Raw genomic sequence first — 56,712 nt, forward strand, 5'->3', positions numbered from 1 at the left:
TTTTCAGCCCGTCAATGATAGTGTTGTCGTTCTTTCGATCGCCGTCAGCCAGCGCCATTTCAACATCCATCCATTTTAAGTTTTTATTAAGGACGAGGTGCTGCACTTGTCTAAGTTCGTTTTGGATATCTGATGCTTGATTATAAAGGGCTGTAATGGTTTTGTGTGTATCTTTATTTAATGGTTCGTCTGATAAAGTTTTGACTGATGATTTGTAGCTAAAGTCTCCGACATTCGCCAGAAATTCTTCCGTTTTATTAAAAGGCATCAATGTGAGCGGGAGCTGGCTGACATTGTTATGCGCTTCTGATGACATTCTCCATACATCTGCAAGTGCTGGTGAGATGGATGTTTGGCTGTTCATCGCAAGTGTTGCGCCCAGTTTGTCATGCAGCTGATCCACCTGATACGTTAAATCGTGGAAGGCTCTTTGGTAGTTGTTCTCAGCATGAAGCAGCACGGCGTCTTTTTCTTGATGTTCTTTATAGCCCCAGTAACCTGTTGAGATGACAGCAATTCCTAAAATAGCAATCAATATTCCTCTGATCATTTATTTACACCTCTTTTTATTCGCAGAATATATGTTTCCCGATTCGTTTAATTTGTGGTCTTCCCCAAATCCATGGACTTGTTGCTGTATCAGGATTAAAGTAATAAATGGCGCTCTCAGATGGGTCCCAGCCATTGATTGCATCAAACACAGCCTTTTTTGCCGTTTCATCTGGCGTCATATAAAATTGCCCATCTGCTACAGCGGTAAACGCAAGCGGTTCAAAAATAACTCCTGCGATCGTATTTGGAAAGGTCGGATTGTTCAAACGGTTTAAGATGACGGCCGCGATGGCCACCTGTCCTTCATATGGCTCACCTCTTGCTTCACTGTAAACAGCTTGCGACAAGAGCTGAATGTCATTACTAGAAAAACCACCAGGCATGTTGGCTGCTGTTTGTTTCGGTGTTTGATTTCCCTGCTGGCTGCCTGACTGATTGCCAGACTTCGCAGATGATCCACTTTGACTTTTTTGATTTTCTTTTGTACCTTGAGCTGTCTTTTTTTGCGAGCTTCTTTTCGGAGCCTTTGTTTGCTGATCAAGAGGCTTTCCGCCATAATGGGTAAACTGGTTCCCTTGCTGCAGCTGCTTTTGAACAAATTCTTTGTAGTATTTCGTCTTTTGAACTAATAAGCTTTTTGTTTTCTCGCCTACAAGTCCATCGACCTTCTTGATGCCAAATTGGCTTTGAAAGTTACGAACGGCCCAGTACGTCCCCCAGCCATAGACGCCATCAATTTTGCCATTGTAAAAACCATTGTATTGGAGACGCGCTTGCAGTTCGACTACATCTTCTCCTGTTGCGCCCCGCTGGATGACTTGGCTGGTGAAGGCTTCACTTTTACTCTCTGTCAAAAGAGAAGACGCAAGAAGAACGATTGAGAAGATAAGAACGATTTGTTTTATGAAACGAGCTTTATCCATATTTGATCCTCCTGTACTTTTGATGTTTGAATATATGTTTCTTCCGATCCCTATTTTTATACATTCAACACAGGAGAGAATTGGATGGAAAAGACAAAAAACGCCCTATCAACAAATAGGACGTTTTCAAAAATTAAATTTGCACCATTTTTACCGCACGGGCTTTTTTTGCTTTCCTTAAACCAAACCACCATAAAAAAATCATGAACGGCACCATGATATATCCCCAGTTTTTCATCCCTAATAGAATGAAATCATACAGGCCGTGAAACAGCACAGGGAGCGTTAAAGAAAGGATCAGCCATTTGCGCTGTTCTTTTTTATCAGAGAAGCGGGCTTTTCCGATATAAAATCCCATCACAACACCAAATAATGCGTGACTTGATACAGGTAATAAAGCACGGGTAAACGCATATTCGACCCCATGACCGACTAAGTAAAGAATATTTTCAAGTGTTGCAAAACCAAGTGAGACACTCGTTCCATACACAATCCCGTCATAATGTTCGTCAAACTGAGCATGCGCATAAACGCTGACCATTAAAATAAACCATTTTAATGATTCCTCTAAAAAGCCCGACGTCACAAATGAAATCAAGATAGGGTTTGTTGCGATATTTTCCTCTTGAAGGACATATTGAATAAACATGGTTGGAAACACAAGTATGACACCTAGCATAAAAGATCTGATGACCATATGAACCGGCTCATTGTCGTACTGATCTTTCAAATAAAAATAACTTAAAAGTGCGATGCCGGGAGCTAAACCTGCTGAGATGATTGCGATCATAACCAGACCTCTTTCCCTACATTATCCTTCATTATCGTACCATGATTTACCCTTTTTTTATATGACTCGGGCCCATTTTTCTAAAAATAACTTTCTATATAATCCCAATTTATATAAAAAAGAACCGAACCCCTTTTGAAGGATCCAGTTCTTTTTTTATCCGTTGATTCTTTTGTTGATTTCTTCTGCAATGAGTCCGCCATGAAATCTTCCATTTTCGATGAAAATTTCATTTGCATTATTTCCAGCAGCAATGACTCCTGCAATGAAAATACCTTCAACATTCGTTTCCATCGTTTGTTCATCAAATGCTGGACGGCCTGATTCTTGATCTATCGTGACACCCATTTTTTCTAAGAAAGAATGATCTGGATGATAACCAGTCATGGCAAATACATAGTCACTTTTCACTCGATCCGTTTGATTTTGCTGGTTTGTAAAGATCACATCTTCTTCTGTGATTTCTTTCACCTGGGCGCCAAACTCCATGCGAATCGTTCCATTACGGACAAGCGCTTCAAACTCTGGTAAAATCCAAGGTTTGATGCTGGATGAATATTCTGTTCCTCTATAAAGCACAGTGACTCTGCTTCCGCATTTCACAAGTTCTAGTGCAGCATCCACACTAGAGTTCTTCCCGCCGATCACCGTCACATCTTTATCAAAATATGGATGTCCTTCTTTAAAGTAGTGATACACGTGGGGAAGGTCTTCTCCTTTGACGTTCATATAGTTTGGATGATCATAGTAGCCAGTCGCAATGACGACGTAATCACATGAATAGTCGTCTTTTGATGTACTCACTGTAAAACGGCCATCTTGTTTCGTCACGGCGTTCACTTTTTCAAAAGCATGCACACGCAGGTTTTTTCGTCTGACGACCTCTCGGTAATAGGAAAGTGCCTGAATACGAACGGGCTTACGATTTTCAGTAATAAAAGCGACATCACCGATTTCAAGCTTTTCACTTGTACTAAAAAAGGTTTGATGTGTTGGGTAATGATAAATACTGTTCACGACATTCCCCTTTTCAATCACAAGTGCATCAATCCCAATTTGCTTGAATGCGATGGCAGCTGATAGCCCGCATGGGCCGCCTCCTATTATGATCGCTTTTTCTTGTTTCATTTGTTCCACTCCTGTCATTTCACTGCAATAACAATTGCTGGGCTGTTTGATTCTTTGTTCCATTCCATAAAAAAATCTCCTATTTAAGGATAGGAGATTTTAAGGCGCGATGCAAATCAGCCGCTTAAATCCAGCCTCTGAATCGAGAAGCTTCAGCCATTTTACGTACACCGACCATATATGCAGCAAGACGCATATCAATTCGGCGGTTTTGCGCCATTTCATAAATATTATTAAATGATTTCACCATCATATCTTCTAAACGAGTTTCAACTTCTTCTTCAGTCCAGTAGAACCCTTGGTTATTCTGAACCCATTCAAAGTAAGAAACAGTTACACCACCCGCACTCGCAAGTACGTCTGGGACAAGTAGTACACCACGATCTGAAAGAATTTTGGTTCCTTCCAGTGTCGTTGGACCATTTGCTGCTTCTACGACAATTTTAGCTTTAATGTTTGCCGCATTATCTTCTGTGATTTGGTTTTCAATGGCTGCAGGTACTAGGATATCACAATCCAGCTCAAGCAGCTCTTGGTTTGTAATTGTATCGTTAAATAATTTAGTGACGGTTCCAAAGCTGTCACGTCGGTCAAGCAAGTAGTCAATATCTAGACCATCTTCATCGTATAATCCGCCGTACGCATCTGAAATCCCTACGATTTTCGCTCCAGCATCATACATGAATTTAGCTAAGTAGCTTCCTGCATTTCCGAATCCCTGTACGACAACACGAGCCCCGTTAATGTCAATTCCTTTTTTCTTCGCCGCTTCTTTGATGCAGATCGTCACACCTTTTGCTGTTGCAGTATCACGTCCGTGTGATCCCCCAAGAACAATTGGTTTTCCTGTAATAAATCCTGGCGAGTTAAACTCATCAATTCTAGAATATTCATCCATCATCCATGCCATAATTTGAGAGTTCGTAAACACGTCTGGTGCTGGAACATCTTTTGTTGGTCCAACAATTTGACTGATGGCGCGAACATAGCCGCGGCTAAGTTTTTCAAGCTCTCTGAATGACATTTCTCTTGGATCACAGATAATACCGCCTTTTCCTCCGCCATAAGGAAGATCCACAATTCCACATTTTAAACTCATCCAAATTGAAAGCGCTTTTACTTCTTTTTCCGTAACGTTCGGGTGGAAACGAATTCCGCCTTTTGTTGGACCGACAGCATCATTGTGCTGTGCGCGGTAACCAGTGAAGATTTTCACAGATCCATCATCCATACGTACTGGAATTTTGACCGTTAATAGACGAATTGGCTCCTTCAGCAATTCATACACTTCCTGCGGATACCCTAATTTGTCTAGCGCTTTATGTATGACGGTTTGAGTTGACTTTAAAACATCTAGCTTATCTTCTGCGTTATGAGCGGCGTTTTGATCGGCTGCCATTAAAATAAACCCCCTAGAAATCTTTCATGATCTACTGCTCCCTTTCAAGCAATAGTATACACCTTCGTACTGGTAAAGCAAAGGTAAAAAGCGTTTTTTATCAAAATAAAATATCAGCGTTTATAAATATAAAAAAGGATATAAAAAAATACTGTTGTTTCATCACAACAGTATTAAATATAATAGAAAAAAGTGATTAAAAATACATTTGGATCGTTTTCACAGCATCTTCTTGCATGATCACTTTTCCATACTCTTTTAGCCGGTGAATGGTGAGTGTCGTAGGTGAACCAAACTCTGCTAAAATTGAAATGACTGTATCAGCAGATAGTTCTCCAACATCATCTAGGCTGAGATAATATTGACCTTCATAATGGTAAACTGTACCCCCTAAAAGTCCAATACGACTTAAACTATGGGACAGTTGAATCACATCTTCAAACGAGGCAAATTGATAGAGCACATGCTTGCTCTCGTCGAGCTTGACTTGCATCTCAATGTAATCTTCATCAAACTCATCATCAGCATCTTCCTGCTGACTCTTTGTGACAATGACGACCATCCCCTGCGCCTGAAGAGAAAATACTTCAACAGCAATCGGTCCATTCGCTTCAAAACCGAGCTCCTGATTCGCCTCGTTCATCATGTCTTTAAACAGCTGATGGACTTTGAACGAATCTTTCCAAAGGTCTTCTTTCGTAAGACCTCGGTCTGTCAGGTCATCTAGTGTGAGAAAAATTTTGATTTTATTATAATTCAGACGCTCCAGTCGCATAACGTTCCCTCCTGCCTCTTCTAAACACACATCATACTGTAGTATATGAGATGATGAGTCATAGGTTCTTAATTTTGTATTCAGTTTACACTGTGTCAAGACGGAAGACAAGCATGAAGCTATGCTTACGGTGACTTTTATGGAAAATATTGAGGGTGCCGCAAGTTAATGCGTTTTTAGAGGCATTAAATAGATCAGATGGGTTTCTGGTTCTGCTCCGAGACGCAAGGGAATTTTTGTTGTACCGTAGCCATTACTAATGAGAAAGAACGCACCTTTGACCTGGCCTGTTCTTCCTTTTTCATACGGTCCAAATTTCCCAATTCGGATCTGTCCCCCATGCGTATGACCGCTCAGGACAAGATCGATTCCCTCTTCTTCACTCATCAAATGATGTACATCTGGATTGTGCGATAAGAGAATATTGACATCTTCTTTCACAAACTCTGGCCGTATCGCTTCATAATCTGCTTTTTCAAGCCGAATATCATCAATTCCTCCGATTTTAATTCGCTGGCCTTCGAAATTCCATACAGCCGTTTCATTTTGCAAAGTCGTGACATCGTATGCATGAAGAATCTCTTTCAACCTTTGCTGGTGCAGCTCATGATCATTATTTCCCCAAACAAAATAAACCGGCGCAATTCTTGATAAACGTTTCACATTTTCTTCAATCCTTGCGTAGGGCACACCTTTTTCTGCTAAATCTCCGCCAATCATAATCACATCTGGCTCTTCCTGTCTGATTTCTGCTAATAAAGTGTCACTGATGAGACGTCTGTGTGTATCAGAAATAAAGAAAATGACAGCAGGCCGGTCTGATTGAAGTGCTTCTATTGTAAAGTAATGCTTTTTGATGTTGTTTTGTTTTGCCGTTTTCACCATTTTTGCCGTTACACACACACCTGTTGTAACAGCCGCAATGGCGGCAGTAAATCCGATGGCATATTTCATCACAAATGGCTCCCTTACATATCTTTCTTTCATAAGACGCTTGAATGAAAAAAGACGTTTCAACTGTTAAACGTCTTTTTTTCTCATTTATTTACTTTCATAATAGAGATTAATGTCATATTGCTTCTGCATATAGTGAAAAACCGCCTCGCGCTCTTTCCACTGATTTGATTGCGGCCATAAGTCTGTGCTCTTTTGTATAATTTCACATCGAAGCCGATGATATTCATCTTCAGCCTTTTCTTCTTTTTTCTTATAGTAATAAGAGGCATAAAAAGCAAAGACCTCAGCCATGATCCAAAACAGAAATACTTCATGACCAAGCAGTGTGGCAATCATGGCTTCCGGCTGAAGCGAGCCGCCTCCCGCATCTGCCGTGATCACAAAATAAAACAAAAGAATGGCCAGCGATAGAAGGGCTGTCCATTGCCACCTTTTGCACTGCTTGGCAAAACCCTCATATTTATGCTTTCTTTTGATCAATGTTTCCATCATCTTCTGTGTTGGCTGATCCATATATCGGCTGATTGCGTGCAATGTCATCACATACACCCTGTCCCTTTTTTCTACATATGTATGTGCGTGCTTCTTCATTCATGTCAGGTGATTAGTTTTCTAGTGGAATATTCAGCACTTGACCACTGTACACGCTGTTACCTTTCAAATGATTATAGGCTCTAATCTTCTCTTCACCCGAACGGTTTTTGTAATACTTCATTGAAATTCGATACAGGTTTTCCTCTGGACCAACAGTGTGCTGCACGACACGAACTGGCTTTTCTTCCTGCTTCTTTTTCTCTTCAGCTTCTTTTCGTTTTTTCTCTTCCTGTTGCTTTTGCAGGGCTAGCTGCTGCTGTTCACGCTTTTTGGCAGCTTCAGCTCGCTCCCGCTCTTTTTCTTTCGCTGCTTGTTCACGCTCTTCTTTCTCTTTAGCAGCTTTTTCTTTTTTCTTCTGTTCAGCTTTTTCTTTCGATCGCTGTTTTTCTTCATCTTTCTTTTGCTTCTCATCATCAGACGCATCTGCTTTATCAGCGCTTGAGTCATTTTTCGTTTCGGCAAGTGCTGACGGGACTGGGTCTGTGTCAGCACTTGATGTAGAATCAATATTATATACATCTTGATTATTATTATGGTTAATTTCCTTTGACGTGTAGTAGATCAAAAGGAAGAACACCGTGACGACGATAATAGGAAAGATAATAGCCAGTGTTGTAAACAATGGATTGCGAACCTTTTTCGTGCGCTGCTTTTTATATTCATGAAAATCTTCTCGTGTAGGAAAGTGAGAGTCATCTGAAGGCTGTACTTCTTCTTCAAAAATCTTCTCAACATCATCGTCATGGATGTTTGTCAGCTGCTCCTTCTTTCTCTTCATTCTCGACATTTCTTCCATGTTCATCCCTCCCCCTATATTTCAAACGAATTTGACAAGCAAAGACTAAGTCAATGACAAAATGGGTCATGACAGGAACAAATAAATTCCCCGTCCACTCGTATAAAAGTCCTAAAAAAATACTAATGGAAACCACAAGGATAAACAAGAGTATTTTTGATAAGTAGCGAAAGTGAAGGAGCGCAAACACGATACTAGCAATCTCCAATCCAAATTGCTGCTGGACGATCCCTCGGAATAGAATTTCCTCTGAAAAGGCGATGAGCAGTGTTAACCAAACAATATGCGGGATGCTGCGGTTTTTGAACATTTTTTCATTTAATCCGCCATCATCATACATATGAGCAGGAAACACCTTCATGACAATTGCATCAACAATGATTACAAGCACAGCGCCGCCAATTCCATAAGTCAGTATCCGCACATCATGGATCTCCCACAGGGATGTGAAATCTGTCCAATGATCGAACATAAATATCCCTAGTAAAAAAGAAATAACCAGCATCAGCAGCTGCGTAAAATACAGCTGTTCTACGACTTGTCGATCGGTTAATTTTTCAATGATTCGGCGATGTTGTTCGATCAATGCTGCGCCTCTTTTGTCAGATGAAACATACGATCCAGCACGGTCTTCCAGTGTTTCATTTCATTCAGCTCCAATGGTTGTTCTTTTTTTTCATAATGAGACAGGTCAAGTCCGCAAGAAGAGCAGCAATTGCCAGAGGATGCGGCCTCCGTTTGATCAAGCTGTTCGTAAAAGTATGATAACAGAGATTGTCTAAAGCAGCTATGATCTGTGATCCGCTCCTTAAATTGCCACACTTTTCTCAGTTTTTCTGTTTGTCTGTCCTGCAATTTCTCTTTCAGTTTCATCAGGAGCACACGCGGCTGTTCAGACTGATACATCCTGTAATAGTGGATCAGCATTCTTGCCCGTGTCTCCTGAAGCCCTGATTCCATCAATTGTTCACGTAATTTTTTTTCATCATTTGTCTGCGTTTGTGTCAGTCTAGCTAAGAAAAAATCAATTTCTGGATCATCAAAGCCCTCGGCTTGTATTAAATGCTGTTGAATGTCCGCATCCTCTTCTGTATATAAAAGAATGCTCACACTGTTTTTCCCGTCCCGTCCTGCTCTTCCAATTTCCTGCATAAATGCTTCAATTGACTGCGGCGGGCTCATATGAATAACAAATCGTATATCTGCTTTGTCAATTCCCATTCCAAAAGCACTTGTACAACAAATGAGATCAAGCTGTCCGCTGATAAATTGCTGCTGAATCAGCATGCGGTCTCCTGCATCCATTCCGCCATGGTAATACTCTACACGCTGATGGGTTTTTTGTTTCATAAAAAGCGCCATATCTTCTGTCATTTGCCGGGTCGGGCAATAAATCAGACCGGGGCCTTGCAGGAATTCCACAAGCTCAATAGCCCGTTTTTCTTTTGCTTCTTTCGTTTCGTGCGCTTCTTTAACTAAAGCGATGTTTGGCCGGTTGACAGAATGAATATGAAAGTCCGGATGCTGCAATCTTAACGTTTGCACGGTATCTTTAAGTGTTTGTTTTGTTGCAGTTGCCGTCAGTGCTAAGGCGACAGGATGACCTAACGCTTCTCTCCATTCTCCCAGCTTTGAATATTCCGGACGGAAATCATGCCCCCATTCGGATATACAATGGGCTTCATCGACGACGAACAAACCAATATGCATCGATTTGAGCTGTTCTAGCAGTACCTCTGACATTAATGCCTCAGGGGCGACGAATAAAAATTTATATGATGGCAAATGCCGAATGATATGCCGTCTCTCCTGAAAAGACAATGTGCTGTTCAGCGCCGCCACTCGTTTTTCTCCGCGCATTTTCATTCGTTCGACTTGGTCCTCCATAAGCGATAACAGCGGCGAAATAATGAGAACTAATCCATCTGTCATATAGCCGGGAATTTGATAGCAGATGGATTTCCCGCCGCCAGTAGGCAGCATGGCAACGGTATCCTTTTGATTTAGTACACTTTGAATAATGTCCTCTTGACCTGTTTTAAATGAGTCGTAACCAAAATATCGCATGAGCGTCTGATGAAGCTTATCCATTTGCTTTCACCATCCTTGTCAGAGCCAATCGTATTTGAAAATAAGTAAATGAATGTTCGAGTTTTTCTTTAATCAGCTTCATTTTATTTGTTTGAAGCTCTCTGGCTACTGTATGAATGGCCTGCTGCGCTTCTTCGCTCACATACGGCTCTATTGAGAAGTTCGGTTCATGTATGGAAAGCTCGACAATATGGTCTTCGATCGTTGCCTTTTTTAATGAACGAATATGAGCAATCTGATCAATATCAAAGCCTTTTTGCACAAGTTCGAGCGTTTTGTGAGTAGAGGTTGTTAGCACGCGTTTGAATTCAAGGTCTCCTACGAGCTTTTGCATGAGCTGCGTCTCACCTTTTTGGGCAGCATGAATAAAATAATGGAGGACATTCCAAAAAAGCAGGTACACATACCACACATCTTCTTTTAGCCACTCTGCCATTTGCTGATACGTACGCCCGATTCTTTCATTTGACGTCAATGAATAAACAAAAATCAGCGCCTCTTGATCACTTATACGGCTAAGAAGCGTTTCTAGTTCATGATGCAGCTCTTCTGAAAGTTTATTCTTCTCGTGATGCTGTTTTAAGAAAGATTTCGTCCAGCTTTGTACGGATACATCTCTTTGTATTGGGACATATTGATACGATCCAGCCATATGGTGAGAAAGCACTTGTACAAGTAGCGAGAGCCTCATCCATAGCACCTTTGCTTTATCATGATATTTGGCACCATGAAAATAAACGGGCATCGGTTTTTCTAAAAAATACTGGTTTAGCATACGCTGTCCTGCATCTGTAACAGTAAATGTCTCCCCCGTTTTTTTGATGTAGTGCTCTTCGTCAAGTTTTATAGTAGAGCGATTCAGCTGATCCCTCGTAAACCCCGGGTAACAGCCGAAGTACTTTGAAAGCTGAAATAAACTTGCATCCTGTATGGTTTGTGATGATTTTTTTCCTTTAAAAAGATGGTAGACAGCACTTATGGAGCGTTCGCCGTTCAATTTATATACGCTGTCCATTAACATGACATCCAAATAATGAAGAGTCATTCGCCAAAGCACCTGTCTTCCTGACAAAATTCGAATATTTTCTCCCTTTATTTTAACAGATTTCATAGAAGAAGAAATGTTTAAACTCAATTTGTGGGGGAAAGTTATGAACAAACCCTTATGTGATAAGCATTCTCAATCACTTTACAGTTGAAATGTGAAATTAAAATCATTACAATAAGGTTTGAGGAAATTGTTTTTTATCGGTGAAACTAAAAAGGTTAGACCATTTGTTCCATCGAACAATCTGGGAGGTATTTTTTTAACATGGCAAAATATACAATTGTAGACAAAGACACATGTATTGCTTGCGGCGCATGCGGTGCAGCTGCTCCAGACATTTATGATTATGATGATGAAGGCATTGCATTTGTTACGCTTGATGACAACCAAGGAACTGTAGAGGTTCCAGAAGTACTTGAAGAAGATATGCTTGATGCATTTGAAGGATGTCCAACGGATTCAATCAAAGTTGCGGACGAATCTTTCGAGGGTGACCCACTTAAGCATGAATAGTATAAAAGCCCCTTATGCAGGGGCTTTCAGCATGTAGACAAACCCTCGCATTCGTTGTCAGGTCTGCGCGCCGGTACTCACGAATGTCAAATTCGCTCCGTTCCGGTGCTCGTCCTTCCTAGACTGCAAAGGTTTTCTATCACGCTGAATAGAAGACAAAGGGCTAAAATAAAAACCATTTTAGCCCTTTGTCAATAATCTAAAGCCCCTTATGCAGGGGCTTTTTTTATATTAACTATTTTGAAGTCGGCGTTTATTTTCAAACCATGGACGCATTTTCACAAAAATGAGGCTAAACACGATGGTAATGATGATGCCTTTAATAAGATTAAAAGGCAATATCCCTGCTGTTATCGTCGCCTTGAGCATATTATCCGAAAGTTGAGGTGCATTTAAAAACCATGTGTAAGCCGGCAGAAACAGGAAGTAATTTAAAATACTCATCATCACAGTCATAAGCACTGTGCCCAAGAACATAGACCATACAATTCCCTTTGCCGATTTAATTTTTTTGAAAATGAAGGCCACTGGTAAAATGAACAATACGCCTGCTGTAAAGTTCGCTACTTGATCAACAGGAACACCAGACATACTGCCATGAATGAGATAATGCAGTACATTTTTTAACGCCTCAACAGCAATACCTGCACCCGGCCCATAAATTAAAATCGCAATAATCGCTGGAATATCGCTGAAATCAATTTTCAAATATCCTGGAAGCCCAGGGAACGGGAAGTTTAATAACATTAAAACAAATGAAATACTGCTAAGCATACTGATTACGACTAAACGCTTTACTTTACTTTGATTCAATATTCTCTCTCCTTTTCGATCAAATCTTTCGAAAAGAGGATTGTTCCATTTTAGCCACAAAAAAACCGCCCTTGAAAACAGGAGCGGGGAAATTGGGCTAGACAAATAAACGTGTAAACATCAATGTTTTCAACGTTTATGAACCTCCATCTTCTCCCATCCAGACTATACTGTCGGCTTCGGAATCACACCGAATCCTGCCAAAAAGGCTCGCGGGCTTAGAGACTATGCTCATCACCGCCGGTAGGGAATTACACCCTGCCCCGAAGATTGATCATTATTCAATTCGACATCATTATATATGATATATGAGCATTTGTACAGATAAAAATCCTGAGCAAATTCATCAGTTTTAAGAAATCGTAAAAAACACAAAAATTCTAATGACAAATGCGCAAAAATTGGTTATCTTTTGTTTAAAGGTGTTCATTCTTTATAAAGACACAAAGAAATGTTCGTGTTTTCTTTTTTACTTTACTGCTTTAATTTGATTGACACAGTGAAAAGGAATATGGTAAATTATCAGATATTTATGACGTTTATTTTAGGAGGAAATCTTACGATGTTTCGAGTATTAGTCTCAGATAAGATGAGCAATGATGGTCTTCTACCACTTTTAGAATCAGATTTTGTTGAAATTGTCCAAAAAAATGTAGCAGAAGCAGAAGATGAATTACACACGTTTGATGCCTTACTTGTCAGAAGTGCCACGAAAGTAACGAAAGAGCTTTATGAAAAAATGACTTCATTAAAAATTGTCGGCCGTGCCGGTGTAGGAGTAGACAATATTGACATTGATGAAGCAACCAAGCATGGCGTCATTGTGATCAATGCACCAAACGGTAATACGATCTCGACAGCTGAGCATACGTTCGCCATGATTTCATCACTTATGCGTCATATTCCGCAAGCCAATATTTCTGTCAAATCAAAAGAATGGAACAGAGGTGCATATGTTGGTGCTGAGCTTTACGGAAAATCTCTTGGGATTGTCGGCTTAGGCAGAATCGGAAGTGAAATCGCCCAGCGTGCAAGAGCGTTTGGCATGACAGTCAACGTGTTTGACCCATTTCTCACAAAGGAACGTGCAGAAAAAATTGGCGTCAATGCGAAATCACTCGATGAAGTACTCGAAGTATCAGATATCATTACTGTACATACGCCATTAACAAAAGAAACAAGAGGACTTCTCAATAAAGAAACGATTGCAAAAACGAAAAAAGGAGTTCGCCTTGTAAACTGTGCACGCGGCGGCATTATTGACGAAGCTGACCTTCTTGAGGCACTTGAAAGCGGCCATGTCGCAGGAGCTGCACTCGATGTATTCGAGGTAGAACCTCCAACTGATAATCCGCTTGTGGATCATCCACACGTCATTGCAACTCCGCATCTTGGTGCCTCTACAAAAGAAGCACAATTAAATGTAGCAGCGCAAGTATCTGAAGAAGTCCTTCAATTTGCAAAAGGTCTTCCTGTCATGTCATCTATTAATCTACCAGCGATGACAAAAGACGAATTCAAAAAGATTCAGCCTTATCATCAGTTTGCAGGAAAACTTGGACGTCTTGTCTCTCAATCAATGAGAGAACCTGTAAAAGAAGTAGGCATTTCTTATGAAGGCTCTATTTCAAAACTCGAAACATCTTTTATCACAAAAAGTCTCCTCTCAGGCTTTTTAAAAGAGCGCGTTGATTCGACTGTGAATGAAGTAAATGCTGGAATGGTCGCAAAAGAACGCGGCATTAGCTTTAGTGAGAAAATTTCTTCCAGCGAATCTGGTTACGAAAACAGTATTTCTATTGAAGTCAAAGGTGATCTTTCAACCTTTACTCTAAAAGCGACTTACATCCCGCATCTAGGGGAACGCGTTGTTTCTATTAATGGATTTAATATTGATTTTTATCCAGATGGACACCTTGTCTACATCCAGCATACAGATGCACCTGGTGTGATTGGAAAGGTTGGACAGATTTTAGGCGACCACGATGTCAACATCGCAACAATGCAGGTAGGACGTAAAGAAAAAGGCGGCGAAGCCATTATGATGCTTTCTTTCGATAAGCATCTAGAGGATGAAATTGTGAAAAAATTAACGGAAGTACAGGATATTCTTTCTGTCCGCCTGATTGACCTTTAAAAACAGTGATAAACCTCATGCAAAAGCATGAGGTTTATTTTTTTGAAACCATTAACCGGTCTCCTGTTCGAATGAGGTGAGTGGTCAGCTCATTGATCTTTTTCAATTGTTCCACAGTCATTTCATGCGCCTTTGCTATTGACCAAAGAGTGTCCCCTTTTTGAATGACATATGTATTTTTTTCATGTCCATTTACATGAAGAGCTGGCTCTTTGAAACGTTCCTCTGCAATCATTTTGAGCGGATCTATCGCATCCTCTTTGCTGACTGACCAATTGCCACGATGTACCTCAAAATGCAAATGAGTGCCTCTAGAGGCTCCTGTGTTGCCAATGATGCCAATTGGCTCTCCTGCTTGTACTTGGTCACCCTTTTTCACAAAACGCTCGTGTAAATGAGCATAGACGGTTTCGTACCCGTTTGGATGCTGAATAAACACAACCTCTCCATATGTAGCCGATACATACGAACGCGTAACCACACCTTCACTTGCAGCAAAAATGGATTCTCCTTCTGGCGCAACTATATCTAATCCCTTATGCGAGCCGCCCCTTGTCCCAAACAAGTCAGTGACTTCTCCTTTCACTGGCTCCACCCATTCGTTTGTCTGCTGCGCATGGGCAAATGGTGCTAAGATGAAGAACAAAAAACAGCTTGCACCTATGAAGCAATACCTTTTCATCAGTGACTCCCCTTCTTTGAGGTTCTTTTCATGACAGCTTAGTATACAGCAAGAAGGCCATTTTATATACATTAAAAAAGAACGCAATGACTTACTTGCGTCCTTTAACGATCTTTGATGACAACTGGATTCGGCAGAGCCGGTACCTCTATTGGTTCGTTTAATTCATAAGGTCCTACTTGATCTGTTCCTGCATATTGAATGGTGACATCTGTAAAACCAAAATCTTTCGCTGTGAGCAGCAGACCTTCAATGAGTAGAATATGATCAATTGAGTCCGATAATTTTGCTGATGCTCCAAACGTGATGGTCACATGCTTACCTTTTGATGTCACTTCTTTAATGGATTCTTCTTTAATTAATGGTTCGAGCCCAGAATCACTCGTCCGTTTCATGGCCTCTACCGCCTCTTCATAAGAAGAATAATGCGTTTTTGAGGGCACCAAAAAAGTCCCGCTCTTATTTTCTAATACGTAATAAGCTTGCTTTGTTTGTTTATCAATCGATACCCTGCCTATGCTTCCACTTGCCCCTAATTGAAGCTGAGAGCCTTTGACAGATTTGACTTCCACTTGCTTATACCTGCTCCATTTGAGCGTTTCTTTTACCATATCTTTAAACCGATTGGCTTCCTTTATCGTATCAAGGGACAAATCATTTTTTAACTGAAAGACAAGTGTATTCCCTTTTTCACGAAGGTCCACCATCTCAAGATAAGATTGAAGCGGCTTTGTCATTTCAGGCAGCTGCACCTGTTCATATGTGTTCATTATTTCCTGCAAATGGTCATGTTCATTTTCTTTTTCAATACTAATGGGAACCACTTGAGATGTTGATTCATCTATGTATGCAACCGTCATATATTTTTGCTTGTCTTCATGAGAAACAACGTGCGCGGTACCATTTGCCTGTTTCACCGGCTCTAATGTGGCATTCGCCTGTCCTTTGTCAGCACTTGATTCCATTTTCATCTGTTGATGCTGTTCTTGAGCTGCCGGCTGAAATAAATGAGGAGAAATTAAAAACGCCATAAATAAAACCACAACGGTTGCCACCGCTGGACCGATCCATCTGACACTTTTCTTTTTCTTCCCGCTTGCCATCAGCATCTGCTGGTATATCTGCTTAGATGAACGGTTGTCCTCCACTTTTGGAAGCTGACTTAGTAACACCTTGATTCGTTCTTCGCTCCAATCGGACCTGTTCGTTTTCATTCACTAGCTCCTCCTTCAAAAGCTCCATATGTTTTCGGAGCACTTTCAGGCCTCGGTGCTGCGTTGTTTTGACTTTGCTTTCCGAGAACTTTAGCGCCTTTGCCGTCTCCATGATTGAGTAGCCCTGGATAAACCTTAAAATGATGACAGCTCTTTGATCAATCGTACAGTGATCAAGTGCGGCATAAATTTCTTTTGTATTTTCATCCTGTACAGCTAGTTCGTCTGGGAGTAAGTCTGGATCTTTTACATCCTGCTTATCCCAATCAAACGTGCCGAGCACCCTTTGTCTAATGGTTTGCTGTTTGCGAAACCAGTCAATCGCCACATGCCTTGCAATTGAAAACAGCCATGTTTTCTCGCTGCTTCTTCCTTCAAAAGTTTTATATGAGTGAAGTACCCGAATGTAAACCTCCTGCACGAGATCCTCTGCCTGATTTTTATCTTTAACCATATAAAATAAAAACTGGTACAAATCTTGATGGTACGAATCATATATTTTTTGAAAGGTTTCATGCATAGGAAACCCCTCCGTTCACTTATTTTTGTCGAGTGACTCTTATAAAACGTTACATTACAACTTTATGACAAATATATTACAAGTTCGACAGTTTGGAAAGGGCTTTTTGTTTAACTTCTCCTTAAAAATTTCAAAATAGAAAAAACACTTCATTTTCTTTCGAAAAGAAGTGTTTCTCATGTAACAAGATTCTTCGTCAAGATTAGACGAGTTCCTGCTTTTTTCTCGGAATATAGAAGGTGAAGTGTGTACCTGCACCCGTTTTGCTGTGAGCATGTATAGAGCCTTGATGCGCTTCGACGATGTTCTTCACAATCGCAAGGCCAAGCCCAGTACCAGAACGTCCTCTTGTTCTTGCTTTATCAGCTTTATAGAAGCGCTCGAAAATAAAGGGCAGATCCTCTTCTGGAATTCCGCTTCCCGAATCTTTCACATCCATTTTCAGCCCGTTTTCCACCGATTGAACCGAAAAGTGAACCTCTCCGCCCTCTGGTGTATGACGAATGGCATTATCAATGAGATTCGTAAACACTTGCTCAATCTTATCTGGATCGAATACAAAGTACGGTTCATCCACTTGAATATTATACGTAAGATCGATTTGTTTTTCTTTCGCAATCCCTAGAAACTTGCGGTAGATCTTCTCAGTCAGCTCTTCAGTATCTGTTGATTCAAGATTCAGTGTAATATGACCTGCTTCCATTCTCGCTAGATCTAGAAGATCATTTACAAGTCGTCCCATTCGAAGTGATTCATCGTAGATAATTTGCGCAATCTCTTTCTTTTCCTCTTCTGATCCTGCAATATCATCTACAATCGCCTCACTGTACCCTTGCAGCATGGCGATTGGTGTACGAAGTTCATGACTGACATTGGCAATGAAGTCTTTTCTCAGTTTATCAAGTCTTCGTTCCTCCGTCATATCACGAAGGACTGCAACTGCTCCTCTGACATCCTGCTGATTATAAAGCGGAGACATGAGAAGAACCCACGTACGCCCTTGCAGCGTAACTTCGATCATTTGCTCCTTTTCTGTGCTGACAGCTGTATGAAATAGCTCGCGCGCTTCTGGCGGCAGTTCATCTCCATCTTTGATCTTCATATTTTGCTCATAATACCACGCCTGCAAAAATCGTTCTGCAGGAGGATTTGTCATCAAGATCGTTCCATCAATATTGATCGTGATGACGCCATCAGCCATACTGCTTAAAATATTAGACAAATGTTCTTTTTCTTGATTTAAGGCGGTGATATGGAATTTAAGCTGCTTCCCCATTTGATTAAAGGCGATCGCCAGCTCTCCAATCTCATCTTGCGTTAAAATAGGAATCTTTGTATCAAATTTCCCCTTCGCCAAATCTTGTGCACCCTCTCTCATCTTTCTAAGAGGATAGGTGACACGTGTTGACAAGAAGAAAGCGAATATAGTGGTCAGTACAATCGCAATTCCAGCGGCTAAGAAGATGTATCGCGTCGTATGTTTCGTTGTTTGTTCTACAGCGAGGAGTGACTGAGAAAGAAAGACCATGCCTTTTTTTCCGTTCGCCTCATATGGAACACCGACTACAATTCGTTCATCTTTTTGATTGCCAGCATCAGGTTCTGCACGTTTACTGATTTTTTTACGATCTTTCAGTGCTTGGTTTAAATCTCTGTCCGCTTCAATTTGTTTCTTTGTAATCGCAGGAAGCTTCCCGCCTTTTTCAGACGAATACCACTCTAGCCCGTCCTCTTGGATGATCGCAATACTCGTCAATTTGTCAGCGAGTTCTGATGTTATCGACCTTGCAAGCGATTGATCCTCATGGCTTTCTAAAATGACTGCTACTTTATTTGCCATTTGTGTTAAATCAGATTTTGCTTCTTCTACATGATAATTCTCAATGAACTCTAAAAGAAGCACAGTTAAAATAGATAAAACGATCAGGACGAGGAAAAGAATGGTTAACCATAGCTTTCCTACAACACTTTTCCACAGTTTCATTCAGCGCCGACCTCAAATTTGTATCCGACACCCCATACAGTTACGATTTTTTTCGCTGCTTCTGGTGACACTTTATTCAGTTTTTCACGAAGTCGTTTGACATGGGTATCGACTGTTCGTAAGTCTCCAAAGAACTCATATTGCCATACTTCTTTTAACAGTTTTTCTCTGTCATAAACCTTATCCGGTGTTTTTGCAAGGAAATATAAAAGCTCATATTCCTTCGGCGTGAGGCTGACTTCTTTGCCATCAGCCGTCACCCTATGGGCATCATGGTCAATAGAAAGATGAGAAAACACAAGAACATCTTTTGTTGTTGTCCCAGTATTAAGATAAGACGTTTGAGACGATCTTCTGAGCAATGCCTTCACACGTAAAACAACTTCACGCGGGCTGAAAGGTTTGACGATATAGTCATCCGTTCCTGCCTCAAATCCTTGAACGCGGTTGGCCTCTTCTCCTTTTGCCGTCAGCATAATGATTGGAGTCGCTTTTTTGTCTCGAATTTGATTACACACTTCGATTCCATCTGTACCAGGCATCATTAAATCGAGCAAAATGAGGTCGTAATCGGTTTGAAGCCCTTTTTGAATCGCCTCATCACCATTTTCCGCTTCATCGATTTCATAATTTTCACGTTCTAAATACATTTTTAAAAGGCGGCGAATTCTTGCCTCATCATCTACGACTAATATTTTCGTTTGAGTTGTGTGTTCCATTAGACAGTCCTCCTGCTTTCTCCGTTGTTACATTCATTTTAACAAAAAGCCGAATTGAATCATAAAAGTTGGCCTTTTCCTTGTAATTATGCGTAGGAATGAAGCCCCGCAATGACAAGATTGACAAAGATGAGATTAAACATAATAATGGCGAAGCCGATCACAGCAAGCCAAGCGGACTTTTCACCATGCCACCCTCGCGACAAGCGAAGATGAAGATAGGCTGCATAAAAGAGAAACGTAATCAATGCCCATACTTCCTTCGGGTCCCAGCCCCAAAACCTAGTCCATGCAATTTGCGCCCAGATCATGGCAAAGATCAGCCCGCCTAATGCAAATACAGGGAAACCAATCGAAACAGCCCGATACCCAATTTCATCGACTAAATCTAGGTTCACCTGTTTCACTAGCGGTTGAAGCAGTGCGCTCAGTCGTTTTCGAATGATCAATCGAATGAGTCCGTATATAATCAGCCCTACGCTAAATGACCATAACACTGTATTGACCTTTCTGCCTGAAAAAACAGGCGGCAGCTCAACAAACGGCTCCAAACGATCTTCCGTCACAAGCTCCCCTTTATGAGGTCCGACAAGAGCTGGCAGCTCATAGACCATCACACTTTTTTCTTTATTTTTATCGATCCAATTAAATGTCGCTTCATATCCTGTCATTCTAAAGATAGACGTGACAGCGATAAATGCAAGTGTCACCACAATCATAAACATGACAAGCTCTAAACCAAACGTCTTCTTTCCTGGCTTTGTTTGATCCACATGCTTTAATAGAAAGATGACACCTGCCACAAAGCTGATGGCTAAAATGGCTTGACCAAGTGCTGCTGTTGTCACGTGAATATAAAGCCAATTACTTTGAAGTGAAGGAATCAGCGGTGAAATATCTGATGGGAACATACTTGCATAGGCAATAATCAATAAAGCGATTGGAAGTGTGAATAAACCAAGTACAGACACTTGATACACAAAATATAAAATGATGAATGCAAGCACCAGCATCATGCCAAAAGCCGTAGTGAATTCAAACAAATTACTGACTGGTGCATGACCAGATGCAATCCATCTTGAAATAAAATAGCCCAACTGGCTCAAAAAACCGATGATAGTAAGCGTAATGCCAATGAGTGCCGCCTTATTCCTGCGCGGTCCATCTTCTTTCTTTTTTCCTTTAATGGCACCACCAAAAAAAGGAACTGCCGCTAAATAAAATAGAAAAGCTGCAAATAACAGATTTTCACTGACTGCCGCCATCTAATCCTTCCCCCTTGCTTTTGCTGATACTTGTTGTATCAGGCAGCTCTTTTTGATCAACTGGCTGTTTGATGCCACTGCCGCTCAGTAACACGTTAAGATCGGACTTTAAGCCGAACCAGTTTTTGTTTGTATGTCCTGCCACCAATACTTTTCCATCCTTTGCCGACAGCCAGATTCTTCTATGCTGCCAATACATCCCCTGCACGACACCAATCATGAAAATGATTCCGCCTACAATAAGCACCCCTAGTGTTAAATCTTTTCTAACAGTTAACCCTGTGACGTTTTTCGTTTCAACCCGATCAAACTTCATTTTATATAGATTGTTATCAGAACCCTCTACTGTCTCTTGAATGGCGACAAAGCTTTTTTCACCTTTAGGTTTTTCAGGAGAAATCATTTCAAACACGAAAGCAGGATTATTGGGATTCCTTGTTTTCGTACTTGGTGTTCCATCATCGTCAAAATAAAAATCAGGCAGATAGCTCATCACTTTGACTTTGTAACCGCTACCAAGATCATATTCCGACTTAGGCTCCAGCAGATTAATCTTCACTGTACCGAAAGATTTTTCTGTATCTTTACGAATCAGCTGAAAGACCATTTGATCGAGTTCATTTTGTTTAAAATCCACTTGATACAATGAGAAATTGTCAAACTTGAGCGGTTCATTCACTTTGATATCGTGTTCTGTGACCTGCTTCAGCTTGGGCTTTTCACCAAATACAACTTCTCCTTCACGTTTGTATAAAATAGCATCCGTTTTATAGCTTTTCACCACTTGACCGTCGCCAGCTTTTTCAATGGCATTCTCAAACACTTCTTTTTCATTTCCAGTTTCATAACGATCAATTGAAAACGCATTATTTTTCAAGAAATATTGACCATCCGTACCTGGAATCGGTGCAGTTTCACCTTCTCTGACCCACAGCGTTTCGTCTACGTACATGCCCGGGACGAACCGGAGCATCGATCCAATGAGAAAGATGATTAATCCAATGTGATTGACGTAAGGTCCCCAGCGTGAAAAACGTCCTTTTTCGGCTAAAATATACCCATTTTCTTCTCGCACGCGGTAACGCTTTTGTTTCATTGCTCTGATGATGCCTTCATATGTATGCTGATCTAATGTTTTGTCTGTCTCGCTGAACAGACGCTGTCTTCTCATAAAGCCTTCTTTTTTGATAACCCCTTGGTTTTTGAGTGCTCGATAAAGAGGAATAACGCGGTCGAGACTGCAAATGACAAGAGAGATTCCGATTGATGCGACAAGAGCTAAAAACCACCAAGAATTATAAAGATCATGGAATCCAAGTGTATAATACAGCTTGCCAAACGATCCATATTGCTCTTCATAATACGTGGAAGCAGATGCACCTGGCGGAATAAATCGCTCCTGCGGAAAAATCGTTCCAAGCGAAGAAGCGAGCAGTGTAATGACAATCAGCCACACACCCACCTTAACGGAAGAAAAAAAGTTCCATACTTTATCAACAATCGTTTTGTTGTATGTTTGCGAGCGTCTTGCACTGCCGTCATATCTCATATCAAGCAGCTTTGAAGAGTTTTTCTCTTTAGCCGCAATGGGATTCCCGCATGATTCACATAGAACAGTACCGATTGGATTAATATGTCCACACTCGCACTTTACCTCTTTCATTCTATGACCCCTTTGGTTTAATCAAATTCATATATTCATAGACATTACGTTCTGTCATCGTTCCCTTTATGACTTTGATTACCTTGCCTTCGGGATTAATTAAAAATGTGGTTGGCAGCGGCGTAATATCATATGCCTCTGTCACTTGACGATCTTTGTCCAAGGCAACAGGAAAATTCACGCCATAGGATTCCATAAAATTTTTCACGGCAATCTTGGATTCCGCAACATTGACTGCAACAATTTCCACACCACGATCCTTGAACACTTCATATTGATTCGCCATATAAGGAAATTCTTGTTTACACGGACCGCACCATGTACCCCAAAAATTAAGAAAGACACCTTTGCCTTTTAAGTCCTTTAATTCAATCCGATCCCCATCCACAGATTGAAGGACAAAGTTTGGCGCAATAGATCCTTCTTTGACTCGATCCTGTTTGGCAAATACTGAGTTATACATTGTATAACATAGTGCAGCAAGCATCACGAGGAGAATGCCCGTCCGTATGAAAAACCGTCTTTTTTTCATCTGAAGTACCCCTTCCCCATAGACATTCAGGTAAATTATAGCATTCTCCTTCTTTTGATGCTTCTTCATTTTTTGAAGTTTATGTGAAAATTAAAAAGCGCTTTTCCCATGATCGGCAATTGCTCTCAGGCGCTTTACTTCATGTGGAGACAATTCTCTGCGGTCTCCTGGTCTCATACCTTCAATATGAAGGAACGAATATTGCTCCCTTTTTAGCTTTAACACATCATGTCCAATCGCTTCAAACATGCGGCGTACTTGTCTGTTTCTGCCTTCATGAATGGTTAATTGGACAATACAAGTTTGCTTTCGTTTATCAATAGAAAGCATTTTCGCACGAGCAGGTGCTGTTTTTTTATGATCTAACATGATCCCTTTTTCTAGCTTTCTAAGCAGTTCCTTTGATGGAATGCCTTTTAGCTTCGCTGCATACGTTTTATCAATTTCGTATTTCGGGTGCATGAGCTTATGGGCAAATTCCCCATCATTTGTAATCAAAATCAAACCGCTCGTATCATAATCTAACCGGCCGATTGGATAAAGACGCTGCGGGACATCATCAAAGAAGTCTGTGACGACCTTACGTCCTTTATCATCCTCGGCAGCAGAAATGACGCCGCGCGGTTTATAAAGCATAAAGTAAACCGGTTCTTCTCTTTCAAGCTTTAAGCCATTGACTTCAATTTTATCTGAAGAGCCCACCTTCACTCCGAGCTCTGTCACTGTTTGACCATTAACGGTAACTCGTCCTTCTTTAATTAATTCTTCAGCCTTTCGTCTTGAAGCGACGCCGGCATGTGCAATTACTTTCTGTAAACGTTCCATTTGTCTTTCACCTCATGTACTATCTTACTTGCTTGACCTAAAACAAACAAGCATTCGTGGAAAAATAAGCGTTTCGTCTGTCTAATTTCAGCTAAAAAGCGATTTTCCATCCATGAAATACAAAAAAGCGCCTGATTAGGCGCCGCTAAATAACAAACTGACGATAATCACAGATGCAATGACACCAATGAGATCTGCTAACAAACCTACTTTTAGCGCATCTCCCATTTTTTTAATACCGACTGCTCCAAAATAAACCGTCAAAATGTAAAGGGTGGTGTCTGTTGACCCTTGCATGACTGCCGCGAGCTGGCCAATAAAAGAATCTGGACCATACGTCGCTATCAAGTCTGATGTCATTCCAAGTGCAGCCGTTCCTGATATCGGGCGAATAAACGCAAGCGGAACGACTTCTGGAGGGAAACCAATCGTTGTAAAGACTGGTTTTAAAAGTCCCATAACAAAATCAAGCGCACCTGACGCACGGAATATCGTAATAGCTACAAGCATGCCGACTAAATAGGGAATGATGGAAAAGGCAATTTGAATGCCCTCTTTTCCCCCCTCCACAAATGTTTCATAGGTTGGTACCTTTTTAATGGTTCCAGCAATCAAAATCCCTGCGATGATCAGTGGAATCAAAGCAAGTGACAGCCAGTTAATAAATGCCACAAGATCACCCCCGCCTGCTTCTGCGATAGTGGAAATAACGATCGATGAGGATTGCACCGATTCCTGAAATGAGTGTTGCTAAAATGGTTGGTCCTACAATGTCTGTTGGCTGATCTGCCCCATAGGTCATTCTTATAGCAATGACGGTTGTTGGTACAAGTGTGATAGAGGATGTGTTGACCGCTAGAAATGTAATCATAGAACGGCTTGCCTCATTTTTTCCGCCATTTAATGCTTTCATCTGCTCCATCGCCTTAATCCCAAGTGGTGTAGCGGCATTCCCAAGACCAAAGAAATTTGCCATGAGATTGGACAAAATATACCCCATTGCAGGATGATTAGGCGGAATATCCGGGAATAGCTTTGAAATAAAGGGCCGGCACATTTTACTAAAGAAATTTAACAACCCTGCCTCTTCGGCAATCTTCATGAGCCCAAGCCAAAAAACGAGGACACTAATCAGACCAATTGAAATAGTAACCGCTTCTTTTGAGCCCTTAAATACAGCCTCATTCACTTCATGCATCGTTCCATTAAACATCGCATAGACAAGACCGATGACAGTGAGAAATACCCAAATTAGATTGACCATGAAGATCCGCCTATAGATGTCTGAAAGACAGACTTAAACATTTCTTGAAAGCTTTTCTGAGGCATGCGGTTTCGTTTATTCTCATAAAAAATCGGTAATTGCTCGATCACCTGTCCATCTAATAAAATCGTCATTTTCCCTACAACATCCGGGATGGCTTCGGCGTTTTTTTTCCATTTCTTTTTAGGGGTGAGCATTTCTGTTTCAATTTTGACAAGTTTTTTCTCATCTTCATTTAAAAAATAGTCCACATCACGCTTGATAAACGCTTTTTTTTCGTAAAAGGTCCCTTTTAACGAAGCAAGTCTTCCTTTTTCAGCAAGCACATACGTTTTGTAGTGATCAAATGCATATTCAAACATAGAGATATGATCCTTCCAGTCGTCCGGCGCATTAATGGTCACAGCGATCAGCTGAGCATCACCCTTTGCAGCGGTGGAGACAAGTGTTCGTTTTGCAAGCTTTGTATATCCTGTTTTCCCTCCAGTTGAATATTCGTATAAACCGGTGAGCAGCTTGTTTTTATTTTTCCAATAACCTTCCATTGTTTTCGCTTTATAGAAAGTCGTACCAGCAATTTTTTGATATTGTTTATGTTTCATCGCGTATTTTGTTAGGATCGCCATGTCATAGGCTGATGAATAATGATTTTTATGATCATCGAGTCCGTGCGGATTTTGAAAATTCGTATTCTCCATTCCTAGTTCAGCCGCCTTTTGATTCATCATAAAAATAAAGCCTTCTAAGCTGCCGCCAACATGCTCTGCAATGGCAACAGCTGCATCATTTCCAGAACGCAGCATGAGCCCGTATGTCAAATCTTCTAAGCTCACCTTCTGCCCTTCCTTTAAATAAATGGATGAGCCCTCCGCTTGAATCGCACGTTTTGATACTTTGACGGTATCTTTCATTTTTCCTGATTCAATAGCTAATACAGCCGTCATGATTTTTGTAATACTGGCGATTCTTCTTTTTTCGTGCTCGTCCTTTCCAAATAGGACTCTGCCTGACTGTCCATCTATTAAAATGGCACTTCTTGCACTCACTGATAACGAAATGTCTGCTTTGGCATGTGAGGAAAAAGGCAGTAAGAGTGTAAATAGAAGAAGGACTGCTGTTCCAATTTTTAAATAGGGCATGTTCATTCACGTCCTTGTCCGTTTTGTACAAGTGTATGCTCAGCTGAAAAAGTTATGATGCCTCGTCCATAAAAAAAAGCGCCTCTACATGTAGAGGCGCTTCTTCGAATTACTTATACCATTTTCACTTGTTGATGAGAAGTCGTATATTCCAGCTCTTCTCTCATCGCTAAAAAGTCTTTTTCTAATGAAGAAAATAATTGTTTCATATCAGCGGATACTTCATGGTGAAAAACAATGCTGCTTTTTCCTGTATAGGCCGAACGGCTGTCTTCATACCATGTATCCTTTTTCGGCGTGAAAAATTCTTCAATACATTGATGATAAATACGGTGAAGCATCTGCTGTGCGGCTTGCTGCGGAAATGTCTGCTGCTGCCCCATTTTCCTGCAAACTGCTGCTGCATCCTCGCTGTACACTGCAAGCTTCCGTAATGTACTCAATATGTCACAATAATAGGCTTCCGCTTCGGGGTTTAATTGTTTCAAGCTTGATAAGGTGGCTTCGTTCAGAAAACCATTCATTTCAATTGCAACCTTTGATAAAAAGACGCCTGCTTGATCAACTTGAGCCTTTACATTCATATGTGCCATCTGTTTCTTGTTTACCTTCCCCTCATGGCTTTGTCACCATTTTATCTGTCATCAAAAGATTTTAGACCTAAAATCTTTTTTATATTTTATCATACATTTTTCCTTCGTTTGAACTATTTTATATCTTCAAATGTTTGATTGAAGTTTTCAAAAAATAGATCAGCTTCTTCTTGCACACCATCTGCTTCCACATTCTCTGGAAGCGGTGGTAATTCATCTAACGCTTTTAAGCCAAATTGCTCTAAAAAGGTCGGGGTTGTCCCATAAAGAATTGCTCGTCCCGGCCCATCGGCACGTCCTACTTCACAGAGCAGTGCTTTGGCTACTAAGCTATGAAGCACACGCTCTGATTTGACGCCTCTAATCTCCTCTACCTCACTGCGTGTAATCGGCTGTTTATAAGAAACAATGGCAAGCACCTCCAGCGCTGCCTGCGATAAACCTTTGGATGGTGTCTCGACTAATTTTTTTAAATACATACTGTATTCTTTTTTCGTCAGCAGCATATATGAATCTGCATATTCAATGAGCTCAATCCCTCGTTCTTGTTTTTGATATTCTTCCTTTACGGAAGACATAATGTCGAGTAATACCGACTCATCTACTTCAAGAACAGACATGAGCTGTTTTCTTGTTAAGCCTTCGTCACCTGCTGCATACAGCAGCGCTTCTAAGATGGCTTTCCAATTCACGATATCAAGCGTCATGAATCGTTTCACTCCCTATGATATAAATGTCTTCAAAGTTCCCTTCCTGCTCTAACATGATTTGATGACTTTTCATCAATTCGAGAACAGCAAGAAACGTCACGACAAGGTGTTCCTTTTGATCATGTTGAAATAGAGTCATGAAATTGGTCCGCTTTTTTGTTTTTCTTAAATGGTTCATAATCTCATTCATTTTGTCTTCAATCGGGATTTCTTGTCTTGTAATCTTTGATGGTGCTGGTTTCGTTATTTTCTTTCGGTTTAATACCTTTTGGAACGCACCTAACATATCATACACCGTTACGTGTAAATTTGTGTCCTTCGCTTCTGATTCTTTTGCAAATTCGCTTAAATCACTCGGTGGTTTTGTAAAGGCATTTTGCCTTTCTTCTTCGCGTTCCTTTAGTTCTTGCGCTGCATTTTTATACTTGCGGTATTCAATCAATTTGCCAATCAGCTCTTCTCGAGGATCCTCTTCCTCTTCGAGCAGGTCTTCATCAAACAGCTCTTCCTCTTGTTTCGGAAGAAGCATTCTGCTTTTAATACTCAGGAGGGTTGCAGCCATGACCAAATATTCACTCGCAACATCGAGCTCAAGCTCCCTCATCGTGTGGACATATAATAAATACTGCTCCGTAATTTTAGCGACGGGAATATCATAAATATCAATTTCCAACCGGTTAATTAAATGTAAAAGCAAGTCCAAAGGACCCTCGAACGAATCTATTTTCACCTGATATTCCAGCATCTTTTTCTCACCATTTCTACTGTCTTCTAAGTACCGTTTCACCGGCTAACCTTTAGTATAAGACAGGATAAAGCTCTCGTCCAATATAATTTCGGCCATGATGCCTTAGGCAAATCAAGAAAAACAGTGGATTCGCCCATACCAATAAGGGCATTTATACATAGAATACCATTGTAATCAGAACTGATGAAAAAGGAGGCCGTATCATTATGGGAGATGGCTATAACTTCGGCGGAGGATTCGCGCTTATTGTCGTGCTTTTCATCTTGCTGATCATCGTTGGCGCGGCTTGGGTTTATTAAAGAAACAGAGCGTCCTTTTCAATAAAGGGACGCTCTTTCTTCTTTTCTTTTCAATATGTTAGACTGAAAGTGGAAAAGGAGATGACCGCTGTGTATCCTGAAGCGTACGTGGCTTTTTTACACGAATTTCATACAACAAGAGATTATTTTGAGTGTCATGAAATTCTAGAAGAATATTGGAAGGAAGATCCCCCAGAGCAACGCAAAGAATATTGGGTCGGGCTCATTCAGCTCGCGGTTGCCTTGTATCATCAAAGACGGGGAAATGGAAAAGGAGCAAAACGGCTCATTTCTAACAGTCTTCACTTGTTAGAAGCAAATCGTTCAGTATTATCGAATCTCGGTCTGGATGATGAGGCATTTCTGATGCTTCTGAGAACGCTGAAAAAGAAAATGGATGAACATATGCCTTATGAAAGTGTGATGCTGCCGATCAAAGATGAAGCACTTCTATCTTTATGCCAAGAAATGGCCCAAAAAGAAGGACTGCTCTTTGGACAGGAAAGCAACTTATCCCATACATTTTTAATCGAAAAACATAGACTCCGTGACCGGACAGATGTATTGCTGGAGCGAAAAAAGCAGATTGAACGTAAAAAAAGCAGAGGACTGTAGCCTCTGCTTTTACATGTGTGATATTTAATTTGATTCGCTGTGACACTTATGAAAGAAGCCTTGCGTTAATTCATTTGGAATGAGTGTTTTGGTTTTAAATATGTCTTCCACGGCTAAAACCATTTCCTTGCCGATTCCTTGATCACGATGGGATGGATTCACACTAATATGTTCGATTTGTACTTGGTCGTCTGTTTTCAACACACCAATAGCACCTACAATATCCTCGCCATCTTTCCATAGGAACAGCTGCCGATCTTCATCCATTTCATATGACTTCATCGTCTGCTGAAGCTGTTTGACGTCTTTCTCACCCGGCATAAAGGACAGGAGTCCCATGGCAATTTTTTCAAAAGACCTCTTGTAACGAATTAACATATATACCCCTCAATATTCAAATTATCCTAATTTCCAGCAAATGTCTTATGATTCATTTGCTCATCACACATTATAAACATTTTTATACCGTTTTTAAACTCTTTTTCACTAAATTAAGAGAAAGTTCGATTGAGATTCGCCATTTCAATAGCAGCTGCAGCCGATTCGCTGCCTTTATTTCCAGCTTTTGTACCAGCTCTTTCAATGGCTTGTTCAATCGATTCTGTTGTCAGTACACCAAAGATAATCGGTACCCCTGTTGACATTGCACTTTGAGCAATTCCTTTAGCAGCTTCATTACAAACGTAATCATAGTGAGTCGTTGCGCCTCTGATCACGGTTCCAAGTGTGATGACTGCATCATATTTTTTGGTTTCAGCTAATTTTTTTGCCATGTACGGGATTTCAAAAGCGCCTGGTACCCACACAACATCGATATCATCACCATTTGCTCCGTGTCTAAGCAATGTGTCTTCTGCTCCATCTAACAGTTTACTTGTAATAAAATCATTGAATCTCGCTACAACGATTGCAAATTTTAGTCCTTCTGCTACTACATGCCCTTGTATTGTATTCATATGTTGATCATCCTTTTTTGTGATTTTTATTTTGTTTCGATAGTCGCTGCTTGATTATTGTTTAAATATGTCTGTAATGCTTCGATTGTCAGCATCTTTAAATCATGCTGTTTTTGAATCTCCTTTAGTTCAGGGACGCGAGCCATTGATCCATCTGCATTCATAATTTCACATATGACACCCGCCGGCTCTGAGCCTGCTAGTTTAGCAAGATCAACCGCTGCCTCTGTATGACCTGGTCTTTCTAGTACGCCGCCTTCTTTTGCAATAAGCGGAAAAACATGGCCTGGACGGGCAAATTCGTCTGGTTTTGCGTCTTTATTTAACATGGCCAGCATGGTGGTGGAGCGCTCAAAAGCACTGATACCAGTCGTCGTTGTCACATGGTCGATGCTTACTGTAAATGCTGTATGGTGTGCATCTGTATTATGTTCAACCATTGGATGCAGATTTAGGTGTTTGGCGATCGACGCATCGACTGGCGTACAAATGAGGCCTCTTCCATGTAAAGCCATGAAGTTAATCACCTCAGGTGTGGCATGCTCAGCAAGTGCCACAAAGTCGCCTTCATTTTCTCTGTCTTCATCATCCACTACGATAATGATTTCTCCTTGTTTAAGGGCATTTACTGCCTCATCAACAGAATGATACATACAATCGCCTCCTAGAATCCGTGCTCTTTTAGAAATGATGGGGTCAATCGAGATGGCTGTTTATCGCCTTGCTCTTTTGTTAAAAAACGATAAATGTATTTACCGATCATGTCACACTCTATATTCACGATATCCCCCATAGATTTAGTCGGGAAAATAGTTCCTTCAAGCGTATGAGGAATAATAGAGACTGTGACTTGTGAATCTCGCAAATCGAAAATGGTCAAGCTGACACCATCTATTGCGATCGAACCCTTTTGGGTGAGCATATCTGTGAGGGTCTTGTCCATCTTTAAATCATAGTAAATGGCATTACTCTTCTTTTCTATTCGGGTGATGACTGCCGTTCCATCAACATGGCCTGAGACAAAATGGCCGCCAAATCGTCCATTTGAGGACATGGCTCGCTCTAAATTCACTGGACTGCCTTTTGTCAGCTGATCCAGTGATGTCGATTTGACCGTCTCTGGCATCACATCTGCCGCGAACTGTCCTTTTGTGAAGCTTGTGACTGTCAGACATACTCCATTAATGGCGATACTGTCTCCGAGGTGAACATCTTCCAGCACACGGCTGCATGTAATGACAATTTCCATGGCATCTGCTGACTTTTTACTTAATGACTGAACGGTGCCAACTTCTTCAATAATCCCCGTAAACATGTGATCCTCCCTTTCGTTTCATTTGTATTTCTCACTTTTTAAAAAAGCGATGTTAGGGACATGTGATCGATTGAGCACCTTCGTCGCTTTTTATGGTCCATACAAGGTAGATGAGGGATCACCTAATAAACACTGCATGTGTGTATTAACACCAAAAACATACAGAAAGCCCCGGAAAAAATTCCGGGGCTGTGGTTTTTTTGCATCAGAAATAAGACTATGATCAACAAATATTTTTCGTTCATAGCTTTCTTTATCCTTCTCCCATCCAGACTTTCACTGTCGGCTTCAGCTTTTCACTGAATCAACCGTTAATAAATTAACGGGTCACGGGCTGTAAAGCATTTGCTTTATTACCGTCGGTCGGGATTTTCACCCTGCCCCGAAGGATACAATCGATATTTAGCTGTCCTTAGGGGCTATTATAGCGATCCTTGTTGTCAAATGCAACAATCAAGATTTCTTCAAAAAAAAAGTCTCCTTATAGGAAAGGAGACATGTTAATTTACGACTTTTACTACTTTTATCAGTCCATCTATTCTTTTTTCATTACTAAAGTAGGCTTTAATACGATCGCCTTTTTTCAGATCGGCCACATCATCTTCAAATTTCTTACCATTAAAAATGATTTTGGTGCCATTCTTTGCTTGACCGTAATATTCATCTCCATCAATTTTCGTAATGGTATATTCATAGATAGTGTAATCTTTATCATTATTTGTTAAGCTCTCGCCAATGGCTGTTGGCACATCTTCAATTTTCATGCCATTCATGTATAAATAACCTGCGCCTAAACAAAGCAGTAAAACAAATAAGATTGCCATTTTTAATTTAATTTTCCCCATATTTAGAACCTCCATCATCTGCACTTCGCCTATTTGTATGTTTTATTCCTTCTTTTATTGAAATAAAACCAAAAAAGCTGATTTTCATTAATGGCTACTTATATAACGATTCAGATGGCCCTTTGGTTCCACCTCTTAATCATTACATATGATACGAATATGCGTTCTTTATTAAGGGGGTCTTTTTCTTATTTATAAGTTCGTCCCACACGATACTGCAGGCTTTTCGATTATATTCTTTTTTCGAGTGCGAATAAGTCTTCCTCTAACAATTGTGACCGCTGAACAGCGATGCTGCGGCTGTCGCGAACCCCTTGATTATAATAGTAACTTCCAAGGTTTTTTGTGATAAATTCTAGTATATTAATGGCTGCTAATTCACCAATCTCTTCTTCTCGTTCTTCGGCAAAGTAACGCTGAATGGCCATCATCATTTGATTTTTTTCTTCTTTAGTGAGTGGTTTCAAAGTCTCCCCTTCTTTCTATTTTCTTCATTTGCAGCTGGATGTGCTTGCATTTCACAAATACGAATGTTTGTTCTCTTATCATATCATAAAAAAAGATTCTGTGCATGAATGCCCTAAAAGAAAAAGCGTATTTTGATGTAATGGATCAAAATACGCTTTTTCTCAGAAGATGTCATAGGTGTTATCCATTTTATTTTAAAATGGATAGGATCGTCGCTACAGAATGATCTACAAATGAACGCTCTGGACGTGACTTCATGAGGACGGTAAGCCCGATGAAAGAAACGACCAGTGTCTGTGCTAAGGCTTTAGCATTTAAGCCGCTTTCGAGCTCACCTGAGCGAATACCTTGCACGATCTTTTCTTCAAAAATAACCGAAAGATACATTTGATGCTCTCTTGTCAGAATTTCAAATTTCTCTTCGTGTGGAGCAAGCTCCACTATTGTATTAATGCAAAAACAGCCTTTACTTGGGCCATCTCCATATTCCTCTTCCACTACATCTGTCAATAATAGATGAAATGCTTCCTTTACAGATCGATTGTTTTGAAGTTTTGTTCGAATACGGGCTGCATGCTGCTTTGTATATGTGCGTAATGCAGCCTCAAATAATTCCTCTTTATCTCCAAAGGCTGCGTATAAACTTGGCCGCTGTATTCCCATTTTTGCAGTCAAATCGCTTAACGTTGTAGCTCTATACCCCTTTTCCCAAAAAAGCATCATTGCACCATTCAACGCTTTTTCCTCATCAAACTCACGCTGTCGAACCATCATCAATTCCTCTTTTCAACAATGAAATCCTTTCACGATAACAATTGTCTATTTCTTTATTTATCAGGATATCATTTTCTTTTCATTACTAATCAGTACATTATGATTGTATTTTTTTCAGGTGAAATTGTCAAACTGTCTTTCTGCTTTCAAGATTAACATAGAATAAACTCTTGACTTTAAAACATTTTGCTGGTTATCCTTAACAGGAATCATTTTGTACCGATTAGTATATTATTCTTTTTAGTATAAAAAAGAGGGGATGCAATGAATGGTTAAAGATAAAATGACTCACTATATGGCACTACTTTTTGCAACAGCCTGCGGGATGGCTGTTGCAAACATATACTTCGCACAACCGTTACTAGATTCACTGGCAGCCGAGTTCGATATCACGTATTCATCCATCGGTATTGTCATTACGATTACTCAGCTTTGTTATGCGGCGGGGCTGCTACTGATCGTACCACTTGGTGATCTGTTGAATCGACGCCGGCTCATCATTGGTCAGATGCTTTTATCTGTGCTTGCCCTCATTCTAGTCGGCATCGCTCCTATCGTCACCGTCCTATTTATAGGATTAGCATTGGTCGGACTGCTCGCTGTAGTCACTCAGGTACTCGTTGCGTTTGCAGCAAGTTGGGCTGCTCCAGAAGAGCGCGGCCGTATCGTCGGCTTGGTGCAAAGTGGAATCGTCATCGGTATTCTTCTCGCCCGAACCTTTGCTGGTGTATTAACCGATTTTGCTGGCTGGAGGTCTGTATATCTTGTTTCTGCCGTCATCATGCTGATCCTAACTGGCGTATTGTTCCGAGTGCTCCCGCGTGATGACAGCAAAAGAGAGTCATTATCTTATGCTCATCTGCTTCGTTCAATGTTTGTATTGTTCATACAAGAACGAATCCTGCGCATCCGCGGGATTCTAGCTCTTCTGATTTTTATCGTCTTTGGTACGTTATGGACTTCACTCGTGCTGCCTCTCAGTACTGCGCCACACTCTCTTTCACATACTGCTATTGGCGCATTTGGTCTTGCTGGAGCAGCCGGAGCATTAGGGGCTGCTCGGGCTGGCAGCCTTGCTGATCGAGGTTTTGGACAGTTCACAAGCGGTATAGCCCTTGTCCTATTATTCATTTCATGGTTTTTCATCAGTTTGACTGAACATTCACTTATTGCCTTAGTCATTGGCATTATCATTCTTGACCTATCTGTGCAGGCAGTACACGTAACGAATCAGACTATGATTTTCACAGTGCGGCCTGAGGCGAGAAGCCGGCTTACGGCTGCTTACATGATTTTTTACTCCATCGGCAGTGCGACCGGTTCAATTGTTTCAACCAGCATATACGCAGCCTATGGCTGGAGCGGAGTATGTCTTTTTGGTGCCTCTATCAGCGCTTTAGCCATTTTGTATTGGATCATCACCTATCGCCTAACGAAACAAATCACATTTGACTCAGAAACAAAATAAAAAAACACCGCGATTAAGCGGTGTTTTGGATTACGCATCCACAACTTCAACTTTTTCCATGCCTTGGCCTTGCTCCATATCAAGTACAGCCTCGATACCAGATGTTACCTTGCCAAAAACAGTGTGAACACCGTTTAAGTGCGGCTGCGGGTCATGTACGATAAAGAATTGGCTGCCGCCTGTGTCTTTACCAGCATGTGCCATTGATAATGAACCTCTTTCGTGCTGATGTGGATTTCCTTCTGTTTCACATTTAATTGTGTAACCAGGACCACCCGTTCCATTGCCGTTTGGGTCCCCGCCTTGGCTGACGAAGCCTGGAATCACGCGGTGGAACTTCAATCCATCGTAGAAGCCTTCATTCGCTAATTTTTCAAAGTTTGCTACTGTACCTGGAGCAGCCTCTGGGTAAAGTTCAAACTCAATTTTCTTTCCATTCGTTAATTGTATGTATCCTTTTTTCGCCATTTTTCACATTCTCCTTTCAGGTTAAACAACGCTCATTATAGCACATTTTCGGTGATGTTAAACATCCCCTGCTCTTCGATTGTCATTTACCTCTTAACTGATGATTGATAAAATAGGATTGCTTGATTCTTTTTTCCTCATAAAATGATATGTGACGAAATGACATGTCTTCATTTATTGGAAAAGGAACACATCTTAAAAAGAAAATTGAAACGTCGAGTCAATTTGTTACGTCTATATGATGGAGTGCATTTCTGTACGTGTACTCAAAAGCTGAGTTTCTCTTGAAAGAGGAACGCTTTCGACTTGAAGGAGGTCAACATGTTTAAAAAAATGATGCTTGGTATGATGGCAGCGCTCCTTTTCCTAATTGGTGCGCCAAAAGTCAGCTTAGCGGATGCAGCTGTCGGCGATGTCATCGTCACACTCGGGCAAGACTTAACACCAGCTGATCGACAAAAGGTGCTTGACGAGTTGAATCCACCTGAAAATGCGACAAAAATTGAAGTAACCAATAAAGAAGAGCACGAATATTTAGGAAAGTATATCCCTCGTTCTTCTATCGGGACGAGAGCATTATCATCTTCATCTATCACCATTGAGAAATCAGGTACTGGTCTGACTGTGGATACACACAACATCAAGACCATTACAGATGAGATGTATTTAAATGCTTTAATGACAGCAGGTGTCAAGGATGCCAAGGTTGTCGTCACTGCTCCATTTGAAGTATCTGGTACAGCCGCACTGACGGGCTTACTTAAAGCGTATGAAGTGTCAAGCGACAAAGCCATTCCAGAAGATGTGAAGCAGGTGGCGAACGAAGAGCTTGTGACAACTTCTAAATTGGGTGACTCCATCGGGAAAGACAACGCTTCTGCCCTTATTGCAAAAATCAAAGATGACATTGCAAAAAACGGTGTCCCTAAAACCACAAAAGAAGTAGAAGAAAAAGTCGATCAGGCGGCTTCTGATTTGAACTTAAATCTGACGCAGGATCAAAAAGATCAGCTTGTCTCGCTATTTGATAAAATGAAAAACATCAATATCGATTGGAATCAAGTAGGATCTCAAATTGATAAAGCAAAAGACAAGATTACAAAATTCATAGAATCAGATGAAGGGAAAAACCTTCTTCAAAAGATTTGGGATTTCTTTGTCTCCATCTGGAACGCGATCGTCTCTGTATTCACTGGAGGAAAATAATCCATGAAAAAAAGCTGCCTGTACCCCAGGCAGCTTTTTTAATTAGATGATTTCACTTTTGATTGATACGGTAAATCAAGTTTGACAATGTCCTCATAGGTTTCACGCTCAACCACAAGCTGCGCTTCCCCGTCCTCTACAAACACAACCGCTGGGCGCGGGATGCGGTTATAGTTGTTTGACATACTATAGCCGTAAGCTCCGGTACAAAAGACAGCCAATAAATCCCCTTGTGATAACTCTGGCAAATCGATATCCCAAATGAGCATATCTCCGCTTTCACAGCATTTACCGGCAATTGAAACGGTTTGATCATGCGTTTGACTCATTTTATTGGCACTTGCCGCTTCATATTTCGCTTGATATAAAGCCGGACGAATGTTGTCACTCATTCCGCCATCTACCGCAACATAATCGCGGATGCCAGGTACGTGTTTTGATGATCCGATCGTATAAAGAGTCGTCCCTGCATCTCCAACAAGAGAACGGCCTGGTTCTATCCAAATCTCTGGCATATCAAACTCATAGCGGGCCACGTTCTCTTTCACAGCTTGGATTATTTTCTCGACATATTCTGTCGCAGGAAGTGGTTCATCCTCTTCTGTATAACGAATCCCAAAGCCACCGCCTAAATTTAACACTGTAGAAATAAAACCAAATGATTCTCTCCATTCATCCAGCTTCAAAAAGATTTTATCTGCTGCAAGGACAAAACCAGCCGTATCAAAAATTTGTGAACCGATATGACAATGAACACCTAAAAGCTCGATCACTTCTGAACGAAGCACTTGTTTCACCGCTTCATCTGCTTGTCCATTGTGAAGGTCAAAGCCAAATTTTGAATCTTCTTGACCTGTCGTAATGTAATCATGCGTATGCGCTTCGACACCAGGCGTGATGCGGAGCAATACTTTCACTTTTTTTGACAGCTCTTGACCAAGCTGTTCAATGAGCTTCATTTCATAGAAATTATCCACAACAATACAGCCGATCCCATGCTCTAAAGCCATTTTTAATTCTTCTCTGCTTTTATTATTGCCATGGAAATGAATTTTTTCTACTGGGAATCCAGCGCAAATGGCTGTGTGAAGCTCACCGCCTGAGACAACATCAAGAGATAATCCTTCTTCTTTAGCAAGCTGAAACATGGCGATGGATGAGAATGCTTTACTCGCGTATGCTACCTGCGCTGTTAATTCTTCCTCTATAAATGCTTTTTGAAAGCTTTTTGCGCGCTCCCGTATTAAAGCCACATCATATACATAAAGTGGTGTCCCATACGTTTCAGCTAAAGAAACGGCATCAACACCACCAATTTCTAAATGACCGAGTTCATTTTGTCTGCAAGTGCCGTGTAAATACAATGTCATTCCCTCTTTCTAACGCTTCGGCTGAAAAAAGGCAGCTGCGTGAGCTGCCTTTTGCCTTGTCTCAAAGTTAAAAATACAATATCACAATCTTCAGCCACTTTCAATGAGCCTTAAGAATTTGGCGGAATTTTTGATCTGTTTTGAGGGTGAACGATGCTCGGTCTTACTTTTGAGCCAGGAACAGACGTCCGAATCAGCACTTGCCACAGAGCCTTCCCATTAAAAGGGAGGAACGGCCACATATAAGGCGTCTGCAATGAACGAATGGAAGTTAAATAAATGAGTAACAACGTAAAACCAATGATGAGTCCATTCAGCTTGAAGATCGCCACTAGTGCTAGGATGATGAGCCTGACAATCTTATTGGCGACACTCAGTTCATAGCTTGGCGTTGTAAAGGTACCGATCGCCGCCAGTGAAACGTATAAGATGACCTCTGGTGTAAACAAACCGACATCAATAGCGATTTGTCCAATTAAAACAGCCGCGATCAGTCCCATGGCGGTCGACAAGGCGGTTGGCGTATGAATTGCTGCCATTCTTAAAAATTCCACCCCGAAATCAGCAAGGAACACTTGGAGAATCACAGGGATATGAGAAGGTTTGTTAAACCCAATATAGCTTAAATTGTCAGGCAGAAGATTTGGTTCAAGGATAAAAAGAAACCAAATCGGCAAAAGAAAGGTAGAACATAAAATGCCTAAAAAGCGTATCCATCTTAGGAATGTACCAACGGCAGGTGCCTGGCGATATTCTTCTGCATGCTGAACGTGGTGAAAAATAGTGGTTGGTGTAATGATGACACTAGGGGATGTATCCGTAATGATGATGACATGCCCTTCTAATATGTGGTTAGCGGCGACATCTGGACGCTCGGTGTAACGCACTAGCGGAAAGGGATTATATCCTTGCTTAATAATAAATTCTTCAATCGTTTTATCAGACATCGTCAGCCCATCAACTTTGATTCCTGATACTTCTTTCTCTATAATATCTACAAGATCTGGGTCTGCAATATCTTCAATATAGCAAACACAAACATCGGCTTTTGAACGTTCGCCTACTTTGAGCATTTTGTATCGCAGCTTTTCATCCCGCACTCTTCTTCGAATAAGCGCTGTATTTACAATAATGTTTTCAACAAAACCGTCTCTTGCTCCCCTGACAACCTTTTCTGTATCCGGCTCCTCAGGCATTCTGCCAGGATAACTTCTAACATCAATGATAAAGGCGTAGTTTTCACCTTCTACAACAACTGCTACAAGCCCGGACAGCACTTGATCCACCGCTTCATCCAGCGTTTCTACCTTGGAGACCTGCTGATTGACAAGTCGGTTCTCGACTACATGTGCAAGATCATCTGATTCTGGTTCGTTGTCATTGATTTCGATTAGTTCTTTTAATAAGTAGATGACATACTGTGTATCACACAATCCATTTACATAGTAAAGCTGGATTTCCTGATCGTGTATATAAATTTTCCGAACACCAAGGTCAAAACTGAGACCCATTCCGACATTTTCTTTGAAGTAATCTTCATTTTTCTTCGGGTCTCGGTACACGTTTACCTTGTCTTTCTTCATGGAAGCCACTCCTTTCTAATATTAATTCCACTGCTTTCATCGTGATTGGAGATCCCTTGCTCAGATCATCTTTCCGTCCCATCTTGCCAATATCTCCAATCCCGACAACGAACGGGAGATTGAGGGAGTCAAGACAATACACTGTATCCCCGCTCATTTTATGGGGCTCCATTTCGGGAAGACCGTGTTTGTCGACACCGTATTCTGTCAGTTCACCTTCCCGGTCAATGGAGACATGGACCTTTGTCCATTCGGCTTGGTGCGTCTTAGATGCAACTGCAATCGCGCCTATGACTTCGATTTCAGGGTGGCGCGCCACATGTTTCATCGCTGTCTCGCCTGTTCCTTCACCGGTCATTCCAGAATCATCAAACATCACAAAGACTGGATCATACGGCGTTTTTAAAATCATCTGAACAAGTTCAGGTCCTGTCCGTTTGCTTGGATTTCCTTTTGAGCTGGAAATACATCGTCCGCCGACGTTTTTAGCGGCAAGCTCAATGGTTTTGGCAGCATATATATCTCCGTCTGTCACTAAAATGACTTTCCGTCTTTGCCCCATATTCGGTTATCCTTTCGGTTTAAAGATCAGTGCGATAATAAATGAGAATAAAATCGCAGCTGATATTCCAGCAGAGGTTAATTCAAAAATACCGATACCGATGCCGATGAATCCATGTACATCTGCCTGGTGCATTGCCCCATGAAGCAAGCTATGACCAAAGCTGACGATTGGTACGGTTGCGCCCGCACCTGCAAATTCAATAAATTTATCATAAATACCGAATCCGTCTAAAATGGTACCTGCCACAACAAAAGTAGTCATGACATGTGCCGGCGTGAGTTTGAGTACATCTAGCAAAAGCTGGCCAATGACACAAATAAGTCCGCCTGCCACAAAAGCGATAAGATAATCCATTAGCTCTCTCCTCCTGCACGCTCAAATACGACACCGTGCGCAATGGTCGGAATGGTCTCTTTTTGCTGAACCATCATTGGGCTGAGTAGCGCCCCGGTTGCGACAACGAGTACTCTTTGCAGATTCCCTGCTTTCATTTCTTGAAAAATATGACTAAATGTCACAACAGCTGAACAAGCACAGCCGCTGCCTCCAGCGAATACGTTTTGATCGGGTGTATAGATGATTAAACCGCAATCATCGTGCTTTCGCCCAAGCTGGATACCTTCTTCTTTCAGGAGATCCTTTAAGATCGGTGAACCAATGCCTGATAAATCTCCAGTTAAAATCAAATCGTAATCATCTACTGTTCTTCCTAAGTCTTCTAAATGCTGCTTGATGGTGTCTGCCGCGGCCGGTGCCATGGCCGATCCCATATCAAATGGATCTGTAATGCCAAGATCCATGACCCTGCCTACCGTTGCACTTGTAATTTGAATTTGTGAGGGCTCTTGGCTGATAATAACGGCTCCGCTCCCTGTTACGGTACTTGTTGCTGTATCTGGCTTTTGTCCGCCGTATTCGGTCGGGTTTCGAAATTGGCGTTCTGCGGTCGCATTGTGACTGCTTGTTGCTGCGATGGCTCTATTTGCAAAGCCACCATCAATGAGTGCTGACGCAATGGCGACCGATTCCATTGAGGTCGAGCATGCTCCAAATAAGCAGAGAAACGGGATCTTCAGCTCTCTTGCCACATAGTTTGCTGTGACGTTCTGGTTGAGTAAATCTCCAGCTAGCAACAGATCAATATCGCTTTTTTGCAAATTTGCTTTCGATAAAGCGGTTGATATCGCATCATCCATGAGCTTCCTTTCAGCCATTTCCCAGTTCTTTTGATCACAGTGCATTTCATCGTATGTTTTATCAATTAAATGTCCAATTGGACCTTCTTTTTCCTTAGGTCCTGCAGCAGTTCCTTCTGCATTGACATAAAGCTTGTGCTCAAATACCCAAGATTGTTTACCTGTTAGTTTCACCTTTCATTCCTCCTACGAAAACATCTTTTCGAAGATGTATCGAATGATCCCTACGATATATGCCGAGACGACACCGAACACAATGACGTTCCCAGCGAGCTTAAACATATTTGTGGCAACACCTAAAACAAGCCCTTCACTTTTATGCTCAAGGGCAGCACTTGTCATACTGTTAGCAAAGCCTGTTACCGGTACAGCCGATCCCGCTCCAGCAAACTGGCCGATTCTATCGTAAATACCGATACCCGTTAATAGAGAAGAAATTAAAATGAGGGTTGCCACTGTCGGGTTCCCTGCTGTCTTTTCGTTAAAATCAAAAAAGTGGATATAGAAATTCTGCAGCCCCTCACCTATCAGACAGATCAAGCCACCAACTAAAAACGCCTTGATGCAGTTGAGGACATAAGGAGGTTTGGGCTGATACGTTTTCACCTTAGATGGATAGTTCTCTTTTAAACTCGACACGTGTTGTTCCCTCCAATTTCTTAAATATAAATAAGCCAATGAAATAGTGAACCAAATATCTTTCCTAAGACGATGGCCATGAGCAGCAAAACAATTTTCCCGTCCATTCCAATTCTTTTCGTTAATATAGGAAGTACATTTAATACTTCAGTAAGTGCAGCTGCAAGCATGCCGACAAAGATGCCTGATAAAAGACCGACCGGCAGCGCCAGCCATTTGGTTAAATGCAGATGTATTTGACTTAAGGTGGCCCAGCCGCCAACAACCGCCCCGCTAATGACTGCCGCCTCGTACCCTTGTATGAAGCGCTGCGTTTTGGTTAATTGCATTAAGCGGGGAATGATGCCAAGCACTGTAAGAAATGCCACAAATCCTGCTCCGACTGTTAAACCGCCGCCAAGTCCAACGAGTACGACAAAAAGCCATTTACCGATCATGGATATCCTTCAATGTTTCTTTATTTTCATTGAGTGCGACATAATGATCGAGATCGAGCTGATATTTAAACATTTCCACTTCGAGCGGACTTGGTTCTTCATTTAAACGCTTTTTAAATACATGATTGAAAAACAAAATCATCCCAAGGCCGAGTCCAAAGCTATATGGAATTTGTAATAAATACGGATGCTCAACCGTTTTCCCTGTGATCATTTCATATAGGCGGATATGAACGAGCCGCATACTGACATCCTCGTGGAAATTCATAATGGCAAGCGCCGCTCCGACAAATAATAGAAGCCATACAAACACAAATAAAACGGGAGAAAGCTGGCGTTTGCCTGTATCAATTTCAACAATGGCCTCAGAGCCGCCAACGGTTTGAATGTCGATATCTGGCCACGTTTTTTTGATCGTTTTGACGACATGCATGATATCAAGAACGACGATGTGACGATCCTTTTTGCTGACATGATACACCGGCATTTTGCTAAGCTTTTGCACAGCAAACTCATCACCAGTGATTTGGGCGATATCCTCTAAATAAATGAGTTGATCTATACCGGTCTTGATTCGATGGCGCAGCCGAATAAAGATTTGTCCGTCCATCCAAGTCACTTCCTATACGAGGGGTTAAAAATAGTATGTGGTGAAAAATGGTTCTCATACTGATAGAACTCGATTTACCGGTAATTACCACACAAAAAAAGCCAGCCGAATTGGCTAGCTGTCTTTTTGATCCATTTGCATTTGGATTTGTTTTAAAATTTTCTTTTCAAGCCGTGAGACTTGCACCTGTGAAATGCCAAGTCTTTCTGCAACCTCAGATTGTGTCTGGTCTTTATAATACCTTAAATACACAATGAGTTTTTCCCTTTCTTCTAATTCCTTGATCGCTTCTTTCAGAGCAATTTTGTCAAACCATCTTTCTTCAGAATGATCGGCAATTTGATCAAGCAATGTTATCGGATCCCCATCATTTTCATACACTGTTTCATGAATGGATGATGGTGAGCGGACCGCTTCTTGGGCGAGGACGACATCCTCTGGTGTGATATCAAGGTATTCGGCAATTTCTTGAACGGTCGGCATTCTTCCATGAGACTTAGACAACTCATCCCTTGCCCGCCGGATTTTATTTCCGAGTTCCTTTAATGACCTGCTCACTTTGACCGTCCCATCATCCCGAATGAATCGCTGAATTTCCCCGATGATCATTGGGACGGCGTACGTTGAAAACTTTACATCATATGACAAATCAAATTTATCCACAGATTTCAGCAGTCCAATACAGCCAATCTGAAACAGATCATCTGGTTCATATCCCCTATTTAAAAAGCGCTGAACAACGGACCAAACAAGACGCATGTTTTTTTCTACGAGGAGGTCTCTTGCTTGCTGATCACCGTCTTGGCTTTTTTTGATGAGCTCTTTGACTTCATCATTTGACAGCTGGGCTTTTTTAGCTTGCTTTTTTACCTCCACATCCATATGAGCAGCTCCTTTAATTACAAAGCGCTTTGCTTTTTGATAGATGCTTTGTTAAACGGATGGTCGTGCCCATTTCTGGAGATGAATCCACCATGACATCATCCATAAAATTCTCCATGATGGTAAAGCCCATTCCAGAGCGCTCTAAGTCTGGTTTTGTTGTAAAAAGCGGCTGTCTTGCTTCCTCAAGATCGGTAATACCCATGCCTTCGTCACGGATGGTGAGGTAGACGACATGGTCATCTAATGTGACATGGATATGCACCTTGCCATCTGGATTCCCATCATAGCCATGGATGATGGAGTTTGTCACTGCCTCTGATACGACGGTCTTGATTTCTGTTAATTCATCTAAAGTCGGATCAAGCTGAGCGATAAACGCCGCGACTGTCACCCTCGCAAACGATTCATTTTGGCTTAATGCCGAAAAAGTCAGATTCATTTCATTTCTCATGACGCCACCCCCAATGTTTGCAAAGCCGTTTGCTCTGAAGGCTCCATACGAATGATTTTAAACAAACCAGACATATCAAATAACCGATTCACTGCTGGCGAGATGGCACAGACGACCATTTCTCCGCCAAGCTGCTTAATCTCTTTATATCTTCCTAAAATCACTCCGAGTCCAGAGCTGTCCATAAACGATAAATCAGCCAGATTCAGCACAATGTGGCGAATGTCCTCTGTTTCCAAATAATTCGTCACCTTTTGTCTCAATGTTTCTGCGGAGTGATGATCGAGCTCTCCTGTTAACCGAATGCAAAGTACGCTCTCTTTTACTTGAAAATCAATACCAAGGCTCATCTTTTTATTCCTCCTTGCTCTATTTCGGATAAAGAGTGTTTCTCTTTTATATGAAGTAAATCCTTCACCATGACAAAACTAGTGACCATTCGTCACATTTAGATGTTCTTTTCTTTTTCCTCATAGCAAAAAGACTGCCCATTTCAGCAGCCTTTCGCCTTTTATTTCCATTTCACAAAATCAGCCATTGCTCGTTTGAAGAAAGTCCAAATGCCTGCCTTTTCCATTCCTTCTTTTGCTTCTACAGGACTTTCATGCAGCACTTTTCCGTCTTTTTTCAAGACGATCGTACCAAGTTCCGTTCCTTTTGAAAATGGAGCCTTGACATCATGAGACAATTTGATTTCTTTTTTGATCTGATCCACACTTTCGCCTTTTTTCGTTAGAAGGGAGATCGGTTCAGAAGTAACGAGCTGAATATTTTTCTTTTTCCCTTTGCTTACTTTGACCTCCGCCACATCTTGCCCTCGTTTGTAAAGCGGATGAGTCGTATATTGACTAAATGCGTAGTCCAGCATTTTGACTACCTGAGCGTTTCTGTCTTTCGGGGTACTTGCGCCGAAGACAACCGCAATGACGCGCATGTTGCCTTTTTTAGCAGATGCAGTTAAACAGTATTTCGCTTCACCTGTAAAACCGGTTTTCACCCCATCGACACCTGGATAAAATTTAATCAGACGGTTTGTGTTTACAAGCCAGAATTTTTTATCTGTGTTTTGCCGTAGATAGTCTTCGTAGACACCTGTGAATTTTGTGATTTGTTCATATTTCAACAGCTCTTTTGCCATTATTGCCATATCGTGAGCTGTGCTGTAGTGGTCTTTTTCAGGGAGCCCTGTTGGGTTTTGAAAGACTGTTGAGGTGAGGCCAAGCTCTTTCGCCCTTTTGTTCATCTGCTCTACGAACTGTTCTTCAGATCCTGCAATATGCTCTGCCATGGCAACTGAAGCATCATTTCCTGACGCAATCGCAATGCCTTTCAGCATTTCTTTCACGGTCATTTCTTCTCCTGGTTCAAGGAAGATTTGCGACCCTCCCATGGACGCTGCATAGTCGCTCGTTCTGACCTTGTCTGTCATTTTCAGTTTACCGTGATCTATAGCTTCCATGATGAGAAGCATCGTCATGATTTTGGTCATACTTGCGGGTGCAAGCTTTTCATCGCTGTTTTTGTTGTAAAGCACCTTTCCCGTGTCACGTTCTATTAAGATCGCTGATTTGGCTTCGTGTGCCAATTCTGATGTTTGTTTTTCTCCTGGTTTTTCAATCTTTTCTTTTGCTGTCGCAGATGGTGAAACCATTGAGATAAGGATCATTAAAATAAACAATGCACATATATGACGTTTCAAGTGGCAGACCTCCATTATCGTAATCCTTTCTATTTTTTCCTCATACAGGCTGTTTTATTCAGAGATCGTATGATTGCAAATAAAAAAAGCCTTCTGCTTGGGTAGCAGAAGGCTTCTGGACACATGCTATGAAAGTTGTTTGACAATGTCTTTTACTAAATCAAGAAAACTTGCTTTCACTTTTTCCGTTACTTCGATCACTTCATCATGTGACAGCGGCTGATCCAAAATACCAGATGCCGCATTGGAAATGCATGAAATGCCAAGTACTTTGATTCCTGCATGACGCGCAACAATGACTTCTGGAACAGTCGACATTCCTACCGCATCTGCTCCAAGCGTTCTAAGGAAACGAACTTCAGCAGGTGTTTCATATGAAGGGCCTGTCATCCCTGCATAAACCCCTTGCTGTACAGATATACCTAAACGCTGGGCTGTTTCTGCTGCAAGTGCCAGCAATTCTTTATCGTACGGTGCAGACATATCGGGAAAACGAACGCCTTGACTGTCATTTCGGCCAATTAATGGATTGGTTCCCATCATATTGATATGATCTGTGATCAGCATGAGATCTCCTGGACGGAATGAAGTATTCACTCCGCCGGCTGCATTTGTGACAATGCATGTTTCAATACCAATTTCTTTCATCACACGGACAGGAAACGTCACTTGCTTCATATCATATCCTTCATAGAAATGAAAACGCCCTTGCATCGCGCAAACGACAGTGCCTTTCAGCGTTCCGATCACGAGCTGCCCTGCATGTCCCTCTACTGTTGAAACAGGGAATCCGGGAATATCTTCATATTTAATTTTGATTGGATTTTCAATCTCATCTGCTAAAATGCCAAGCCCTGATCCTAAAATCAATCCAACTGTTGGTACATATGTCGATGCTTGTTTAATATATGCCGCCGCTTCTGAAAACTGTGCTCCCACGAGATTTCCCCCTATTTGAGTTTAGATAAAAAGCTTGTTCCATATTTAGGCATCGCTATCTTGAAATTATCGGCAACGGTTGCCCCAAGATCAGCAAATGTTTTTGCTGTTGGCAGTTCATTTGCTTCCTGATGCTTTTTGCTGTAAGCAATGAGCGGAACGTATTCTCTTGTATGATCTGTTCCGTGATGAACCGGGTCATTTCCATGATCTGCTGTGATCACAAGAAGATCATCCTCTTTCAACAGGTCAAACACTTCAGGAAGACGTGCGTCAAATTCCTCTAATGCTTTTCCATAACCCTCTGGATCTCTTCTATGTCCGTAAAGAGCGTCAAAATCAACAAGGTTCAAAAAGCTGAGTCCTGTAAAGTCTGTTTTAAGTGTATCGACCAGCTTGTCCATTCCATCCATGTTCGATTTTGTTCTAAGAGATGATGTGATTCCTTCGCCGTCATAAATATCAGAGATTTTTCCGATCGCAATGACATCGAGCCCATCATCTTTCAGTTCATTCATGACTGTACGGTCAAATGGTTTTAACGCATAATCATGACGGTTTGGCGTTCTAACAAAAGCACCAGGCTCTCCGACAAACGGACGAGCGATAATCCGTCCAACCATATATTTTTCATCTAATGTGAGTTCACGGGCAATTTCACAAATACGGTAAAGCTCATCTAATGGCACAACTTCTTCGTGCGCAGCAATTTGCAGCACAGAATCCGCAGATGTATAAACGATTAAATCGCCTGTATTCATGTGCTCTTCGCCAAGCTCATCTAAAATTTCCGTACCAGACGCAGGTTTATTTCCAATAATACCTCGGCCAGTTTTTTCTTTTAATTCATTTAATAGTTCATCTGGGAATCCGTCTGGAAAGACTTTGAACGGTGTGTCTATGTAAAGACCCATGATTTCCCAATGCCCTGTCATTGTGTCTTTACCATTTGATGCTTCTTGCATTTTTCCATAATACGCAAGCGGTTTTTCATCCGCTGGAATTCCTTTGATTTCTTTAATATGACTCAGCCCAAGCTTCGCCATATTCGGCATATGAAGCCCGTTCATTTTTTCAGCAATATGTCCAAGTGTATCTGCACCTACATCATTAAAATCAGCAGCATCTGGTGCTTCCCCAATCCCTACTGAATCCATTACGACGAGGAAAATGCGTTTATACTGATAATCAGGCATTAAAAAGCGCCTCCTTCAATATTCTTGTCTTTTGACCTTACAAACAGTAAGAGGTCAGACATCTCAAGTATAAACCGTTTACAAGCCAGTTGACAACCATAAACGGTGTAAAGATGAAAAAGCATGACACCCGTTCACTGTGTCATGCTTTACTTATGCCCTTGGATGGAATTTGTGATACACATCTTTCAGTCTTGTTTTCGTCACATGTGTATAAATTTGTGTTGTTGAGATATCGGCATGTCCGAGCATCTCCTGTACAGCTCTTAAGTCCGCACCGTTTTCAAGCAGGTGTGTAGCAAATGAATGTCTGAGCGTATGAGGCGTCAGCTCCTTTTGAATCCCTGCTTCAATGGCTCGTTTCTTTAAGTTCTTCCAGAAGCCCTGGCGCGACATTTTTTTCCCGTGATGATTGAGAAACAGGGCATCGGACGGCTGTTTTTTTAACAGCTTGCTTCTTCCCTTTTCGATATATTCTTCAATTGCGCTTGCGGCAGCTTCACCGATTGGCACAATTCGCTCTTTTCTTCCTTTTCCAAAACAGCGGATAAAGCCCATTGTGAGGTGCACATCTGCAAGGGTCAGATCCAGCATTTCACTGACGCGAATGCCTGTTGCATATAAGAGCTCAAGCATTGCTTTGTCTCGGTAGTCAAAGGGAGTGTGCTGATTTGGTGTATCAAGCAGTTTTTCGACCTCCCCTAATGATAGAACTTTCGGTAATGTCCGCTCTGTTTTTTGCGTTTCAATGTTCCATGACGGGTCATCCGTTGTCACTTTTTCCCGAAGCAGAAATTGATGAAAGGAACGGATCGATGATAGATGCCGTACAGACGTTTTACTCGATTTCCCTTCCTCTTTTAACTGCTTTAAATAATGAATGATATGCAGGCGCGTGACATCGCTAATATCCGTCAGCTGTTCATGTGTCATTAAAAAAGACAAGTAGTTCTGCAAATCTCTTTTATAAGAAACAATGGTATTTTCAGAGAGTCCTCTCTCTACGGTCATAAAATGAATAAAGTCGGATAATTGATCGTTCAATGATTTCTACTCCCCGTTTTGATAAAAATAAATCAATCGGTCTTGCCAATTGTCTTGATTCGGCTGATCCATTTCCATCACTTTAATTGCTGCACCCTCTGGTTTATCATAACGATGGTAGCTTTCATATTCTGAATTTATCCATATCATAGCATAATAGAACAGGACGGTAAAACCTGTGAACAAGATAAATACTTTGATCACTTCACCTGTTGTTTTGAGCCATTTTCGCATGATCTTCAAGTCCTTTCTCACCTTCTCATTACTTCAGCATATGCCAGGTAGGACAAGGAATATACAGCGAAAATGCAAAAAACCTCTTCATCTTAAATGAAAAGGTTCCAATTCGGATTATTTGCCGGATTCATCATCATGACACCGGTGGCAAATACCATGGAATGTCAATCTATGATCCTTAATTTTAAATTTCCAGTCACGTTCAATAATCTCTTCGACATCTTCTAATAAATCATCTTCTATCTCATCGACTGTTCCGCATTCCATGCAGACAAGATGGTGATGGAAGTGAGCGGCTCCTTCTTTGCGAAGATCATATCGCGAAACGCCGTCTCCAAAGTTAATTTTATCAACAACTTTCAGTTCAGTGAGCAATTCTAACGTCCGATAAACAGTAGCAAGACCAATTTCAGGAGACTTCTCTTTTACGAGGAGGTATACATCTTCTGCACTTAAATGGTCTTCTTCATTCTCAAGCAGTACTCTTACTGTGGCTTCACGCTGTGGCGTGAGCTTGTAGCTGGAAGAATGAAGCTGTTTCTTAATTCGATCAATCCTATTTTCCATTGACTTTCCCTCCTACGCCACATTACTTGATCATTATATCAAATGATGTGCTGAGAGCCAACTATAATCATTTTAAATTGATAAATAAATTGATTATTAATTAATAACAATTATAAAAGAATACCTGCCAGCTTTTTCATCAGCATGAATGATATGTACGATTCAAAAAAAGATGAAAGTGCAGCAAGCGCTAAAATCATCAGCAGAACCGATGCATACCGGCCAAACCACTGAACGGGTGCTTGACTGATGGTTTTTTTCATGAAGAGCTGTCCAATGAGACGGATGGAAAACGCAATCGCACAGGTGCCAATCACTAAATAGGCTGGAATAAGCAAAATGTTTTGCGGAAGCACCGATACAAACGAGAGAAAAAATCCACTCAGCCCCATTTGATTCACGAGAAAACCAACAGTAAATCCAACAACAATTCCTTTTAAAAAGATCATGAGAAAGATGAGCGGCAGACCAATAATGGATATTCCCAGGATCCACATAAGGCCTAAATATTTCATATGATGCAGGAAGCTTTGTAAAAACATTTCTTTTGATTCTGCTGCTTTCTCATTCGTCAGCTGACCAAAAAATTGATTTAAATAATAGAATAAATCCTCTTTCTGGCTGAATGTCATGCTATTGACAATGATGGCACCGAAGATCACACCCATTAAAAAGAGTACAGAGACAAATAAATAAATCGAGAGATGATCTTTTACGTGCTGAAGAAGATGCTCCTTCCAAGACTTTTTCCGCATGTGTCTTCCTCCCAAATCGTAAGGTTACTAGATTCTATGAGAGAGATTACGAAACATGACAGTTTTATTGAAAGAAAAAAGAGAAAGCAGCCTGCTCACTGCTTTCTCTTTTTCATTTATCGTGCGGCTTTTTGTACGTTCACAAGCCCGGCACCGTAATAAAAAGGTTCTCCAAGTTTTGTCGCCGTTTTTGACAGTCTCTCACGCACTTCATCGTTTGTCAGATTCGGATGTTTTGATAGAATGACAGCCGCAGCGCCCGTTACATGCGGTGATGCCATTGACGTTCCGCTCATGTAGCCATATTCGTTATGAGGAATGGTGCTCAGCGTTGAAACGCCTGGTGCTGAGACTTCCAGTTCTTCGCCGACAGATGAATCAAAAGCTCTTTGCTTTTTTTGGTCAACAGAGGCAACAGCCATCACGGAGCTGTATTTAGCCGGATAGTCAATCGTATTGAGAGATCCATAACTTCCTTCATTCCCCGCAGAAGCCACAATGAGAATCCCTTTATCATACGCTCGATCTACCGCTTCTTTCAGCGCCTCAGATTCACTTGCTCCCCCCATACTAATATTGATGACATCCATGTCATTCTCAACGGCCCATTCAATCCCTTTTATGATCCAGCTATAGTAGCCGTCACCATTTTCATCTGCCACCTTAACAGCATAGATAGAGGCTTTTGGCGCAACACCAACGACACCTACCTTATTATCTAAAGCGGCAATTGTCCCTGCCACATGCGTGCCATGTTTATGCGGATCTACAAGCGGATCGGACTCTGTCGGTACAAAGCTCACCCCGCCGGTGACATGTAAATCCTCATGTTTGCCGTCGATCCCGCTGTCAAGAACTGCTACTTTGACATTCTGTCCAGCGTATCCTTGTTTATGTACCTTTTGTGCTTTGATGCTTTTGATGCCATATGGAACAGTTTGACTGCTTGTTTTTGCTTTTTGATCTTCCTCAATGAAAGTCACTTCTTTTGCTTCATTCAGTTTCTTTTTCGATGTCTCATTCAACGACACTTTCATCAGATCTATTTGCTCTATGGATTCTTTCACATGCCCGCCAGCTTCTTCTACAAGCTGTTTTTGTATTTTGTCTTGAACGGAAGAAGAAAAGCCGATCATGTACTCTTTTTTTGCTTGCTCCTTTGCAGAAATATCTGACGCGCCAAACATGACCGATGCCACAAGCACACTTGCCATACAAAGCCCTGCTCCAAATGACTTGACGTTCACGATACTCACTCTCCCTTTCGTTTCTTTTTGTCATTTAACTACATTTTTAGACAAAAAGAAACGACCGTTTGTCCTATTTTTTAAAATTTTTCCATTTATTTGATCTAGTTGTCACAAAAAAGCAAAATAAAAATGCTTATGATCCTCTTGATAGTGATCATAAGCATTTCGTCCTTTATGTTTTTTCATCATGTGCTGCAAGACTTCTTGTTTTGTTTTTGTCTTCCTTTCGTGTGTGCTAAAATGCGGCATGTTTCCTCTCGACAGTTCTGGATTACGGCTGTGCTGCCTTTGGATATGCTCTCGTTTTTTCTTTGCTTTGCTTTTTCCCATTTGGCAAAACTCCTTTCGTTGACGTTATGATACACGATGTTACATAAAAAAGATAGACGTAAATACGTCTATCTTTCTGTTTTTATCATATCAAAATGCGGAATCCCATCTTCATCATAAACATCTGAGACGACCTTGAAACCAAATGATTCGTAAAATGACTTCAGGTAGGCTTGCGCCTGTATTTTGACACTTGTTTCACCTAGTTCATTAAGCTTTTCCAAAGCCTTGATGAGCAGCATCTTTCCATACCCTTTTTTCCGGCCGGCCTGCGTCACAAGAACACGGCCGATGGACGCCTCTTTGTACACGATCCCGTTTTGAAAAATTCGGCAATAAGCCACAATGGTGCCATTCTCTTTTGCGATGAGATGAATTGCTTCTTGGTCCCTGTGATCAATTTCAGGGTAAGGGCATGTTTGTTCTACAACAAACACGTTGACTCTTTCCATAAGAATCAAGTAAAGATCCTCTTTTGACAATTGTTCAAACGTTTGACATGTCCATTTAATGTGACTCATGATTGATATCCACCTTACCGTACACTCCGCCTCCACCAGCGATTAGTCCGACTTCGCCCTTTCTTGCTTTGATGATGTAGCCCGCTGTCTTTTCTGGCAGAACGGCTTTTAATTCTTGTTCTGTTGCTTGATGCAGAATATTCATCTCTGTGTGAAACACGGCTTTTAGCTTCTCCAGCGTTTTAGGTCCAACACCCGGAATAAACTGAAGTGGGAGCTGATGAACATAAGGAGGTCTCATTCTTTTTTCACTTTCTTGGTCAGCAAGCTCTTTTAAACGCTCACTTACTCCTTTTGTCATCCGGGTATGTCCGCATTCGTGGCACTCTTCCTGATCTGATGCGTGAGGTCTTACCCCGCATTTCTCGCAGGTCGTATGATAATACTTCCCAAGCCGCGGAGCAAGTCCATAATTTCCTGTGACAGCTCTGCCATCTTTTTCTTCAAGGGCTAGCTTGAATTCGGCAAAAGAGGCATGATCCATTTTGATTTTTGTATATTCTCGCGCGATTTTCCCTAAAGAATGGGCATCTGAATTCGTTAAAAAGGGATACCGGTTCAGCTCACTCAGCTGGGACGCCATTGACGTATCACAGCTAAGACCAAGCTCAACAGCATCAATAAGGTCAGGATCAAATACTTCCGTTAAAGAAGTGCTGACCCCTTTGCCGTATAGACTTTTATGCGGCGTAAAAATATGAGCAGGAATAAACAATCCTCCTAGCTCTTTTACTTTGTGCTGAAGTGTTTTCCCATCAACATAGAGGCGCTGTGAGCTCAAATGGACATTTTTCATATGAAGCGAAAGCCATGCGGAGAACTCAGACATTTTGTGTAGTGTGGGCATAAATGCCAGCACATGAATCGGACCTTTTGAATGGTCATCATTGATCTCTAATTCACTGCCTAAAAGCAGCACTGTCGGTCCAAATGATAGACCGCCGTCATTTAGTTCCGTGTACCGGCCTTCCTCTACACCCTCTATTAACTCTTCTAAGACTTCTGGAGATTGTGCATCTATCACACCAATCATCCCCATCCCTTTACTTTCTGCTGCTTCAATGAGAATTTGGTCAATTGTCAATGACCTTGCACCTGTAATTTTGACAGCTCTGCCTGTTCTTGTTCTGCCAATATGAATATGGATGTCTGCAAAAAATTCCTTCATTTTGTTGACTCAAGTACCTCTTGCAGTTGTAAGTATTGAATGGCATAGGCTGTTTTTGCATCGTAAATATGCTGATCTTCAATGAGGTGCAAGGCTTCTTCTAATGAAACTTCCATTACTTCGACAAATTCATCTTCATCCAGCTCTCTTTTTTCTTCAAGCGGAACTAGCTGATCTGCTAGATAAATGTGAACAATTTCATCTGCAAAACCAGGTGATGTATAAAAGGCCGTCAGCTTTTGAAGCTGCTGAGTTGTATATCCTGTTTCTTCTTCTAATTCTCTTAATGCTGTATGTGCCGGCTCTTCCCCTTTTTCTAGTTTTCCAGCCGGAATTTCAACGATGGCTCTCTCTAATGCTTTACGGTATTGTTTGACCAAGATGATTTTATTTTCGTCTGTACGTGCAATGACAGCTACTGCACCAGGATGTTTAATGATTTCGCGTTTGCCTTGTTTTCCGTTAGGCAATTCTACATCTTCAAGTACCAAATCAATGATTTTTCCGTTGTATAATTCTTTCGACGATAATGTTTTTTCTTCAAAGTCCTTCAATTTTGTCAGCTCCTCGTTCTACTTTCACTTTTTACTTCATTTATTTTAACATAGATGATTTAAGAGAAGCGAAAAGCGAAACGCTTGCTTCAATGCGCCATTTGAAATCACCTAGCTTGAATTCCTGATTTTTTTCACTTAATGTGAAAGGATAGGAGTGTGATGGAATTGAAAAAAAGACGTATTGGCACCTCAGATCTTTTAGTGAGCGAGGCGGCACTAGGATGCATGTCTCTTGGGACTGATAAAGAAAAAGCGCTCTCTTTATTAGATGAGGCCATTGATCTCGGAATTAACTATTTGGATACAGCCGATTTATATGATTTTGGGACAAATGAGGAAATTGTTGGGGAAGCCATCAAAAATAGACGGCAAGATTTGATTTTGGCGACAAAAGGCGGCAACCGCTTTGAAAAAGGCAAACCAGGCTGGGACTGGGACCCTTCAAAGGCGTACATAAAGGAAGCAGTAAAACAAAGCCTCAAGCGGCTTCAAACAGATTATATTGATTTATATCAATTGCATGGAGGCACGATTGATGACCCCATTGATGAAACGATTGAGGCTTTTGAAGAATTAGTAGAGGAAGGCGTTATTCGCTATTATGGCATTTCATCTATCCGCCCAAATGTCATTAAAGAATATGCCAAAAAGTCCAATATCGTAAGCGTGATGATGCAATATAGCTTACTCGACCGCCGCCCGGAAGAATGGTTCTCTCTTCTTGAAGAACAAAGCATTAGCGTCGTCGCAAGAGGTCCTTTAGCGAAAGGATTATTAACTGAAAAACCACTTTCTCAAGCAAGTGCAGCGATTCAAAAAAACGGCTATCTTCAATATTCATTTGAAGAGCTTCAGCAGATCATTCCTTCTTTAAAGAAAGTCGCTTATGACCTATCACTCACTGAACTGTCCATTCAGTATATACTGAAACATTCTGCGGTCAGTTCCGTTGTATTTGGCGCGAGCTCGGTGGATCAGTTAAAAGAAAACATAGCAGCAGCAAATGCACGTTCTTTAAGTGACCAAGAAGTCAAAGCAGTAACTTACTATACAAAACCATTTGTGTATGAAGCGCACCGATCCTAATAAGAAAAAATCACATCATTTATCTCGTCAGAATGTAGAAAAACTCATGTTTTTCTACATTTTTTTTATGTTTTTCTCTATATAAAATAAGGAGGGACTAAAAGCCCCGTTGTCTTATCTTGCACTTTCGTAATATGCATAATTTCCAGATTTGCCTTTAAAATAATATGTAATACCGAATTGGTTGAAACTATTTGCAAAAACGCCATTATTTGAATGCATACATATTCTATTAGGTTTTACTTCAAAAGAAGCATCAGCGCAACCTACAATTGACGTAGCCTTTGTACTCACATCCGCATTTGTTGCAAGAGTTTGTCCAGAAACAGGTAAAAGCAATCCTAAAGATAAAGCGACTCCAGCCATTGTTTTTCTCAATTTCACGTGAATCATCTCCATTACCAAATTTTGTAACACATCTTCATTATAAGAAGAAATATCCTCCACCAAAAGGGTCTCAATGACCATATTTTCAATAAAAAGGAATTTAAATAAATCAATACTCACCTTTTTACTTCTGTTTCAAACATAAGTTATGGGATTTCGTTTCGTTTGACTGTAAAAAACAAACATACTGTCACGATTCTGAAATGAAGTGATGTGAAGGAGGCAAAAATGCTTTTCTATTTAAGGACTCTGTGGATCTATCTCAAGGATGATGACATGAAAAAAAGGAAGCATCATTGCTCCCTTTTTTAGCTTTTATACTTTCTCCAGTCTAAATGGCTTTCATCTAGCAGCTCTGAAAAGCTTTTATTTTTTTCTTTTTCTTTCTGCTGCCGAAGGAGGTCTTGTCGTTTTTGTTCTTCTCTTTTTTCTGTTTCGACGGCAAGGTTCTG

At 41.1% G+C, this 56,712-nt stretch carries 67 protein-coding genes, 1 pseudogene and 2 riboswitches (2 of these 70 cut by a window edge); of the genes and pseudogenes, 7 read left to right on the forward strand and 61 right to left on the reverse strand.

Annotated elements, in window-relative coordinates; translation table 11 throughout:
* The 12 genes from ypeB to QR42_RS10315 form a co-directional block, all read right to left on the reverse strand.
* On the reverse strand, window positions 1–550 hold the start of the coding sequence (gene ypeB / locus QR42_RS10260; protein WP_039179595.1) for a germination protein YpeB. The gene continues 800 nt to the left of window position 1, outside the view; 550 of the gene's 1,350 nt are visible here — the first part of the coding sequence; the start codon lies at window positions 548–550; the stop codon falls past the left edge of the window.
* 16 nt (window positions 551–566) lie between these two features.
* Window positions 567–1,475, reverse strand: a complete 909-nt coding sequence (gene sleB / locus QR42_RS10265) for a spore cortex-lytic enzyme (protein WP_039179596.1) — start codon at window positions 1,473–1,475, stop codon at window positions 567–569.
* A 133-nt stretch (window positions 1,476–1,608) separates the two neighbouring features.
* Window positions 1,609–2,265: a glutamic-type intramembrane protease PrsW gene (prsW, locus tag QR42_RS10270; protein ID WP_024422824.1), complete on the reverse strand. Its 657-nt coding sequence runs from the start codon at window positions 2,263–2,265 to the stop codon at window positions 1,609–1,611.
* Window positions 2,266–2,421: 156 nt separating this feature from the next.
* The gene (locus QR42_RS10275) at window positions 2,422–3,393 is read right to left on the reverse strand and encodes a YpdA family putative bacillithiol disulfide reductase (RefSeq protein WP_039179598.1); all 972 of its coding nucleotides are present in this window, start codon (window positions 3,391–3,393) and stop codon (window positions 2,422–2,424) included.
* Window positions 3,394–3,517: 124 nt separating this feature from the next.
* Complete coding sequence (locus QR42_RS10280) at window positions 3,518–4,792, reverse strand: Glu/Leu/Phe/Val family dehydrogenase (protein ID WP_007500982.1); 1,275 nt, start codon at window positions 4,790–4,792, stop codon at window positions 3,518–3,520.
* 196 nt (window positions 4,793–4,988) lie between these two features.
* On the reverse strand, window positions 4,989–5,567 hold the full coding sequence (locus QR42_RS10285) for a genetic competence negative regulator (protein WP_024428080.1): 579 nt from the start codon (window positions 5,565–5,567) through the stop codon (window positions 4,989–4,991).
* A gap of 165 nt (window positions 5,568–5,732) precedes the next feature.
* Window positions 5,733–6,521, reverse strand: a complete 789-nt coding sequence (locus tag QR42_RS10290) for a metallophosphoesterase (protein WP_039179602.1) — start codon at window positions 6,519–6,521, stop codon at window positions 5,733–5,735.
* Window positions 6,522–6,608: 87 nt separating this feature from the next.
* Entirely contained in the window at window positions 6,609–7,064 is a 456-nt protein-coding gene (locus QR42_RS10295) for a DUF2663 family protein (RefSeq protein ID WP_039179604.1), read from the reverse strand.
* A 64-nt stretch (window positions 7,065–7,128) separates the two neighbouring features.
* Window positions 7,129–7,914, reverse strand: coding sequence for a LysM peptidoglycan-binding domain-containing protein (locus QR42_RS10300; RefSeq protein ID WP_039179605.1), 786 nt, complete (start codon window positions 7,912–7,914; stop codon window positions 7,129–7,131).
* On the reverse strand, window positions 7,859–8,500 hold the full coding sequence (locus QR42_RS10305) for a CPBP family intramembrane glutamic endopeptidase (protein ID WP_039179606.1): 642 nt from the start codon (window positions 8,498–8,500) through the stop codon (window positions 7,859–7,861). The genes QR42_RS10300 and QR42_RS10305 overlap by 56 nt, the downstream gene beginning before the upstream one ends.
* Entirely contained in the window at window positions 8,497–10,005 is a 1,509-nt protein-coding gene (locus tag QR42_RS10310; protein ID WP_039179607.1) for a RecQ family ATP-dependent DNA helicase, read from the reverse strand. Before QR42_RS10310 ends, QR42_RS10305 begins: the two co-directional genes overlap by 4 nt.
* Window positions 9,998–11,050, reverse strand: coding sequence for a YpbB family protein (locus QR42_RS10315; RefSeq protein WP_039179608.1), 1,053 nt, complete (start codon window positions 11,048–11,050; stop codon window positions 9,998–10,000). The genes QR42_RS10310 and QR42_RS10315 overlap by 8 nt, the downstream gene beginning before the upstream one ends.
* 267 nt (window positions 11,051–11,317) lie before the next feature.
* Between QR42_RS10315 and QR42_RS10320 the strand changes: the two genes are divergently transcribed.
* Window positions 11,318–11,566: a ferredoxin gene (locus QR42_RS10320; RefSeq protein ID WP_003215700.1), complete on the forward strand. Its 249-nt coding sequence runs from the start codon at window positions 11,318–11,320 to the stop codon at window positions 11,564–11,566.
* 231 nt (window positions 11,567–11,797) lie between these two features.
* Here the strand turns inward: QR42_RS10320 and QR42_RS10325 are convergent, their stop codons facing one another.
* Entirely contained in the window at window positions 11,798–12,379 is a 582-nt protein-coding gene (locus QR42_RS10325; protein WP_024428075.1) for a riboflavin transporter FmnP, read from the reverse strand.
* Between the two features lie 144 nt (window positions 12,380–12,523).
* A riboswitch (FMN riboswitch) is annotated at window positions 12,524–12,654 on the reverse strand.
* Between the two features lie 287 nt (window positions 12,655–12,941).
* Between QR42_RS10325 and serA the strand changes: the two genes are divergently transcribed.
* Window positions 12,942–14,516 (forward strand): phosphoglycerate dehydrogenase, encoded by a 1,575-nt coding sequence (gene serA, locus QR42_RS10330; protein WP_024422834.1) that lies wholly within the window; start codon window positions 12,942–12,944, stop codon window positions 14,514–14,516.
* A gap of 34 nt (window positions 14,517–14,550) precedes the next feature.
* Here the strand turns inward: serA and QR42_RS10335 are convergent, their stop codons facing one another.
* The 15 genes from QR42_RS10335 to QR42_RS10405 form a co-directional block, all read right to left on the reverse strand.
* On the reverse strand, window positions 14,551–15,198 hold the full coding sequence (locus QR42_RS10335; protein ID WP_039179609.1) for a M23 family metallopeptidase: 648 nt from the start codon (window positions 15,196–15,198) through the stop codon (window positions 14,551–14,553).
* A gap of 104 nt (window positions 15,199–15,302) precedes the next feature.
* Window positions 15,303–16,412, reverse strand: a complete 1,110-nt coding sequence (locus QR42_RS10340) for a hypothetical protein (protein ID WP_039179610.1) — start codon at window positions 16,410–16,412, stop codon at window positions 15,303–15,305.
* The gene (gene sigX, locus QR42_RS10345; protein ID WP_039179611.1) at window positions 16,324–16,932 is read right to left on the reverse strand and encodes an RNA polymerase sigma factor SigX; all 609 of its coding nucleotides are present in this window, start codon (window positions 16,930–16,932) and stop codon (window positions 16,324–16,326) included. Before sigX ends, QR42_RS10340 begins: the two co-directional genes overlap by 89 nt.
* Before the next feature lie 202 nt (window positions 16,933–17,134).
* Window positions 17,135–18,916, reverse strand: coding sequence for an ATP-binding protein (locus tag QR42_RS10350; RefSeq protein WP_039179612.1), 1,782 nt, complete (start codon window positions 18,914–18,916; stop codon window positions 17,135–17,137).
* Window positions 18,913–19,635, reverse strand: coding sequence for a response regulator transcription factor (locus tag QR42_RS10355; protein WP_003215596.1), 723 nt, complete (start codon window positions 19,633–19,635; stop codon window positions 18,913–18,915). Before QR42_RS10355 ends, QR42_RS10350 begins: the two co-directional genes overlap by 4 nt.
* An 86-nt stretch (window positions 19,636–19,721) precedes the next feature.
* Window positions 19,722–20,900: a c-type cytochrome biogenesis protein CcsB gene (gene ccsB / locus QR42_RS10360; protein WP_039179613.1), complete on the reverse strand. Its 1,179-nt coding sequence runs from the start codon at window positions 20,898–20,900 to the stop codon at window positions 19,722–19,724.
* Complete coding sequence (gene resB / locus QR42_RS10365) at window positions 20,884–22,563, reverse strand: cytochrome c biogenesis protein ResB (protein ID WP_039179616.1); 1,680 nt, start codon at window positions 22,561–22,563, stop codon at window positions 20,884–20,886. Before resB ends, ccsB begins: the two co-directional genes overlap by 17 nt.
* A 1-nt stretch (window position 22,564) precedes the next feature.
* Entirely contained in the window at window positions 22,565–23,095 is a 531-nt protein-coding gene (resA, locus tag QR42_RS10370; RefSeq protein WP_039179621.1) for a thiol-disulfide oxidoreductase ResA, read from the reverse strand.
* A 90-nt stretch (window positions 23,096–23,185) separates the two neighbouring features.
* Complete coding sequence (rluB, locus tag QR42_RS10375; protein ID WP_024422842.1) at window positions 23,186–23,920, reverse strand: 23S rRNA pseudouridine(2605) synthase RluB; 735 nt, start codon at window positions 23,918–23,920, stop codon at window positions 23,186–23,188.
* 135 nt (window positions 23,921–24,055) lie between these two features.
* Window positions 24,056–24,592, reverse strand: coding sequence for a spore maturation protein (locus QR42_RS10380; RefSeq protein ID WP_039179624.1), 537 nt, complete (start codon window positions 24,590–24,592; stop codon window positions 24,056–24,058).
* A 4-nt stretch (window positions 24,593–24,596) separates the two neighbouring features.
* On the reverse strand, window positions 24,597–25,184 hold the full coding sequence (locus QR42_RS10385; protein WP_039179626.1) for a nucleoside recognition domain-containing protein: 588 nt from the start codon (window positions 25,182–25,184) through the stop codon (window positions 24,597–24,599).
* The gene (locus tag QR42_RS10390) at window positions 25,172–26,323 is read right to left on the reverse strand and encodes a D-alanyl-D-alanine carboxypeptidase family protein (protein WP_039179629.1); all 1,152 of its coding nucleotides are present in this window, start codon (window positions 26,321–26,323) and stop codon (window positions 25,172–25,174) included. The genes QR42_RS10385 and QR42_RS10390 overlap by 13 nt, the downstream gene beginning before the upstream one ends.
* A gap of 113 nt (window positions 26,324–26,436) precedes the next feature.
* On the reverse strand, window positions 26,437–26,916 hold the full coding sequence (locus QR42_RS10395; protein WP_039179631.1) for a YpuI family protein: 480 nt from the start codon (window positions 26,914–26,916) through the stop codon (window positions 26,437–26,439).
* A 113-nt stretch (window positions 26,917–27,029) separates the two neighbouring features.
* Entirely contained in the window at window positions 27,030–27,623 is a 594-nt protein-coding gene (gene scpB / locus QR42_RS10400) for an SMC-Scp complex subunit ScpB (protein ID WP_024422847.1), read from the reverse strand.
* Window positions 27,613–28,371 carry a segregation/condensation protein A gene (locus tag QR42_RS10405; protein WP_024422848.1) on the reverse strand — a complete coding sequence of 253 codons (759 nt, stop codon included), beginning with the start codon at window positions 28,369–28,371 and terminating at the stop codon, window positions 27,613–27,615. The genes scpB and QR42_RS10405 overlap by 11 nt, the downstream gene beginning before the upstream one ends.
* Before the next feature lie 209 nt (window positions 28,372–28,580).
* Between QR42_RS10405 and QR42_RS19035 the strand changes: the two genes are divergently transcribed.
* Window positions 28,581–28,673, forward strand: a complete 93-nt coding sequence (locus QR42_RS19035) for a YjcZ family sporulation protein (protein WP_012010430.1) — start codon at window positions 28,581–28,583, stop codon at window positions 28,671–28,673.
* 90 nt (window positions 28,674–28,763) lie between these two features.
* On the forward strand, window positions 28,764–29,288 hold the full coding sequence (locus QR42_RS10410) for a DUF309 domain-containing protein (RefSeq protein ID WP_039179635.1): 525 nt from the start codon (window positions 28,764–28,766) through the stop codon (window positions 29,286–29,288).
* A 24-nt stretch (window positions 29,289–29,312) separates the two neighbouring features.
* Here the strand turns inward: QR42_RS10410 and QR42_RS10415 are convergent, their stop codons facing one another.
* The 7 genes and pseudogenes from QR42_RS10415 to QR42_RS10445 all read right to left on the reverse strand — a co-directional run bounded on the left by QR42_RS10415 (window position 29,313) and on the right by QR42_RS10445 (window position 33,643).
* Window positions 29,313–29,666 (reverse strand): GNAT family N-acetyltransferase, encoded by a 354-nt coding sequence (locus QR42_RS10415; RefSeq protein WP_039179637.1) that lies wholly within the window; start codon window positions 29,664–29,666, stop codon window positions 29,313–29,315.
* Between the two features lie 113 nt (window positions 29,667–29,779).
* Complete coding sequence (gene ribH, locus QR42_RS10420) at window positions 29,780–30,244, reverse strand: 6,7-dimethyl-8-ribityllumazine synthase (RefSeq protein WP_029706184.1); 465 nt, start codon at window positions 30,242–30,244, stop codon at window positions 29,780–29,782.
* 56 nt (window positions 30,245–30,300) lie between these two features.
* Window positions 30,301–30,897 (reverse strand): annotated as a pseudogene (gene ribB / locus QR42_RS10425) (3,4-dihydroxy-2-butanone-4-phosphate synthase); the annotation flags it as partial.
* A gap of 11 nt (window positions 30,898–30,908) precedes the next feature.
* Window positions 30,909–31,559 carry a riboflavin synthase gene (gene ribE, locus QR42_RS10430; RefSeq protein WP_039179642.1) on the reverse strand — a complete coding sequence of 217 codons (651 nt, stop codon included), beginning with the start codon at window positions 31,557–31,559 and terminating at the stop codon, window positions 30,909–30,911.
* Between the two features lie 252 nt (window positions 31,560–31,811).
* Window positions 31,812–31,953: riboswitch (FMN riboswitch) on the reverse strand.
* Between the two features lie 106 nt (window positions 31,954–32,059).
* Window positions 32,060–32,404 (reverse strand): hypothetical protein, encoded by a 345-nt coding sequence (locus QR42_RS10435; protein WP_034623431.1) that lies wholly within the window; start codon window positions 32,402–32,404, stop codon window positions 32,060–32,062.
* A 230-nt stretch (window positions 32,405–32,634) separates the two neighbouring features.
* Window positions 32,635–32,871 (reverse strand): DUF2164 domain-containing protein, encoded by a 237-nt coding sequence (locus tag QR42_RS10440; protein WP_039179646.1) that lies wholly within the window; start codon window positions 32,869–32,871, stop codon window positions 32,635–32,637.
* A gap of 190 nt (window positions 32,872–33,061) precedes the next feature.
* A complete protein-coding gene (locus QR42_RS10445) occupies window positions 33,062–33,643 on the reverse strand; it encodes a TetR/AcrR family transcriptional regulator (protein ID WP_039179649.1) in 582 nt (193 codons plus the stop codon).
* Window positions 33,644–33,914: 271 nt separating this feature from the next.
* On the opposite strand from QR42_RS10445, the gene QR42_RS10450 reads away from it, so the two are divergent.
* Complete coding sequence (locus QR42_RS10450) at window positions 33,915–35,114, forward strand: MFS transporter (RefSeq protein WP_052196527.1); 1,200 nt, start codon at window positions 33,915–33,917, stop codon at window positions 35,112–35,114.
* 30 nt (window positions 35,115–35,144) lie between these two features.
* Here the strand turns inward: QR42_RS10450 and QR42_RS10455 are convergent, their stop codons facing one another.
* Window positions 35,145–35,582 carry a peptidylprolyl isomerase gene (locus tag QR42_RS10455; RefSeq protein ID WP_008359679.1) on the reverse strand — a complete coding sequence of 146 codons (438 nt, stop codon included), beginning with the start codon at window positions 35,580–35,582 and terminating at the stop codon, window positions 35,145–35,147.
* A 321-nt stretch (window positions 35,583–35,903) separates the two neighbouring features.
* On the opposite strand from QR42_RS10455, the gene QR42_RS10460 reads away from it, so the two are divergent.
* Window positions 35,904–36,788: a DUF1002 domain-containing protein gene (locus QR42_RS10460; protein WP_024422856.1), complete on the forward strand. Its 885-nt coding sequence runs from the start codon at window positions 35,904–35,906 to the stop codon at window positions 36,786–36,788.
* A 38-nt stretch (window positions 36,789–36,826) separates the two neighbouring features.
* On the opposite strand, the gene lysA is transcribed toward QR42_RS10460, so the two are convergent.
* The 23 genes from lysA to QR42_RS10575 form a co-directional block, all read right to left on the reverse strand.
* On the reverse strand, window positions 36,827–38,152 hold the full coding sequence (lysA, locus tag QR42_RS10465; protein WP_039179655.1) for a diaminopimelate decarboxylase: 1,326 nt from the start codon (window positions 38,150–38,152) through the stop codon (window positions 36,827–36,829).
* Window positions 38,153–38,268: 116 nt separating this feature from the next.
* Entirely contained in the window at window positions 38,269–39,741 is a 1,473-nt protein-coding gene (locus tag QR42_RS10470; RefSeq protein WP_039179658.1) for a spore germination protein, read from the reverse strand.
* A complete protein-coding gene (locus tag QR42_RS10475; protein ID WP_039179661.1) occupies window positions 39,695–40,303 on the reverse strand; it encodes a stage V sporulation protein SpoVABEA in 609 nt (202 codons plus the stop codon). Before QR42_RS10475 ends, QR42_RS10470 begins: the two co-directional genes overlap by 47 nt.
* Before the next feature lie 6 nt (window positions 40,304–40,309).
* On the reverse strand, window positions 40,310–40,660 hold the full coding sequence (gene spoVAE / locus QR42_RS10480) for a stage V sporulation protein AE (protein ID WP_007501045.1): 351 nt from the start codon (window positions 40,658–40,660) through the stop codon (window positions 40,310–40,312).
* Window positions 40,660–41,676, reverse strand: coding sequence for a stage V sporulation protein AD (spoVAD, locus tag QR42_RS10485; RefSeq protein ID WP_039179664.1), 1,017 nt, complete (start codon window positions 41,674–41,676; stop codon window positions 40,660–40,662). The genes spoVAE and spoVAD overlap by 1 nt, the downstream gene beginning before the upstream one ends.
* A 12-nt stretch (window positions 41,677–41,688) precedes the next feature.
* The gene (gene spoVAC, locus QR42_RS10490; protein ID WP_039179667.1) at window positions 41,689–42,141 is read right to left on the reverse strand and encodes a stage V sporulation protein AC; all 453 of its coding nucleotides are present in this window, start codon (window positions 42,139–42,141) and stop codon (window positions 41,689–41,691) included.
* Between the two features lie 20 nt (window positions 42,142–42,161).
* Window positions 42,162–42,578: a stage V sporulation protein AB gene (locus QR42_RS10495; RefSeq protein WP_039179670.1), complete on the reverse strand. Its 417-nt coding sequence runs from the start codon at window positions 42,576–42,578 to the stop codon at window positions 42,162–42,164.
* Complete coding sequence (locus QR42_RS10500) at window positions 42,568–43,188, reverse strand: stage V sporulation protein AA (RefSeq protein ID WP_039179673.1); 621 nt, start codon at window positions 43,186–43,188, stop codon at window positions 42,568–42,570. Before QR42_RS10500 ends, QR42_RS10495 begins: the two co-directional genes overlap by 11 nt.
* Window positions 43,189–43,302: 114 nt before the next feature.
* Complete coding sequence (sigF, locus tag QR42_RS10505; RefSeq protein WP_024422864.1) at window positions 43,303–44,070, reverse strand: RNA polymerase sporulation sigma factor SigF; 768 nt, start codon at window positions 44,068–44,070, stop codon at window positions 43,303–43,305.
* A 13-nt stretch (window positions 44,071–44,083) separates the two neighbouring features.
* Window positions 44,084–44,524, reverse strand: coding sequence for an anti-sigma F factor (spoIIAB, locus tag QR42_RS10510; protein WP_024422865.1), 441 nt, complete (start codon window positions 44,522–44,524; stop codon window positions 44,084–44,086).
* Window positions 44,521–44,874 carry an anti-sigma F factor antagonist gene (gene spoIIAA / locus QR42_RS10515; RefSeq protein WP_024422866.1) on the reverse strand — a complete coding sequence of 118 codons (354 nt, stop codon included), beginning with the start codon at window positions 44,872–44,874 and terminating at the stop codon, window positions 44,521–44,523. The genes spoIIAB and spoIIAA overlap by 4 nt, the downstream gene beginning before the upstream one ends.
* 161 nt (window positions 44,875–45,035) lie before the next feature.
* Window positions 45,036–46,190 carry a D-alanyl-D-alanine carboxypeptidase family protein gene (locus tag QR42_RS10520; protein WP_395942384.1) on the reverse strand — a complete coding sequence of 385 codons (1,155 nt, stop codon included), beginning with the start codon at window positions 46,188–46,190 and terminating at the stop codon, window positions 45,036–45,038.
* Window positions 46,191–46,349: 159 nt separating this feature from the next.
* On the reverse strand, window positions 46,350–47,162 hold the full coding sequence (locus QR42_RS10525) for a purine-nucleoside phosphorylase (protein ID WP_039179680.1): 813 nt from the start codon (window positions 47,160–47,162) through the stop codon (window positions 46,350–46,352).
* 11 nt (window positions 47,163–47,173) lie between these two features.
* Entirely contained in the window at window positions 47,174–48,358 is a 1,185-nt protein-coding gene (gene deoB / locus QR42_RS10530; protein WP_039179683.1) for a phosphopentomutase, read from the reverse strand.
* 153 nt (window positions 48,359–48,511) lie between these two features.
* Entirely contained in the window at window positions 48,512–49,402 is an 891-nt protein-coding gene (gene xerD / locus QR42_RS10535; protein WP_039179686.1) for a site-specific tyrosine recombinase XerD, read from the reverse strand.
* A gap of 6 nt (window positions 49,403–49,408) precedes the next feature.
* Window positions 49,409–49,636: a YqzK family protein gene (locus QR42_RS10540; protein WP_024428058.1), complete on the reverse strand. Its 228-nt coding sequence runs from the start codon at window positions 49,634–49,636 to the stop codon at window positions 49,409–49,411.
* A 117-nt stretch (window positions 49,637–49,753) separates the two neighbouring features.
* A complete protein-coding gene (fur, locus tag QR42_RS10545) occupies window positions 49,754–50,206 on the reverse strand; it encodes a ferric iron uptake transcriptional regulator (protein ID WP_003215577.1) in 453 nt (150 codons plus the stop codon).
* 110 nt (window positions 50,207–50,316) lie between these two features.
* Window positions 50,317–50,961, reverse strand: a complete 645-nt coding sequence (gene spoIIM, locus QR42_RS10550; protein ID WP_039179689.1) for a stage II sporulation protein M — start codon at window positions 50,959–50,961, stop codon at window positions 50,317–50,319.
* A gap of 116 nt (window positions 50,962–51,077) precedes the next feature.
* The gene (locus tag QR42_RS10555) at window positions 51,078–52,208 is read right to left on the reverse strand and encodes a S8 family peptidase (protein ID WP_084096406.1); all 1,131 of its coding nucleotides are present in this window, start codon (window positions 52,206–52,208) and stop codon (window positions 51,078–51,080) included.
* 111 nt (window positions 52,209–52,319) lie between these two features.
* On the reverse strand, window positions 52,320–52,541 hold the full coding sequence (locus QR42_RS10560) for a hypothetical protein (protein ID WP_039179694.1): 222 nt from the start codon (window positions 52,539–52,541) through the stop codon (window positions 52,320–52,322).
* A gap of 68 nt (window positions 52,542–52,609) precedes the next feature.
* A complete protein-coding gene (locus QR42_RS10565) occupies window positions 52,610–53,062 on the reverse strand; it encodes a GNAT family N-acetyltransferase (RefSeq protein WP_039179697.1) in 453 nt (150 codons plus the stop codon).
* Entirely contained in the window at window positions 53,049–54,230 is a 1,182-nt protein-coding gene (locus tag QR42_RS10570) for a TIGR00375 family protein (RefSeq protein WP_039179701.1), read from the reverse strand. The genes QR42_RS10565 and QR42_RS10570 overlap by 14 nt, the downstream gene beginning before the upstream one ends.
* Complete coding sequence (locus tag QR42_RS10575) at window positions 54,227–54,784, reverse strand: NUDIX hydrolase (protein ID WP_039179704.1); 558 nt, start codon at window positions 54,782–54,784, stop codon at window positions 54,227–54,229. Before QR42_RS10575 ends, QR42_RS10570 begins: the two co-directional genes overlap by 4 nt.
* Window positions 54,785–54,952: 168 nt before the next feature.
* On the opposite strand from QR42_RS10575, the gene QR42_RS10580 reads away from it, so the two are divergent.
* Window positions 54,953–55,873, forward strand: coding sequence for an aldo/keto reductase (locus QR42_RS10580; protein WP_039183182.1), 921 nt, complete (start codon window positions 54,953–54,955; stop codon window positions 55,871–55,873).
* Between the two features lie 114 nt (window positions 55,874–55,987).
* On the opposite strand, the gene QR42_RS10585 is transcribed toward QR42_RS10580, so the two are convergent.
* Together QR42_RS10585 and QR42_RS10590 are read right to left on the reverse strand one after the other, a co-directional pair.
* A complete protein-coding gene (locus QR42_RS10585; protein WP_235354765.1) occupies window positions 55,988–56,380 on the reverse strand; it encodes an LCI fold-containing protein in 393 nt (130 codons plus the stop codon).
* Between the two features lie 188 nt (window positions 56,381–56,568).
* A protein-coding gene (locus tag QR42_RS10590; protein WP_039179706.1) for a YqkE family protein crosses the window boundary here: on the reverse strand, window positions 56,569–56,712 show its 3' portion. It continues 81 nt past the right edge of the window; only the last 144 of its 225 coding nucleotides appear in the window; its start codon lies beyond the right edge, outside the window — the gene reads right to left on this strand; the stop codon is at window positions 56,569–56,571.

Source organism: Bacillus sp. WP8 (genome assembly GCF_000800825.1).
Classification (GTDB): Bacteria; Bacillota; Bacilli; order Bacillales; family Bacillaceae; genus Bacillus; species Bacillus safensis.

Bases quoted from the DNA above. Each gene is read 5' to 3' on its own strand.
- sleB (WP_039179596.1), bottom strand. From the start codon at position 1,475: ATGGATAAAGCTCGTTTCATAAAACAAATCGTTCTTATCTTCTCAATC.
- prsW (WP_024422824.1), bottom strand. From the start codon at position 2,265: ATGATCGCAATCATCTCAGCAGGTTTAGCTCCCGGCATCGCACTTTTA.
- QR42_RS10275 (WP_039179598.1), bottom strand. From the start codon at position 3,393: ATGAAACAAGAAAAAGCGATCATAATAGGAGGCGGCCCATGCGGGCTA.
- QR42_RS10280 (WP_007500982.1), bottom strand. From the start codon at position 4,792: ATGGCAGCCGATCAAAACGCCGCTCATAACGCAGAAGATAAGCTAGAT.
- QR42_RS10285 (WP_024428080.1), bottom strand. From the start codon at position 5,567: ATGCGACTGGAGCGTCTGAATTATAATAAAATCAAAATTTTTCTCACA.
- QR42_RS10290 (WP_039179602.1), bottom strand. From the start codon at position 6,521: ATGAAATATGCCATCGGATTTACTGCCGCCATTGCGGCTGTTACAACA.
- QR42_RS10295 (WP_039179604.1), bottom strand. From the start codon at position 7,064: ATGACATTGCACGCAATCAGCCGATATATGGATCAGCCAACACAGAAG.
- QR42_RS10300 (WP_039179605.1), bottom strand. From the start codon at position 7,914: ATGGAAGAAATGTCGAGAATGAAGAGAAAGAAGGAGCAGCTGACAAAC.
- QR42_RS10310 (WP_039179607.1), bottom strand. From the start codon at position 10,005: ATGGATAAGCTTCATCAGACGCTCATGCGATATTTTGGTTACGACTCA.
- QR42_RS10315 (WP_039179608.1), bottom strand. From the start codon at position 11,050: ATGACTCTTCATTATTTGGATGTCATGTTAATGGACAGCGTATATAAA.
- QR42_RS10320 (WP_003215700.1), top strand. From the start codon at position 11,318: ATGGCAAAATATACAATTGTAGACAAAGACACATGTATTGCTTGCGGC.
- serA (WP_024422834.1), top strand. From the start codon at position 12,942: ATGTTTCGAGTATTAGTCTCAGATAAGATGAGCAATGATGGTCTTCTA.
- QR42_RS10335 (WP_039179609.1), bottom strand. From the start codon at position 15,198: ATGAAAAGGTATTGCTTCATAGGTGCAAGCTGTTTTTTGTTCTTCATC.
- QR42_RS10340 (WP_039179610.1), bottom strand. From the start codon at position 16,412: ATGAAAACGAACAGGTCCGATTGGAGCGAAGAACGAATCAAGGTGTTA.
- sigX (WP_039179611.1), bottom strand. From the start codon at position 16,932: ATGCATGAAACCTTTCAAAAAATATATGATTCGTACCATCAAGATTTG.
- QR42_RS10350 (WP_039179612.1), bottom strand. From the start codon at position 18,916: ATGAAACTGTGGAAAAGTGTTGTAGGAAAGCTATGGTTAACCATTCTT.
- QR42_RS10355 (WP_003215596.1), bottom strand. From the start codon at position 19,635: ATGGAACACACAACTCAAACGAAAATATTAGTCGTAGATGATGAGGCA.
- ccsB (WP_039179613.1), bottom strand. From the start codon at position 20,900: ATGGCGGCAGTCAGTGAAAATCTGTTATTTGCAGCTTTTCTATTTTAT.
- resB (WP_039179616.1), bottom strand. From the start codon at position 22,563: ATGAAAGAGGTAAAGTGCGAGTGTGGACATATTAATCCAATCGGTACT.
- resA (WP_039179621.1), bottom strand. From the start codon at position 23,095: ATGAAAAAAAGACGGTTTTTCATACGGACGGGCATTCTCCTCGTGATG.
- rluB (WP_024422842.1), bottom strand. From the start codon at position 23,920: ATGGAACGTTTACAGAAAGTAATTGCACATGCCGGCGTCGCTTCAAGA.
- QR42_RS10385 (WP_039179626.1), bottom strand. From the start codon at position 25,184: ATGGTCAATCTAATTTGGGTATTTCTCACTGTCATCGGTCTTGTCTAT.
- QR42_RS10390 (WP_039179629.1), bottom strand. From the start codon at position 26,323: ATGCCCTATTTAAAAATTGGAACAGCAGTCCTTCTTCTATTTACACTC.
- QR42_RS10395 (WP_039179631.1), bottom strand. From the start codon at position 26,916: ATGGCACATATGAATGTAAAGGCTCAAGTTGATCAAGCAGGCGTCTTT.
- scpB (WP_024422847.1), bottom strand. From the start codon at position 27,623: ATGACGCTTGATATCGTGAATTGGAAAGCCATCTTAGAAGCGCTGCTG.
- QR42_RS10405 (WP_024422848.1), bottom strand. From the start codon at position 28,371: ATGCTGGAATATCAGGTGAAAATAGATTCGTTCGAGGGTCCTTTGGAC.
- QR42_RS19035 (WP_012010430.1), top strand. From the start codon at position 28,581: ATGGGAGATGGCTATAACTTCGGCGGAGGATTCGCGCTTATTGTCGTG.
- QR42_RS10415 (WP_039179637.1), bottom strand. From the start codon at position 29,666: ATGTTAATTCGTTACAAGAGGTCTTTTGAAAAAATTGCCATGGGACTC.
- ribH (WP_029706184.1), bottom strand. From the start codon at position 30,244: ATGAATACAATACAAGGGCATGTAGTAGCAGAAGGACTAAAATTTGCA.
- ribE (WP_039179642.1), bottom strand. From the start codon at position 31,559: ATGTTTACGGGGATTATTGAAGAAGTTGGCACCGTTCAGTCATTAAGT.
- QR42_RS10435 (WP_034623431.1), bottom strand. From the start codon at position 32,404: ATGGGGAAAATTAAATTAAAAATGGCAATCTTATTTGTTTTACTGCTT.
- QR42_RS10445 (WP_039179649.1), bottom strand. From the start codon at position 33,643: ATGGTTCGACAGCGTGAGTTTGATGAGGAAAAAGCGTTGAATGGTGCA.
- QR42_RS10450 (WP_052196527.1), top strand. From the start codon at position 33,915: ATGGTTAAAGATAAAATGACTCACTATATGGCACTACTTTTTGCAACA.
- QR42_RS10455 (WP_008359679.1), bottom strand. From the start codon at position 35,582: ATGGCGAAAAAAGGATACATACAATTAACGAATGGAAAGAAAATTGAG.
- QR42_RS10460 (WP_024422856.1), top strand. From the start codon at position 35,904: ATGTTTAAAAAAATGATGCTTGGTATGATGGCAGCGCTCCTTTTCCTA.
- QR42_RS10470 (WP_039179658.1), bottom strand. From the start codon at position 39,741: ATGAAGAAAGACAAGGTAAACGTGTACCGAGACCCGAAGAAAAATGAA.
- QR42_RS10475 (WP_039179661.1), bottom strand. From the start codon at position 40,303: ATGGGGCAAAGACGGAAAGTCATTTTAGTGACAGACGGAGATATATAT.
- spoVAE (WP_007501045.1), bottom strand. From the start codon at position 40,660: ATGGATTATCTTATCGCTTTTGTGGCAGGCGGACTTATTTGTGTCATT.
- QR42_RS10495 (WP_039179670.1), bottom strand. From the start codon at position 42,578: ATGATCGGTAAATGGCTTTTTGTCGTACTCGTTGGACTTGGCGGCGGT.
- QR42_RS10500 (WP_039179673.1), bottom strand. From the start codon at position 43,188: ATGGACGGACAAATCTTTATTCGGCTGCGCCATCGAATCAAGACCGGT.
- sigF (WP_024422864.1), bottom strand. From the start codon at position 44,070: ATGGATGTGGAGGTAAAAAAGCAAGCTAAAAAAGCCCAGCTGTCAAAT.
- spoIIAB (WP_024422865.1), bottom strand. From the start codon at position 44,524: ATGAGAAATGAAATGAATCTGACTTTTTCGGCATTAAGCCAAAATGAA.
- spoIIAA (WP_024422866.1), bottom strand. From the start codon at position 44,874: ATGAGCCTTGGTATTGATTTTCAAGTAAAAGAGAGCGTACTTTGCATT.
- QR42_RS10520 (WP_395942384.1), bottom strand. From the start codon at position 46,190: ATGATCCTTATCTCAATGGTTTCACCATCTGCGACAGCAAAAGAAAAG.
- deoB (WP_039179683.1), bottom strand. From the start codon at position 48,358: ATGCCTGATTATCAGTATAAACGCATTTTCCTCGTCGTAATGGATTCA.
- QR42_RS10540 (WP_024428058.1), bottom strand. From the start codon at position 49,636: ATGCGAAAATGGCTCAAAACAACAGGTGAAGTGATCAAAGTATTTATC.
- fur (WP_003215577.1), bottom strand. From the start codon at position 50,206: ATGGAAAATAGGATTGATCGAATTAAGAAACAGCTTCATTCTTCCAGC.
- spoIIM (WP_039179689.1), bottom strand. From the start codon at position 50,961: ATGCGGAAAAAGTCTTGGAAGGAGCATCTTCTTCAGCACGTAAAAGAT.
- QR42_RS10560 (WP_039179694.1), bottom strand. From the start codon at position 52,541: ATGGGAAAAAGCAAAGCAAAGAAAAAACGAGAGCATATCCAAAGGCAG.
- QR42_RS10565 (WP_039179697.1), bottom strand. From the start codon at position 53,062: ATGAGTCACATTAAATGGACATGTCAAACGTTTGAACAATTGTCAAAA.
- QR42_RS10570 (WP_039179701.1), bottom strand. From the start codon at position 54,230: ATGAAGGAATTTTTTGCAGACATCCATATTCATATTGGCAGAACAAGA.